The organism is Streptomyces polyrhachis (genome assembly GCF_042663125.1).
Lineage (GTDB): Bacteria > Actinomycetota > Actinomycetes > Streptomycetales > Streptomycetaceae > Streptomyces > Streptomyces polyrhachii.
The window spans coordinates 115,343-170,983 of the sequence record NZ_JBHSZO010000001.1; the positions used below are offsets into that span (position 1 = coordinate 115,343).

The window sequence follows — 55,641 nt, forward strand, 5'->3', positions numbered from 1 at the left end:
CACGTCCAGCTCGGCCTGGACCAGCTCGCGCTGGGAGGCGACGGAGGTGTACTCGCCGGCGGCCATGGAGAAGGCGCCGGCGGCCAGGCCCGCGAGTCCGGTGACGACGATGGTCTGCGTGGCGACGGAGCTGCCGGCGATGCCGGTGACGAGGGCCAGGTTGGAGACGAGGCCGTCCATCGCGCCGAAGACGGCGGGGCGCAGCCAGCCGCCGTTGACGTCGCGGTGGGTGTGGCCGTGCGATTCCGCGGGCCGCTGGTCGGTGATCATCCGGCCGGGCTCCTCTCCGAGGGTGACGGGTTCCTCGACGGTACGCGTGCCCCGGGAAGATCGACAAGCAAGGAAGGCCGTACTTACCGGGGCTCGCGGACAGGGAAGGAGCCCGCCCGATCGCTCGGGCGGGCTCCTGTCCGCGGGTCTACTTCTTGGCGGAGGCGTCCGCCTCGGCAGCCGCGGCCTTGTCATCGGAGGTGCCATCGGAGGTGCCATCGGAGGCGCCGTCGGAGGTGTCACCGGAGGCACTGCCAGGGGTGTCGTCGGAGATGCCGTCGGAGGCGCCGTCGAAGAAGGCGTGGCCCGAGATGTTGCCCGAGGGGGCCTCGTCGTCGGCGTCCTTCGCGTCCTTCGCCTCGCCGCCATCCCCGCTCGCGGCCTTCTCGGCGTCCGTACGGCCCGGCTCCACGTCCACGTCCGGTCCCGGGCGCTTCTTCGCGGAGACGACGATGTAGACCACCGCCGCGACGAAGACGACGATCGACGTCCAGACGTTGAGGCGGATGCCCAGGAAGGGCTCGTGGGCCTCGTCGATCCGCAGGTACTCGATCCAGCCCCGGCCCGCGCAGTACGCCGCCACGTACAGGGCGAAGGCGCGGCCGTGGCCCATGGTGAAGCGGCGGTCCGCCCAGATGACGAGCAGTCCGACGCCGACGCACCACAGCGACTCGTACAGGAACGTCGGGTGGTAGAGGCCCGGGATGCGGTCGCCGTCGGCGCGGGTGATCTTCAGCGCCCAGGGGAGCGTGGTCTCGCGGCCGTAGAGCTCCTGGTTGAACCAGTTGCCCCAGCGGCCGATGGCCTGGGCGAAGGCGATGCCCGGCGCCACCGCGTCGGCGTAGGCCGGCAGCGGGATGCCGCGCAGCCGGCAGCCGATCCAGGCACCGACCGCGCCGAAGGCGATCGCCCCCCAGATGCCGAGGCCGCCCTCCCAGATCTTGAAGGCGTCGACCCAGTGGCCGTCCTTGCCGAAGTACGGCTCGTACGTCGTGATGACGTGGTAGAGCCGGCCGCCGACCAGACCGAAGGGGACCGCCCAGATGGCGATGTCCGTCACGGTGGTCTTGTTGCCGCCGCGCGCCTCCCAGCGGCGTCCGCCGACCCAGATGGCGACGAAGATGCCGGCGAGGATGCAGAAGGCGTAGCCGCGCAGGGGTACGGCACCGAGATGCCACACGCCGTTGTCGGGACTGGGGATGTAAGCGATGTCCATGGCGCTCCGACGGTATCGCGCCGGGAGGGGGCTGTGGCAACCCACCGGGCAACGTGTGGATAACGCCACCGCCCCGCCCGGGCGGCCCGGGCGGGGCGGGAACGGCGGTGACGGACAGCGGCGCTAGCCCTTCGCGGCGGCCGCGACCTGCTGCTTCAGCTTCTCCGGGGTGAGGTCCAGGCCCTGGCCGAAGATGCTCTTGCCGTCGAGCAGCACGGTCGGGGTGGAGTCGTGGCCCGAGGTCATGAAGGCCTTGTCCGACTTCACGACCCAGGGGTTGTACCGGCCGTCGTCGACGCAGTCGGCGAAGTCCTTGGTGTCCAGCCCCGGGACCTTCTTCGCCAGTTCCTTCAGCTTGTCCTTGTCCCCGTAGTCGTCCGTGCTCTCCGGCGGCTGGTTGGCGTAGAGCACGTCGTGGTAGGCGCGGAAGTCGTCGCTGCCGGCGGAGCAGGCGGCGGCGTTGGCGGCGTTGAGCGAGCCGTGGCCCTTCAGGTTGTTGTCGATGAGGGTGACCAGGCGGTACTCGGCCTTCAGCTGACCGCTGTCCACCAGTTCGTGGATGGTCTTGCTGTACGTCTTCTCGAACGCCTGGCACGCCGGGCAGCGGAAGTCCTCGTAGACGGTGAGCGTCACGGGGGCGGCGCTCCTGCCGTCGATGATGGCGAGCCGGTCCTTGCCGGCGGTGTGCTTGGGGTAGACCAGCGGCCCGTCCGATTCGCTGCCCTCGTCCCCGTTGTTGTTGACGAGCACCGCGATGCCGCCCGCGACCACCAGCACACCGAGCACGCTGAGCACCGCGAGCACGGTGCGTCTGCGCTTCTCCGCCGCCCGCTGGTGCTCCCGCTGCTCGGCCATCCGCTCGCGGGCGGCCCGTTTCCCACCACTGTTCTTGGCACTCACGTGGGACTCAACGACGCGGCGCCGCACCCGTCACGCGCGGGGGCGGCTCTTTCCCGGCACCCCCCGGCCGGCTTCCGCGCCGTTGGGGCACACTGGGCCGGTGACCGAGCAGCAGACCTCCCCTTCCTCCGGCCCCGCCGCGTCCGGCGGTCGTACGTCCCTCGCCGCGGCCCTGGCCGCTGGCGCGCTGGGTGCCGCGGCCGTGCTGGCGTCGTCGGGGCGGACGTGGGCCGAGGGGCGCGCCGCCGCGGCCGTCGGGTCGGGGACCGTGCAGATCGGCGTCGGCGGGCGGGACGTGACCGGGCTGCCCTCGGCGCTGGCGGTGGTGGGACTGGCCGCCCTGGTCGCCGTCTTCGCCGTCCGCGGTACGGGCCGCCGGCTCGTCGCCGCGCTGCTGGCGCTCTCCGGCGCCGGGGTCGCCGCCGCCTCCCTCGCGGGCGGCGGTGCGCGGGCCGCGCTGCGGGAGAAGGCCGCCGGGGTCTCCGGGCTGACGGGCGCCGCTGTGGAGAACCTCACATCGACCGCCTGGCCGTGGGTCGCCGCCGCGGGCGGCCTGCTGCTCCTCGCCGCCGGACTCCTCGCTCTGCGCCACGGCGCCAACTGGCCTGCGATGTCCGGGCGTTACGAGCGCTCCGGGGTGCCGGCGCCGCGTCGCGCGGCTGCGCCCGCGGACCCCGAGCGGCCCGAGGAGCTGTGGAAGGCGCTCGACCGCGGCGAGGACCCCACGGCCGCGAACTGACCCCCGGGAACAGGGCGCCGGCCGCGTCGGGGACAATGGATCGGGCGTTCTGCGGTCCGATCTTCACACCGCCGCAGCGCCCTTCGACGGACCCACCCTTCTCGTAGACCGGCAAGGAGCACTCATGGCGGCCAACAACGGCCACGGCGCGGACCACGGCCACACCCCGGCGGCGTGGACCGGCGTGATCATTGCCTTCGTCGGCTTCATGGTCGCCGGCTACTTCATGGTCGTAGCCCAGCCCATCGGCTTCTGGGCCGGCATCGCCCTGACCCTCGTGGGCGGCCTCGTCGGCGCCGCGATGAAGGCGGCCGGCATGGGCAAGGAAGAGCCCGCCCCGCACCGCATGGCCGGCTGAACGGCGGGCCGACCGGGCGCGGGTCCGACCCGCGCCCACCACGCCCGTACGGACAACGGATGCGCTCCCGCCCCCGCGGCGGGAGAATCGCGGCGTGTACAGCGACCTCGCCCGCCGGCTGGCGGGACCCGTGGCGGCCGCGGCCCTCGTGGCCGCGGCTTTCGGCTATGTCCGCGCGGTCGATCCGGGCGAGCCCGGCCACTACCCCGTCTGCCCGCTGCTGCGCCTGACGGGGTGGTACTGCCCGGGCTGCGGCGGGCTGCGCGCTGCGCACGCGCTGGCCCACGGCGACCTCGCCGCGGCGGCGGCGTCGAACGTCCTGGCGCTGGGCGTCTTCACGGTGGTGGCCCTTGTCCTGTCCTGCTGGCTGCTGGCCGCCGTCCGGGGCCGGGGGCTGTCGCTGCCGTGGGGGCGGGTGAACGGCTACGCGCTGACGGGACTCGCCGCCGCCTTCACGCTCGTACGGAACCTGCCCTTCGGCCGGTTCCTCGCCCCCTGAAGGCCGGGGCGGGGCCCGTGAGGGGTACGGCCCGTGTCCACCGGCCGGGATCGGCGCCCACCGGATGCGGGGCTTGCGGCCCGGCCCGGATACCATCACAGATGCCCCACACCGCCATCAAGGAGGCCCCTCGCGTGAGTGTGCTCGACGAGATCATCGACGGAGTCCGCGAGGACCTCGCCGAGCGGCAGGCGCGGGTGAGCCTGGAGGAGCTGAAGGAGCGCGCCGCGCGCGCCCCCTCCGCCCGTGACGGCGTCGCGGCGCTGAAGGGCGACTCGGTGCGGGTGGTCTGCGAGGTGAAGCGCTCCAGCCCCTCCAAGGGCGCGCTGGCCGCGATCGCCGACCCGGCGGCTCTGGCCGCGGACTACGAGGCGGGCGGCGCGGCGGTCATCTCCGTGCTCACCGAGCAGCGCCGCTTCGGCGGTTCGCTGGCCGACCTGGAGGCCGTCCGGGCCAAGGTGGACGTCCCGATCCTGCGCAAGGACTTCATCGTCACCGCCTACCAGCTCTGGGAGGCGCGGGCGTACGGCGCGGACCTGGTGCTGCTGATCGTCGCGGCGCTGGAGCAGGAGGCGCTGGTCTCCCTGGTCGAGCGGGCCGAGTCCATCGGGCTGACCCCGCTGGTCGAGGTGCACGACGAGGACGAGGTCGAGCGGGCGGTCGCCGCCGGTGCGAAGATCATCGGGGTGAACGCGCGGAACCTGCGGACCCTGCGGGTCGACCGCTCCACCTTCGACCGGGTGGCCCCGGAGATCCCGGCCGGGATCGTGAAGGTCGCCGAGTCCGGGGTGCGCGGCCCGCACGACCTGATCGCCTACGCCAACGAGGGCGCCGACGCGGTGCTGGTCGGCGAGTCGCTGGTCACCGGCAAGGACCCGCGCGCGGCGGTCGCCGACCTGGTCGCCGCGGGCGCGCATCCGGCGCTGCGGCACGGCAGGAGCTGACGGGGGATGGCGATCGGCGCGCGACTGGCACGGGGCTGCAAGCCCCGCGGCTGCCGCGCGCCCGCGCGCCGGGTGCGCGGTCGGCGGGTGCGCTACCACATCGGGGCGGAGCCGGGGCAGATCAACGGGTGCCGATGGCGTGGGGGCGTGCGGGGTTAGGACGGGGGTCGCGTGGTGAATCGCGGCCCGGTCCGGCGACCCCGCTTACGGTGTCCCCAACCAAGCCATCTTCCCCAGGAGTTCGTCGGATGTCCGACTTCTTCGTTCCCGATCCGGCCGGGCAGGTCCCCGGTCCGAGCGGTTACTTCGGCGCGTACGGCGGCAAGTTCATCCCGGAGGCGCTCGTCGCCGCCGTGGACGAGGTCGCCGTCGAGTACGACAAGGCCAAGGACGACCCGTCCTTCGCCGCCGAGCTGACCGACCTGCTCGTCAACTACACCGGGCGCCCCTCCGCCCTCACCGAGGTGCCGCGCTTCGCCCGCCAGGCCGGCGGCGTGCGGATGTTCCTCAAGCGCGAGGACCTCAACCACACCGGCTCCCACAAGATCAACAACGTGCTGGGCCAGGCGCTCCTCACCCGGCGGATGGGCAAGACCCGCGTCATCGCCGAGACCGGCGCCGGCCAGCACGGCGTCGCCACCGCGACCGCCTGCGCGCTCTTCGGCCTGGACTGCACGATCTACATGGGCGAGGTCGACACCGAGCGCCAGGCGCTCAACGTCGCCCGGATGCGGATGCTGGGCGCCGAGGTGGTGGCGGTGCGGTCCGGCAGCCGCACCCTGAAGGACGCCATCAACGAGGCGTTCCGCGACTGGGTCGCCAACGTCGACTCCACCCACTACCTCTTCGGTACGGTCGCGGGCCCGCACCCCTTCCCGGCGATGGTCCGCGACTTCCACCGCGTGATCGGCGTCGAGGCACGGCGCCAACTGCTGGAGCGGGCGGGCCGGTTGCCCGACGCGGCGGTGGCGTGCGTGGGCGGCGGCTCCAACGCCATCGGCCTCTTCCACGCCTTCCTCGGCGATCCGGGGGTGCGGCTGGTGGGCTGCGAGCCCGCGGGCCACGGGATCGAGAGCGGCGAGCACGCGGCCACGCTCTCCGAGGGCGATCCGGGCATCCTGCACGGTTCGCGCAGCTACGTACTGCAGGACGAGGACGGCCAGATCACCGAGCCCTACTCCATCTCGGCCGGCCTGGACTACCCGGGCGTGGGCCCCGAGCACGCCTACCTCAAGGACTCCGGGCGCGCCGAGTACCGCGCGGTGACGGACGCGGCGGCCATGGACGCGCTGCGGCTGCTCTCGCGCACCGAGGGGATCATCCCGGCGATCGAGAGCGCGCACGCGCTGGCCGGGGCGCTGGAGGTCGGGCGCGAGCTGGGCGGGGAGGGGCTGATCGTGGTCAACCTCTCCGGGCGCGGCGACAAGGACATGGACACGGCGGCCCGTTACTTCGGGCTGTACGGCGGCGGCGCGACCCAGGAGGCGGCCAAGTGAGCGGGAACATCCCCCTGCTGGACGCGGCGCTGGCCCGCACGCGGACCGAGGACCGGGCGGCGCTGGTGGGCTACCTGCCGGCCGGCTTCCCCGACGTCGAGGGCGGCATCGACGCCATCTGCGCGATGGTGGAGGGCGGTTGCGACGTCGTCGAGGTGGGGCTGCCCCACAGCGATCCGGTGCTGGACGGCCCGGTGATCCAGACGGCGGACGACATCGCGCTGCGCGGCGGCCTGCGGATCAGGGACGTCGTGCGCACGGTCGGCGAGGTGTACGGGCGTACGGGCGCGCCGGTGCTGTGCATGACGTACTGGAACCCGGTCGACCGCTACGGCGTCGAGCGCTTCGCGGAGGATCTCGCGGCGGTGGGCGGGGCGGGCTGCATCCTGCCGGACCTGCCGGTCGAGGAGTCCGGGGTATGGCGCGCGGCGGCGGAGAAGCACGGGCTGGCCACGGTGTTCGTGGTGGCGCCGAGCAGCCGTGACGAGCGGCTGGCGAAGATCACGGCGGCGGGCTCCGGCTTCGTCTACGCGGCCTCGCTGATGGGCGTCACCGGCACCCGGGTCTCGGTCGGCGCGCAGGCGGCGGACCTGGTGGCCAGGACCCGGGCGACGACCGGGCTGCCGGTCTGCGTGGGGCTGGGCGTGTCGAACGCGGCCCAGGCGGCGGAGGTCGCGGCCTTCGCGGACGGCGTGATCGTGGGCTCGGCGTTCGTCCTGCGGGTGCTGGACGCGGGCGCGGACAGGGCGGCCGGGCTGGCGGCCGTGCGGGCGCTGGCGGGCGAGCTGGCGGCGGGCGTGCGGCGGGCCTGAGCAGCGCGCCGGCACGCGGCGGCGGTGGCTGTGGCGGGCGCGGGGCCGGGAGTGATCCCGGCCCCGCGCTCCGTCGTTTCGGCCTGGTCAACGTCCGTCCGTTCCAGGATGGTTGATCACCCGGCTGGTAAATCCTGCGTCAACTCCCGGTAACATGCCGTTATTCGCCCGGTTGTCCCATTCCCTCGGTCTGACATGGACTCGTAAACTCGCGCGACGCGGCGAGGAGCCCCCGCCGCGCACCGCCCGCATGTCCGCGAGGAGACCGATGCGTTCTCTTGCCCGCATAACCCCCCGCCTGCGCAAGCGACTTGCCAGTGCCACCGCACTGGCCGGTGTGCTGGTCCTGACCCCCCTCGGCGCCTCCACCGGCGCCGCCTCCCTCAGCGCTCCGGCCGCCGAGGACTGCGTGGACAGCGCGCCGCTCGCCCGCAAGGCCGCGCCCGGCAGCCACGACGCGCACGAGCCGAACGAGCTCTCGGCCACCAGGGCCGCCGCCATGGACAAGGCGCTCGACAAGCGGCTGGCGCAGCTGCGCGACTCCGGCCGCACCACCCAGCTGGCCGGCGCCACCATCCCCGTGTACTTCCACGTGATCCACAGCGGGGCCGCCGGCAACCTCTCGGCCTCCGACGTCAGCGCCCAGCTGTCGGTGCTGAACGCCGCCTTCGGCGGACAGGGCAGCGGCAACGTCCCCACCGGCTTCTCCTTCACCCTCGCCGGCACCGACTGGACCGACAACGCCGCCTGGTACAACGTCGGTGCGGGCTCGACCGCGGAGAAGCAGATGAAGTCCGCGCTGCGCCAGGGCGGTAAGAACGCGCTGAACATCTACAGCGCCAACCTGGGCGGCGGCCTGCTGGGCTGGGCGACCTTCCCCAGCTCCTACAACTCCAACCCCTCCGACGACGGCGTCGTCATCCTGGACGCGTCGCTCCCGGGCGGTTCGGCCACCGACTACGACGAGGGCGACACGGCAACCCACGAGGTCGGGCACTGGCTGGGGCTCTACCACACCTTCCAGGGCGGCTGCAGCGGCAACGGCGACTACGTGGCCGACACCCCGGCGGAGAAGAGCGCCGCCTACGAGTGCCCCACGGGTCGCGACAGCTGCGCCCGCAAGGCCGGGGCGGACCCCATCCACAACTTCATGGACTACACCTACGACGCGTGCATGTACCAGTTCACCGCCGGCCAGGTCCAGCGCATGCAGGACTCCTGGCTGGCGTACCGCGCGTAGCGCCGGTAAGCCCTAACGCCCCAGCTGGTTGGCCGTGTTGACGGCCCGCAGCACCGCCGCCGCCTTGTTGCGGCACTCCGCGTCCTCCGCGGCGGGGTCGGAGTCGGCGACGACTCCGGCCCCGGCCTGGACGTAGGCGGTGCCGTCCCGCAGCAGGGCGGTGCGGATGGCGATGGCGGTGTCCGCGTCGCCCGCGAAGTCCAGATAGCCGACGCAACCCCCGTACAGGCCGCGGCGGACGGGCTCCAGCTCCTCGATGATCTGCATCGCGCGCGGCTTGGGGGCGCCCGAGAGCGTCCCCGCCGGGAAGCAGGCGGTGAGCACGTCGAAGGCGCTGCGGTCCCCGCGTACCCGCCCGGTGACGGTCGAGACGATGTGCATCACGTGGCTGTAGCGCTCGACGGACATGAAGTCCACCACCTCCACGCTGCCCGGCTCGCAGACCCGGCCCAGGTCGTTGCGGCCCAGGTCGACCAGCATCAGGTGCTCGGCCCGCTCCTTGGCGTCCCCCAGCAGCTCCTCGGCCAGCGCCGCGTCCTGCTGGGGGGTGGCGCCGCGCGGGCGGGTGCCGGCGATGGGGTGCAGCAGCGCGCGGCCGTCCTCGACCTTGACGAGCGCCTCGGGGCTGGAGCCCACCACGTCGAAGTCCTCGAAGCGGAACAGGTACATGTACGGCGAGGGGTTGGTGGCCCGCAGCACCCGGTAGACGTCCAGCGCGCTCGCCTCGCACGGCGTCTCGAAGCGCTGCGAGGGGACGACCTGGAACGCCTCCCCGGCGCGGATGCGCTCCTTGACGTCCTCGACGGCCGCCCGGTAGTCGGCGCCGCCCCAGGGGGAGTCGTACGCGGGCAGCTCCGACGGCGGCAGCGGCACGGCGCCCGCCGCGACCGGCCGCGCCAGGTCCGCCTCCATCGCGTCCAGCCGGGCCAGCGCGTCGGCATACGCCTCGTCCACGCCGGTGTCGAGGTCGTTGTGGTTGATGGCGTTGGCGATGAGCAGGACGCTGCCGTCCCAGTGGTCGAGCACCGCGAGGTCGGAGGTGAGGAGCATCGTCAGTTCGGGCAGCCGCAGGTCGTCGGTGGCATGCTCGCCGATGCGCTCCAGGCGCCGCACCACGTCGTAGCCGAGGTAGCCGGTCATCCCGCCGGTGAAGGGCGGCAGTCCGCTGTCGCGGTGGTGCAGGTCGCGGGGGGTGTGCAGGGCCTCGACGGTGGCGCGCAGCGCCTCCAGCGGGTCGCCGCCGGCGGGGACGCCGACGGGCGGGGTGCCCAGCCAGTGCGCCCGGCCCCCGCGCACGGTGAGGGTGGCGGCGCTGCGCACGCCGACGAAGGAGTAGCGCGACCAACTGCGGCCGTTCTCCGCGGACTCCAGCAGGAACGTCCCCGGCCGCTCGGCGGCCAGCTTGCGGTACAGCCCGACGGGCGTGTCACCGTCGGCGAGGAGGCGGCGCACGACGGGGATGACCCGCCGGTCCTTGGCCAGCGCGCGGAACGTCTCAAGGTCCGGGGTCGTCATGGGCCGACCTTATCGGGCATACGGACCCCGCCCGACAGCCGCTCAGTCCGCGGACCGCGCCAGGGGGAGCGCGCCGTCGTCGAAGCAGGTACGGGTCCCGGTGTGGCAGGCGGGCCCGCGCTGGTCGACCTTCACCAGCAGCGTGTCCCCGTCGCAGTCCAGCGCCACGGACCTCACCTGCTGCACGTGCCCGGAGGTGTCGCCCTTCACCCAGTACTCGCCGCGCGAGCGGCTCCAGTACGTGGCCCGGCCGGTGGTCAGCGTGCGGTGCAGGGCCTCGTCGTCCATCCAGGCCAGCATCAGCACCTCGCCGGTGTCGTACTGCTGGGCGACGGCGGGGACCAGGCCCCGGGGGTCGCGCTTGAGGCGGGCGGCGACGGCGGGGTCGAGGCCGGAGGCGGGGACGGGGCGCGTGGTGGACATGGGCACATTCTGCCAACGAAAGGGGGACTCCCGAATCCGCACCGGTACGGGTAGGGCATGCTTCCAGCATGTCGTATCCACCGCCGCCCAGCCAGCCGTACCACCAGGGCTCCGGCCCGGGGTACAACCCGCCGCCGCAACAGCCCCCCGCCGGGGGCGGGTTCGGACCCCCCGGCGGCTTCGGCCCGCCCCAGCCCCCCGGCCCTCCCGGCGGCGGCTACGGCTACCCGGGCGGCCCCGGCTACCCCGGCGGACCGGGGCCCGGCGGCCCGTACCCCCCGCCTCCCGGCGGCGGCAACGGGCCGAAGATCGCCGCGGCGGTCGTCATCGGCGCGCTGCTGGTGGCGGCGATAGTCGTCAGCGTCGTGCTGCTGACGCGCACCGACGACAGCACGGACGCGGACAACAAGCCCACCGCCTCCCCCACTCCGACGCGCACGACGCAGTCCCCCTCCCCCTCGGCGGACCCGACGCAGACCCCCTCGCAGGACGCGACCACGGCGGCGCCCAGCGGCGACCCCACGATGCCCTTCATCCCCTACGTCGTCCTCAAGCCCGGCACCTGCTTCGACCACCCGCTGATCGACACGAGCGTGACGGAGGTCGAGAAGCGCTCGTGCAGCGCCCCGCACGACGGGCAGGTGATCTCCAACCGCACGCTGACGGGCGAGTTCGAGACGGAGAAGCAGCTGCAGGACAAGGCCCTGGAGCTGTGCAAGCAGGACGCGAACAAGAAGCTGAGCACGATGACCCCGGACGGCGAGCTCTACTACTTCTACGCCCTCTACCCCCGGCTGGTCTCCTACGAGTACCAGAACCAGGACACGGTCTCCTGCGCGCTGACGCTCACCGACAAGCCGGGCGGCAAGAAGCTCACCAAGCCGCTGAGCAGCTAGCCGGGGCTGCCCGCCCGCCGACCGCCCGCCCGCCGCATGCCCCTGGGCGGCGGGCGGGCGCCGTACGCTGGACCGCATGACGACGCATGCGAAGCGCGAACGCAAGGCCCTTGCCGAGGTGTTGGAGGCGGCCGGCCCCGACGCCCCGACCCTGTGCGGCGGGTGGACGACGCGGGACCTCGCCGCCCACGTGGTGGTACGGGAGCGGCGCGGCGAGGCGGCGGGGATCCTGCTTCCGGCGCTGGCGCCCCGACTGGAGCGGGTACGGCGGGAGTTCGCCGAGCGTCCGTACACAGAGCTGCTCGACCTGATCCGCACCGGGCCGCCCGCCTGGTCCCCGTTCGCCCTCAAGCAGGTCGACGAGGCGTCCAACCCGGTGGAGTTCTTCGTCCACACCGAGGACGTGCGCCGCGCGGACCCCGCCACCGCGCCCCGCGACCTCGACCCGCTGCTCGCCGAGACGCTCTGGAAGCGCCTGGAGCGCATGGCCCGCCTCCTGGCCCGCAGGTCCCCCGTCGGCCTGGTCCTGCGCCGCCCCGACGGCCGCACGGTGGTCGCCCGCCGCGCCACCCCGACGATCACCCTGACCGGCGACCCGGCGGAACTCCTCCTCTTCACCTACGGCCGCCAGCACGCGGCCCGCGTGGAGGCGGAGGGCGACAAGGACGCGGTGGCGTCGGCGTACGAGGCGGCGCTGGGCTTCTAGGGTTTGTACGGAGTTCCCCGTCCGCGCGCCGATCCAAGGTGGCCCGGGTAGGAATTCACGTTCATCGGACGAGTCGGACCCTTAATTCACCTGCGACTGCGGCGGGTTGGCCGTGAATTACGCGCCCGTCCGCGACACCATCCCTTTTGTCAACAAAGTATTGACACCGACTCGGAATGCCAGAAGAATCCGCGCCCGAAGTCTCCTTGGCGGCCTTCCGGGGGAGCAGACCCGCACCGGCCGCACGCCGCACTGCCGGGAACGACCGGCCGGGCGCCGTGATCCGCGGTGCCCGGCCGGTGGTCTCCACCCCCGACGCACCCCGTCGCGCCCTGCCGGGCGACGGATCGAACCGCACTCGCTAAGGAGCAGTTGAGATGGCCCCGTCTTCCACGCAGCCCTCCAAGCAGCCCGCCGGGCAGTCCCCCGCGCAGCCCACCGCACAGCCCTGGAAGCCCTCGCGCCGGCAGACCCTCGCGGGAGCCGTGGGCGCCGCCATCGCGATGGGCAGCGTCCGACTCCCCACCGCCGCCGCCGACTCGGCCCAGGAGCGCGCCCGCGCGCTCGCCGGCCGCATGACGCTGGAGCAGAAGATCGGCCAGCTCTTCGTCCTAGAGGTCGCCGGCCGCGACGCCCACGAGGTGGGCGAGGCGTCCGCCGCGCTGAACAGGTCCCGTTTCGGGGTGTCCACCCCGGCCGAGATCATCGCCAAGTACCGTCCCGGCGGCGTGATCTACTTCGTCTCCCGCGGTGACGACAACATGGGCGACCCCCGGCAGATCGCGCGGCTCTCCAACGGGCTGCAGAAGGTCTCGCAGGGCATCGACAACGGCGCCCCGCTGATCATCTCCACCGACCAGGAGGGCGGCCTCGTCTTCCGGATGCCCACGCCGCCCGCGACGGAGCAGCCGGGCAACATGGCGCTGGGCGCGACCTGGGCGCCGGCGAGCGCGTACCGCAGCAACGAGATCATGGGCGCCGAGCTGCGCGCCTGCGGGATCAACGCCAACTACGGGCCCGTGGCGGACGTCAACATCAACCCCGCCAACCCGGTCATCGGCATCCGCTCCTACGGCTCGGAGCCCGAGGCGGTCGCCGCGCTCACCGCCGCCGCCGTGAGGGGCCTGCACCGGGGCGGGGTCGCGGCCACCGCCAAGCACTTCCCCGGCCACGGCGACACCGACACCGACAGCCACTTCGGGCTGCCGCGCATCACGCACACGCGGCAGCAGTTGGACGACATCGACCTGCCGCCGTTCCGCGCCGCGATCGCCGCGGGCGTCGACACGATCATGACGGCGCACATCGTGGTGCCGTCGCTGGACGCCACCGAGGTGCCGGCGACGATGTCGTACCCGATCCTGACGGGGCTGCTGCGCGAGGAGCTGGGCTTCGAGGGGCTGATCGTCACCGACGCCCTCGACATGCAGGGCGCGAGTGCCGAGTACCCGCCGGACAAGGCGGCGTTGACGGCGTTCCGGGCCGGCGCGGACATGCTGGTGCTCTCGCCGAACCTGCCGCTGGCGTTCAACGCGCTGCTCGCCGCGGTGGAGTCCGGTGAGATCGCCGAGTCGCGGGTGGACGAGTCGGTCGTACGCATCCTCGCGCACAAGCTGCGCCGGGGGCTGTACGGGGACGACGCCTACGTCAGCGAGAGCCGCGCGCCCCGGGTCGTCGGGCAGCCGGCGTTCACGGCAGACGCCCGGGAGATCACCAGCCGTTCCACGACGCTGGTGAAGAACGACGGCGGCGTGCTGCCGCTGGCGGCGGGCAGCCGCTCGGTGCTGGTCACCGGCTGGGGCGTGACGACGGTGGCTCGCCTCGCCGGCGCCTTCACGGCGCGCGGGCACAGCGCCACCACGCTGGAGACGGGCGCGGTGCCCACGCAGGCGAAGATCGACGCGGCGGTGGCGGCGGCGGGCGCGGCGGACCTGGTCGTGGTCTCCTCGAACCTGCTGGCGGCCGGCAAGGCGGAGACGGGTACGGCGCAAGTGGCCCTCGTCAACGCGCTGTTGGCGACCGGCAGGCAGGTCGTGGTGCTGGGGGTGCGCAACCCGTACGACATCAACCGCTATCCGCAGGCGCCGGCGTTCCTGGCCACGTACGGCTACGGGCTGGTGAACCTGGAGCACGGGGTCAAGGCGGTGCTCGGCGAGCTGAACCCGGGCGGCCGGCTGCCGGTGGCGATCCCGGTGGCGGCCGAGCCCACGTCGGTGCTCTATCCGGTGGGGCACGGGCTGAGCTACTGAGGCACCCCGCCCCCGTACCGTACGCGCTCCCGGCGGCCCCGGGAGCGCGTACGGGGGCACGGGCGGGTCCGGTGGGGAAGGTGAGCGGCAGGCGAAGATCCGGAGAAGTCGCCACCTCTCCCTACCGATAAGCAGCCGCTCCCTTTATCGTTTCCGATCGTGACCATCCAACTCCCCCACCGCCGCTCGGTGATCAAGGCGGCCGCCGCGACCGCGGCCCTCGCCGCCGTCTCCTCCCCCGCCCCGGCCGCCGCGGCCGCCGGCCCCGCCTTCCTGCACGGCGTCGCCTCCGGTGACCCGCTGCCCGACGGCGTGCTGCTCTGGACCCGGGTGACCCCCGAGCCGGGCGCCGTCCCGGGCTCCGGGCTGGGCGCGGACACGGTCGTCACCTGGGAGGTCGCCCGCGACGCCGCCTTCGCCAAGGTCGTCGCGCGCGGCAGCGTGACCGCGCGGGCCGCGAGCGACCACACGGTGAAGGCGGACGTGCGCGGGCTGCGCGCGGCGACCCGCTACTGGTACCGCTTCACCGCCGGCGCCGCCACCTCCCCCGTCGGCCGTACGCGCACCGCGCCGGCGTTGGGCTCCCCGGTGGGCGGCGTGCGCTTCGGCGTGGTGTCCTGCGCCAACTGGGAGGCCGGCTACTTCGCCTCGTACCGCCACCTCGCCGCGCGCGGCGACCTGGACGCGGTGCTGCACCTGGGCGACTACATCTACGAGTACGCCACCGGCGCCTACGCCACCACCGGCGGTCCGGTGCGCCCGCACGTACCGGCGCACGAGATCCTCACCCTCGCCGACTACCGCGCCCGGCACGGCACCTACAAGACAGACGCGGACCTGCGGGCCCTGCACGCGCGCCACCCGCTGATCGCCATCTGGGACGACCACGAGATCGCCAACGACGCCTGGTCGGGCGGCGCGCAGAACCACGACCCGGCCACCGAGGGCGACTACGCGCAGCGTGCGGCGGCGGGCCGGCAGGCGTACTTCGAGTGGATGCCGGTGCGCCCCTCCGTGGAGGGCACCACCTACCGCCGGCTGCGCTTCGGCAAGCTCGCCGACCTGCACCTGCTGGACCTGCGCTCCTTCCGCTCCCAGCAGGCCGATGCCGCGAGCGGCGCGGTCGACGACCCGGAGCGCACGATCACGGGCCGCGCCCAGCTGGACTGGCTGAAGTCCGGGCTCTCCGCCTCGCAGGCGACCTGGCAGCTGGTCGGCAACTCGGTGATGATCTCGCCGCTGTCGTTCAACGGGCTGCCGCCGGCCCTGCTCGGCCCGCTCGCCAAGCTGCTCGGCATCCCGGCCGGGGGCGCGCCGGTGCTCACCGACCAGTGGGACGGGTACACCGACGACCGCCGCGAGCTGCTCGGCCACCTCGACGCGAACGCCATCCGCAACACGGTCTTCCTCACCGGCGACATCCACATGGCGTGGGCGAACGACGTCCCGGCGCGGGCCGCCGCACCCAGCTCCGCGGTGGAGTTCGTCGTCACGTCGGTGACCTCGGACAACATCGACGAGCTGCTCGGGGTGCCGCCGCAGACGCTGTCGGTGGTGGCCTCGCAGGCGGTACGGGCCGTCAACCCGCACGTGAAGTGGGTCGACATGGACTCCCACGGCTACGGCGTGCTGGACCTCACCGCCGAGCGCTCGCAGATGGACTACTACGTCCTGTCGGACAAGAAGTCCCCGGCGGCGACGTCCACCTGGGCGCGCTCCTACCGCACGCTCAGCGGCTCGCAGCGGATCGAGCAGGCGGACGCCCCCGTCCTGTGACGCACAGACGCCGCGGGGCCCGTACCCCTGGAGGTACGGGCCCCGCGGCGTCTGTCGCGGCGCGGCCTCAGCGCACCGGGTGCCCCGCCGCCCGCAGCGCGTCCTTCACGTCCGCGATGCGCAGCTCCCCGAAGTGGAAGACGGAGGCGGCCAGTACGGCGTCCGCGCCCGCCTCGATCGCCGGCGGGAAGTGCGCGGCGGTGCCCGCGCCGCCGGAGGCGATGACGGGCACGGCGACGTGCTTGCGCACCGCCGCGATCAGCCCGGTGTCGAAGCCGTCCTTGGTGCCGTCGGCGTCCATGGAGTTGAGCAGGATCTCCCCCGCCCCCGACTCGGCCGCCTGGTGCGCCCATTCGACCGCGTCGAGACCGGTGCCGCGCCGGCCGCCGTGGGTGGTGACCTCGTAGCCGGAGGGGGTCGAGACGCCCTCGGGGCAGCGGCGCGCGTCGACGGAGAGCACCAGCACCTGGCGGCCGAAGCGCTCGGCGATCTCGCGGATCAGCCCGGGGCGGGCGATGGCGGCGGTGTTCACGCCGACCTTGTCGGCCCCGGCGCGCAGCAGCCTGTCCACGTCCCCGGCGCTGCGGACGCCGCCGCCGACGGTCAGCGGGATGAAGACCTGCTCGGCGGTGCGCCGCACCACGTCGTAGGTGGTCTCGCGATCGCCCGAGGAGGCGGTGATGTCCAGGAAGGTCAGCTCGTCGGCGCCCTCCGCGTCGTAGCGCCGGGCCAGCTCCACCGGATCGCCGGCGTCGCGCAGCTCGCGGAAGTTGACGCCCTTGACCACCCGGCCGGCGTCGACGTCCAGGCAGGGGATGACGCGTACGGCCAGGCTCATGGTGCTCCTCGGTAGGCTTCGACCTCCACCTCGACCAGGATGCGCGAGTCGACGAATCCCGAGACGACGACCAGCGTCCCCGCCGGCCGTGCGGTGTCGAACAGTTCCTTGTGCGCGCGCCCGGCCGCCTCCACGTCCCGGGCGTGCGCGATGTACATCCGGGTACGGACCACGGAGGCGGGCCCCAGCCCGAACTCCCCCAGCGCGGCCAGCGCGTTGCCGAAGGCGGTGCGGGCCTGCTCGTACGGGTCGCCCTCGCCCTGCAGCACCCCGCGTACGAAGGGTATGGCGCCGGAGACGGACACCCGGTCGCCGGCGGCCACCGCCCGGGAGAAGCCCATCTCGTCCTCCCAGGGGTCCCCGGGGATCCGCTCGACCTCAGCCATGGCTACGCGCCCTCCTCCAACCCTGCCGCGGACACGGCCGCCAGGGCCTCCTCCAAGGTGAACGCCTTGGCGTAGAGAGCCTTGCCGACGATGGCGCCTTCGACACCCTCCGGTACCAGAGTGGCCAGTGCGCGCAGATCGTCAAGGGAGGAGACGCCCCCGGACGCGACCACGGGGCGGTCGGTGCGGGCGCAGACCTCGCGCAGCAGCTCCAGGTTGGGGCCCTGGAGAGTGCCGTCCTTGGCGATGTCGGTGACGACGTAGCGGGCGCAGCCCTCGGCGTCCAGGCGGGCGAGGGTCTCGTAGAGGTCGCCGCCGTCGCGGGTCCAGCCCCGGCCGCGCAGGGTCGTACCGCGGACGTCCAGGCCCACCGCGATGCGCTCGCCGTGCTCGGCGATGGCCCTGGCGACCCACTCGGGGCTCTCCAGGGCGGCGGTGCCGAGGTTGACGCGGGTGCAGCCGGTGGCCAGGGCGGCGGCGAGGGAGGCGTCGTCGCGGATGCCCCCGGAAAGCTCGACCTTGAGGTCCATGGCGGCGGTGACGGCGGCGATCTGCTCCCGGTTGTCGCCGGTGCCGAACGCGGCGTCCAGGTCGACGAGATGGAGCCACTCGGCGCCCGCGCGCTGCCAGGCCAGGGCGGCTTCCAGGGGGTCGCCGTAGCCGGTCTCGGTGCCGGACTCGCCGTGCACGAGGCGGACGGCCTGGCCGTCGCGGACGTCGACGGCGGGCAGGAGCTCAAGGGCGGGCATCACAGGCTCTCGATCCAGTTGGTCAGCAGCTGGGCTCCGGCGTCGCCGGACTTCTCGGGGTGGAACTGGGTGGCCCACAGCGGGCCGTTCTCCACGGCCGCCACGAAGGGCTCCCCGTAGGTGGACCAGGCCACCAGCGGCGGATTGATACGGGGGTTGTACGACTCCTGGTCCCACGTCGTGACGGCGTAGGAGTGCACGAAGTAGTAGCGGGCGTCGGCGGGCGTGCCAGCGAACAGCCGGGAATCGGCGGGGTGTTCGACGGTGTTCCAGCCGATGTGCGGGACGACCGGGGCGCGCAGCTCCTCGACCGTGCCGGGCCACTCGTCCAGGCCCTCGGTCTCCACGCCGTGCTCGACGCCGCGCGCGAAGAGGACCTGCATGCCGACGCAGATGCCCATGACGGGACGGCCGCCGGCGAGCCGGCGCTCGACGATCCAGTCGCCGCGCGCGGCGCGCAGTCCGCGCATGCAGGCGGCGAAGGCGCCGACGCCGGGGACGAGCAGTCCGTCGGCGGCGAGCGCCTTGTCGTAGTCGCGGGTGATCTCGACGTCCGCGCCGACCCGGGCCAGGGCCCGTTCGGCGGAGCGGACGTTGCCGAAGCCGTAGTCGAAGACGACCACCGTGCGCTGCCCCATCGCGCTCACCAGTCCACGCGCAGCAGGCCCGCGGCGAGCGCGAGCACGGCGGCGAGGCCGAGGAGGGCCAGGAGGCCCTTGGGCTTGCCCTGCTTGGCGAAGGAGATGAAGCCGCCCAGGAAGAAGAAGCCGACGAAGAGCAGCAGGAGGGCCAGCGCGCTCACAGCGCCCCCTTGGTGGAGGGGATGCCGCTCTGGCGGGGGTCGATCTCGCTGGCGTAGCGCAGGGCGCGGGCCAGGGCCTTGAACTGCGCCTCCACGATGTGGTGCGCGTTGCGCCCGTAGGGGACGTGCACGTGCAGGCCGATCTGCGCCTGGGCCGTGAAGGATTCCAGGATGTGCCGGGTCATGGTGGTGTCGTACTCGGTGCCGATCATCGGCGCCATGCCCGCGGGCTCGCTGTGCACCAGGTACGGGCGCCCCGAGAGGTCCACGGTGACCTGGGCGAGCGCCTCGTCCAGCGGGACGGAGGCGTTGGCGAAGCGCACGATGCCCCGCTTGTCGCCGAGTGCCTGGCGGAAGGCGGCGCCCAGCGCGAGGGCGGTGTCCTCGATGGTGTGGTGCGCGTCGATGTGCAGGTCGCCGTCGGTCTTGACCGTGAGGTCGAAGAGGCCGTGGCGGCCCAGCTGGTCGAGCATGTGGTCGAAGAAGCCGACCCCGGTGGACACCTCCACCTGCCCGGTGCCGTCGAGGTCGATCCCGACGAGTACGGAGGTCTCCTTCGTGGCCCGCTCCACGCGGCCGACGCGACTCATGCGCTGTTCTCCCTGGGGTACTTGAGGTCCTTGAGGCTCACGCGCACCGCTTCCAGGAACGCGTCGTTCTCCTGCGGGGTCCCGGCGGTCACCCGCAGGTGGCCCGGTACGCCGTTGTCGCGCACCAGCACCCCGTGCTCCAGCAGCCGCCGCCACATCGCCCGGGCGTCGGGGAAGCGCCCGAACTGCACGAAGTTGGCGTCGGACTCCGTCACCTCGCAGCCCAGCGCGGTCAGTTCGGCGACCAGGCGGTCGCGCTCGCCCTTGAGCTGCTCGACGTAGGCCAGCAGCGTACCGGTGTGCTCCAGGGCGGCGAGCGCGGTGGCCTGGGTGACGGCCGAGAGGTGGTAGGGCAGGCGCACCAGCTGGACGGCGTCCACCACGGCCGGGTCGGCGGCGAGGTAGCCCAGCCGCAGCCCGGCGGCCCCGAAGGCCTTGGACATGGTGCGGGTCAGGACCAGGTGCGGGCGGCCCTCGATCAGCGGCAGCAGCGAGGGCCGGTGGCTGAACTCGCCGTACGCCTCGTCCACCACGACGAGGGAGGGCTTGGCGGCCTGCGCCGCCTCGTACAGCCGCAGCACCGTCTCGGCCGAAACAGCTGTGCCCGTCGGGTTGTTGGGCGAGCAGACGAAGACGACGTCGGGGGCCAGCTCGGCGATGGCGCGCTCGGCGGCCCCGACGTCGATGGTGAAGTCCGCGTTGCGGGGGCCGCTGACCCAGCCGGTCCCGGTGCCGCGCGAGATGATCGCGTGCATCGAGTAGGAGGGCTCGAAGCCGATCGCGGTGCGGCCCGGTCCGGCGAAGGTCTGCAGGAGCTGCTGGAGGACCTCGTTGGAGCCGTTGGCGGCCCAGACCTGCGCGGGGCCGACCGCCAGGCCGCCACTGCGGCTGAGGTAGCGGGCCAGCTCGGTGCGCAGCTCGACCGCGTCGCGGTCGGGGTAGCGGTTGAGGGAGCGGGCGGCCTCGGTCACCCGCTCGGCGATGGAGGCCACCACCGACTCGGGCAGGGGGTAGGGGTTCTCGTTGGTGTTGAGCCGCACCGGGACGTCCAACTGCGGGGCGCCGTACGGGGACTGGCCGCGCAGTTCGTCGCGGATGGGGAGGTCGTCGATGGACACCATCACGGCACTTCCCAACCGAAGCGGGCCTTGATCGCCGCCCCGTGCGCCGGCAGGTCCTCCGCCTCCGCCAGGGTGACGACGTGGTGGGCGACCTCGGCGAGGGCCTCGCGCGAGTAGTCCACGAGGTGGACGCCGCGCAGGAAGGACTGCACGCTCAGGCCCGAGGAGTGGCAGGCGCAACCGCCGGTCGGCAGCACGTGGTTGGAGCCGGCGACATAGTCGCCGAGCGAGACCGGGGAGTACGCGCCGACGAAGACCGCGCCCGCGTTGCGCACCCGGGCGGCGACCTCGGCGGCGTCCTCGGTGATGACCTCCAGGTGCTCCGCGCCGTAGGCGTTGACCACCGCGAGGCCCTCCTCGATCCCGTCGACCAGCACGATCGCGGACTGCCGGCCGCCGAGCGCGGGCCGGATGCGGTCCTCGACGTGCCGGGTCGCGGCGACCTGCGCGGGCAGTTCCTTCGCCACCGCGTCCGCCAGCGCCTCGGAGTCCGTGACCAGCACGGCGGCGGCCAGCGGATCGTGCTCGGCCTGCGAGACGAGGTCGGCCGCCACGTGGACGGGGTCGGCGCTGCCGTCGGCCAGGACGGCGATCTCGGTCGGGCCGGCCTCGGCGTCGATGCCGATCAGGCCGGTGAAGTAGCGCTTGGCGGCGGCGACCCAGATGTTGCCGGGGCCGGTGACCATGTCGGCGGGGGCGCAGCTGTCGGTGCCGTACGCGAACATCGCCACGGCCGTCGCGCCGCCCGCCGCGTACACCTCGTCGATGCCCAGCAGCGCGCAGGCGGCCAGGATCGTGGGGTGCGGCAGCCCGCCGAACTCGGCCTGCGCGGGCGAGGCGAGCGCGATCGACGGCACCCCGGCCTCCTGGGCCGGCACCGCGTTCATGATCACGGAGGAGGGGTAGACGGCGCGGCCCCCGGGCGCGTAGAGCCCGACCCGGTCCACGGGGATCCACTTCTCGGTGACCGTGCCGCCGGGCACCACCTGGGTGGTGTGCTCCTCGCGCCGCTGCTCGCGGCTGACCAGTCGCACCCGGCGGATGGACTCCTCCAGCGCGGCCCGCACCTGCGGATCGAGCTGCTCCAGCGCCGCGACGATCAGCTCGGGCGGCACCCGCACCTGCTCCAGGCGCACCCCGTCGAAGCGCTGCGCGTACTCGATCAGCGCCTCGTCGCCGCGATGCCGTACGTCCTCGCAGATGGGCCGCACCTTCTCCAGGGCGGCCGCGACGTCGAACTCGGCACGGGGCAGTACGGAGCGCAGGGCGCCGCCCGTCGGAAGGGCGGTACCGCGCAGATCGATTCGGGAGATCACGGTGCCAAGTGTCGCAGACCCCGGCCCGCCCACCGCCCCGCGTCCCACACCCCGAGACGCCCGTCCACTATCCGGAGAGCCGTGTCCCCCGGGCGCCCGCGGCGGCTGCCCACGTCACGGAACCGGCTGGCAGGATGGCCGTATGGCAGCCTCCCCCACAGACCCCCTGACGGTCGTCCTCTTCCACTCCGCCTACGGACTGCGCCCCGCCGTCGAGGCGCTCGCCGACGAGCTGCGCGCAGCCGGCCACGAGGTGGTCGTCCCCGACCTCTACGAGGACCGCACGGCCGGCACCGTCGAGGAGGCCATGGCGATCCGCGAGGAGATCGGCAGCGACGAGCTGCTCAAGCGCGCCGTGCTGGCGGCGGCCCCGCACTCCGACAAGGGCGTCGTCTACGCCGGCCTCTCGCTCGGCGGCTCGATCGCGCAGAACCTCGCACTGGCCGACGAGAAGGCGCGCGGGCTGCTGCTCTTCGGCGGTACGTCCGACCTGGCGGACGACACCGTCTCGGCGGTGGAGGAGCTGCCCGTACAGCTGCACGTGGCCGACCCCGACCCGTTCGAGACGCACGACTGGCTCACGGCCTGGTACCTGCGGATGCAGCGCGCGGACACCGACCCGGAGGTCTTCCGCTACCCCGGCGCCGGACACCTCTTCCTGGACACGGAGCTGCCCGACTACGACGCCGAGGCGGCCGAAGCCGCGACGGCGCGGGCACTGGCCTTCCTGGCGGAGCTGGACACCGCGGCGGCGCGGGGCTGAGGCGGGCGGACACGCGGGCGGGGCGGAGGCTGCACGCCTCCGCCCCGCCCGTGCGTCCTACGGGCGCTGCCCGCCGGGCGCTACTTGACGCCCAGCTCGGCCAGCTTCGCCGGCAGCTCCTCGGTCTTGATGTCCTTGCCGTCGATGCGGACGGTCGGCGTGCCCTTGATCCCGGCGTCGTTGAAGCTGTCGACCATCTCCAGGGCCCACTTGTCGTAGGTGCCCTTCTCCACGGCGGTCTTGAACGCCGAGTTGCCCTTCAGCTCCTTGACGTTCTCCGCGACCTTCAGCAGGTAGGCGTTCTCCGCGAACTTGTCCTGCGACTCCTCCGGGTGGTGCTCGGTGGAGTAGAGCAGGCCGTGGTACTCGGCGAACGCCTCCGGACTGACGTTCAGCGCGGCGCCCAGGGCGCTGATGGCGTTCCGCGAGCCGGTGCCGGTCATGTTCTGGTCGATGATCGCGCCCAGGTGCACGGTCAGCTTGTACTTGCCGTCCTTCGCGCCCTGCTTGAGCTTCTCGCCGAGCGCCTGCTCGAAGCCGGCGCAGGCCGGGCAGCGCATGTCCTCGTAGGTGTCGATGGCGGTCTTGGCATCCGCGCCGCCGACGACGACGGTGGTGCCGTTCTTCCCGCTGGTGTTCGCCGGTTCGACCAGCTTGGCCTTGGCGGCAGCGGCCCAGTCCTTGCCGTCGCCGCTGGTGTCGTCGTCGTCCATCTTGGAGACGCCCAGGGCTATGCCGCCACCGATCGCCAGCACGGCGACGACGCCGCCGACGGCCAGCAGCTGGCGGCGCAGGCGGTCCTTCTTCGCCTGGCGCTCGCGCTCGATCTTCAGCCGCTCGCGGGCGGCACGCTTGGCTTCCTGGCTGTTGCGCTTGCTCATGTCCGTGGATCCTCTGGTCTTCTCGTACGAAAGGGGGTGTGCGCGGGGCCGCCTCAGCGGGCGGCGGCGGGCAGCGGCGGCCCGCGCCGCGCCAGGGAGTGCGTCAGCGCCTCCCGCGCGTGCGCCGCGACGGCGCCCCACCGCGGTCGTACGGGCAGGCGCGCCGGCTCGGCGATGGCCGCCCGGCAGACGGCGAAGGCCAGCAGCAGCGGCCGGAAGGCGGCGGCGCCGGCCGCGCGCAGCAGCCGGGCGGCGGCCGTCTCGCCGTGCGCGAGCCAGGCGGCGCCCGCCAGCCCGGCGGCGAGGTGGGCGGCGAGCAGCAGCCAGGGGGAGGCGGTGCCGGTGAGCAGGGAGTCCCCGCGGGCCGTCATCCGGGCCAGCGGCGTGCCCAGTTCGCCGCCGCCGCACAGCAGGTCCACGCCCAGCGAGCGCAGGGTGCCGCCGACCGGGCCGCCGGAGGGCCCGTAGCAGGCGTGGCGGCCGGTGGTGAAGACCGTGTCGGCGGCCAGCTCCAGGGGGACGAGCAGCGCGGCGATCCGCAGGAAGCCGCGCCGGCCCCCGTCCGCGGGCGTACCGGCGAGCGCGAAGGCGAGGGCGAAGACGGCGGCCGTCACCCAGGCGAGGGTGGCGGCGGGCAGCGGCGCGGCGGCGAGCAGGACGTGGGCGCCGGCGGAGAGCGTGACGCACAGCGCGGTGAACAGCGCCGCGCGCACGCCCCGCATCCGTATGCCCATCGCCACCCTCCCGGCCATCGCGAGAGTGTCCCACGAACGGCCGTAAGCGTCCCCTAAAGGAGGGCTGTCAGTCGAGGCCCGCGATCCGACCGTTACGGAAGAGGTCCACGAAGGTCTGGTGGTCGGCCCGCGCCCGCGCCCCGTAGCTGTGCGCGAAGTCCACCAGCATCCGCTCGAAGCCCTCCTCGTCGCGGCCGATCGCCTCGTCGATGGCGGCCTCGGTGGAGAAGGGCACCAGGTCGTGGCCGCTCTCGGCGATGTCGGCGGCGGCGTGCATGGTGGCGGTGGCGCGGCCCAGGTCGGCGACGACGGCCTCGATGTCGGCCGGGTCGTCGATGTCGGACCAGTCGAGGTCCACCGCGTAGGGGGAGACCTCGGCGACGAGCTGCCCGCGGGGGCCGTCGGCACCCTCCAGCTCGCTCCAGCCCAGCCACGGGTCGGAGGCGGCCTGCAGGGCGCGCTGGGAGATGACCGTGCGGTGGCCCTCGTGCCGGAAGTAGTCGCGGATGCGCCTGTCGGTGACGTGCCGGGAGACGGCCGGGGTCTGGCCCTGCTTCATGTAGATCACGACGTCGTTCTCCAGGGCGTCGCTGTGCCCCTCCAGCAGGAAGTTGTACGAGGGGAGCCCCGCGCTGCCGATGCCGATGCCCCGGCGGCCGATGACGTCCTTGACCCGGTAGGCGTCGCGGCCCGGGGCGCCGGTCTCCGGGAGCGTGGCCGTGTACGCCTCGAAGGCGGCCAGGGCCTGCTCGCGGGTGGCGTCGTCCAGCGGGATCGCGCCGGGGCCGCGGGAGAAGCGGCGCTCGTCGTCGACGATCTCGGTCATCGAGTCCAGCAGCGAGAAGCGGGTGTGGCGGCGGGCCTGGTGGAGGGCGTCCAGCAGCGGGCCGCGGGCGGTGTGCAGGGTGAAGGGCGGCACCTCGTCGGCCTTGGCCCCGGAGGCCAGGGCGCGGATGCGCTCGCGGTAGGCGCCGGCGTAGGCGCGGACCAGGGCGGAGATCCGCTCGTCGCTGAGCGCCTTGGTGTAGCCGATGAGCGCCAGGGAGGCGGCGAGGCGCTTGAGGTCCCAGGTGAAGGGGCCGACGTAGGCCTCGTCGAAGTCGTTGACGTTGAAGACCAGGCGGCCGTTGGCGTCCATGTAGGTGCCGAAGTTCTCGGCGTGCAGGTCGCCGTGGATCCACACCCGGGCGGTGCGCTCGTCCAGGAAGGGCCCGTCGGCGGCGTTTGCCCCGTCGGCGAGGTCGGCGTAGAAGAGGCAGGCGGTGCCCCGGTAGAAGGCGAAGGCGGAGGCCGCCATCTTGCGGAACTTGACCTGGAAGGCGGCGGGGTCTGCCGCCAGCAGTTCGCCGAACGCCTCGTCGAAGACCCGCAGGATGTGCTCGCCGCGGTGGGTGTCCTCGTGGCCGTCGCCGTGATTCGTGTCGTCTCGCACCATGGCCAAGGAGCGTACTGCGTCCGGCCGTCCGCGTTGTCAGTGGTCGCCTCTACGCTGCTGGTTGTCCGATAGATGTCACCGCCCGCGGGCCGGGGTATCCACGGAGGAAGCTGATGACGGACCACGGGAATCCCGACGAGGCGTACGCCGTCCACCGCCGGACGGTCGTGGACGGCGCGGTGCGGCTGGTGCGCTCCCACCGGGGGGCGGCCGTCGATCCGGCGGCGCTGCCGCTCGACGACCCGGGGGCCTTCGAGCTGCTGGGCCGGGGCGACACCCTGGGCGTCTTCCGGTTGGAGGAGGGCCCGATGCGCACGCTGCTGCGCCTGGTCGGGCCCGACTGCCTGGAGGACGTCTGCGCCGTCTCGGCCCTCTACCGGCCGGGCCCGATGGGTGTGGACGCGCACGTCGACTACGCCCTGCGCAAGAGCGGCCGGCAGGAGGCCGCGCCGGTCCACCCGGAGCTGGCGGCGCCCCTCGGGACGGTCCTCGACGCCACCCACGGCCTGCTCGTCTACCGGGAGCAGATGCGCGACGCGGTCCGGATCGTCGCCGGCTGCCCGCCGGACGAGGCCGAGGCCCTGTGCCGCGTGCTGGGCGGGAGGGATCCCGAGGAACTGGCGGAGGGCTTCGCGGCCTTCCGGGAGGGGGCACGGGAGCAGGGCTACGGGGACGGGGCGGTCCAGGCCCTGTGGGACGCGCTGGTCCCCGTCGCGGGCGACGCCCTCGGCAGGGCGGACTCCGCCGCGTACGGCCTGGTCTCCTACTGGAGCGCGTATCTGAAGGCGAACTACCCCGCCGAGTACATGGCGGCGCTGCTCACCTCGGTGCGCGACGACAAGGAGCGGTCGGCGGTCTACCTCGGCGAGTGCCGCCGCATGGGCCTCACGGTGCTGCCGCCCGATGTCAACGACTCCGGCGTCGACTTCGCCCCGCGCGGCTGCGACACGATCGCCTTCGGCCTGGCGGCCGTGCGCAACGTCGGTGCGGGCGCGGTCGATTCGATCATCCGCTCCCGCGGCTCCAAGGGCCGCTACACGTCCTTCCCCGACTTCCTGGAGAAGGTCGACGCGGTCGTCTGCACCAGGCGCACCGTCGAGTCCCTCATCAAGGCCGGCGCCTTCGACACCCTGGGCCACACCCGCAAGGGGCTCATCGAGCGCTACGAGCAGCTGGTCGACACCGCGGCGCGGGTCAAACGCAGGGAGGCCGAGGGCCAGTTCGACCTGTTCAGCTCCGCCGACGGCGCGGGCCGCGATCGTACGGACCATGCGGGCGGCACAGGCGGCGACGGCGGGAAGGGCGCCGGGGGCGAGCCGCCCTTCGGGCTCGACACGGAGTTCTCCGACCAGGAGTGGGACAGGGCCCATCTCCTCGCCCAGGAGCGGGAGATGCTCGGGCTGTACGTCTCCGACCACCCGCTTCTGGGCGTCGAGCACCTGCTGGCCGAGAGGTCGGACGCCCCGGTCCCGGCGCTGGGCGGCGACGAGTACCCGGACGGCGCGATCGTCACCGTCGGCGGCATCGTCTCCGGCGTGCGGCGCAGGACGACCGGGCAGGGCAGCGCCTGGGCCGTCGCGACGGTCGAGGACCTGGCGGGCTCGATCGACTGCCTGTTCCTCCCGGCGACCTATCCACTGGTCTCGGGCCGACTGGCCCGGGACACGGTGGTGCTGGTCAAGGGGCGGCTGGACAAGAGCGGGGCCGTGCCGCGGCTGGTGGCGCTGGAGTTGACCGTCCCCGACCCGATGGAGGCAGTGCGGGCCGCGGCCCGCGCGCCGGTGACCATCGAGATCCCGACCGCGCAGGTCACCGAGCCGCTGATCGAGCGGCTCGGTGAGGTGCTGGCCCACCACCGAGGGGCCACGGAGGTGCGGCTCCGGCTGATCGGCGCCCGCCGTACGACAGTGCTGCGCCTGGACCGCCATCGGGTCACACCGGATCCGACGCTCTTCGGTGAGCTGCGGGAGCTGCTGGGGCCGTCCTGCCGGGCGAGTTGAGGTGCGGGGCCGCGAAGTGCCGTGCGGGGCGCGGTCCGTGGACCGCGCCCCGCAGGTTCGTTCAGTTGTGCCCGAAGCGCCGTTCCTTGTGCTTCTGGTTCTTGTGGGCGCCGCCGAAGCCGCTCGGGGTGACCGCCGCGCTCACCTTGTCCTGAGCCGGCCCACCGCCGTTGTCCTGCTCCACCGCGCTGCGCTCGGGAGCACCCGGCTGCCCGCCGTCGGCCGCCCGGTTACGGTCCTTGCGTCCCATCCCGATTCACCGACCCTCTTCGAAGCGCTCGGTGCGCTCGTACTCGGCTATCTCCATGGGCACCGGCGTCTCCGTCACCGACATCGAGGCGCTCTCCTCGACCCCGGGCGTGCGCTGCGCGCGGCCCTTGGCGTCCACCGCGTACTTGTCGGTGTGCTGGCTCTGCTGGCTCCTGCGTGCCTTGCCCTTACCCATTGATCTTCCTTCAGTTGGCGGGTCCCCCGCGCAAACCACCGTCGCACGCCCAGCAATTCACCGCATTTCGGACAATTACCCTCTGTGAATGCCAAGCGCCACGCCGATGATCGGGGAGCGGCTGATAACCCCCCGGCAGTCGGGCAGACTCGAAGACCCGGAGGCCTTCTCCCCCATCCCCTCCGGCACCCCTCGTACCCCCGCACACCCCCCACCGGAAGAGGGTGAACCGTGGACCGCTGCGTCGTCCTGGTGGACGCCGGCTACCTGCTGGGCGCCGCCGCGAGCCTGCTGGCCGGCGAACCGGCCCGCTCCCGTATCACCATCGACCACGCGGCCCTGATCCAGGGGCTGCGCGAGCTGGCCGAGGCCGACACCGGCCAGGCGCTGCTGCGCATCTACTGGTTCGACGGCGCCCCCGACCGCGTACCGCAGCCCGAGCACCGCAGGCTGCGCGTCATGCCGCGTGTCACGGTCCGCCTGGGTGCGCTCACCCGCAGTGACGGGCGGTGGGCCCAGAAGGGTGTAGACGCCGCGATGCACGCCGAGCTGACGGAGCTGGCGCGCAACCGCGCCTGCTCGGACATCGTGCTCGTCACGGGCGACGGCGATCTGCTGCCCGGGATGATGTCCGCGAAGGAGCACGGGGTGGCCGTGCACCTGTGGGCCGTGCAGGCCGCGGACGGGGACTACAACCAGTCGGAGGACCTGGTCGCCGAGGCGGACGAGCGCCGGCTGCTGGACCGCGGCTGGCTCACCCGCGCGGTCCGCCCCAAGGACCTCACCGGCGCCTGCGCCCCCGCCCCGGCCACCCGCCCGGAGATCACGGCGATCCTCTCTGCGCCCACCCCGGACCGCGAGGCCCCCGCCGGACCGCCGCGCCAGGAGCCCGTACCGGCCGCGAACGGCGACCGGCCGGCCGAGGCGCCCCAGCCCGCGGGCCAGCGGCCGGGCGTCGCGGTCCCCACGCCGAAGGACCTGGCGGGCCTGGGCCGCGCCGTCACCGCGATGCCGGAGGCCCGCAGCGCCACCCCGGCGGTTCCGGCGGCGACCCTGCGCTGGTCGTCCGACCGGGGCTGGGTGGAGCGCCCGGGCTCCCCCGGCGCCGACGTTCCCGACACGGCCGCGCTGCCGACGCTGGCGCAGCTGACCACCGCGGAGCAGCGCTGGGCGGACCGCGAGGAGGACATCACCACGGTCGGCGGTGATCCGCACGAGGTGGGGCAGGTCTTCGCCCGGCGCTGGATGGAGCGGCTCGCCGACCGCGCCCAGCTGCCGCTGCTGGCCACGCAGTACCCCCGGGTGCCGCCCCGCATCGACGGCGAACTCCTGCGCTACGCCGCCCGGTTCGGCCTCCTGACGCACAAGGACGACCAGATCGACGAGCACGACCGCTACGCGATCCGCGCGGGCTTCTGGCGCGAGGTGGAGTCCCGCACCCCGGTGGAGACGACACGAGCGGAGTAGGGGGCGGCCGGGACCGCGGGCGTACGGGAGGAGGCGCTCAGCGTCGCTCGGGGGTTTGTCCCCAGCCCTGCCACTGGTTGTCGGCCGCCATCGGCGCGGGCAGTGGCGCGGGCAGGCCCGGGTCGGGGTCACGCGGGCCGAAGAGCCCGGTCAGCAGCAGTTGGACGAGCATCGCCCCCAGCGGCCACGCCAGCAGCGCCGTCTTGGCCTTCAGCTGCAGGGGCGCGTCGAAGATCTTCCCCTCCCCCACCGCCCTGGCGTGCGCGACCACGTCCTCGGTGGGCCCGAGCCAGACCCCGACCTGCCACGCCAGCAGCGCGCCGAGCAGGCCGCCGACCGCCAGGGCGAGCACGTAGGGCACGCCCCCGCGCCGCCGCCAGAGGAAGACCCCGGCTGCCCAGAGCGCGCCGAAGGCCAGCCCGAGCAGCGCGAAGGTCCCGTCGATGGCCACGGCGTGCTCGGCCTCGGAGTCCGCGAGCAGGACGTTGCCGGCCCGCACGATCAGCGGCACCCGCGGCGCCAGCAGCTCCCACAGATAGCCGAGCAGCAGCCCGCTCACCGCGATCACGACGGTCAGCACCAGCGCCTCGACCACCTCCGCGCGGCTCACCGCGGACCGCCCGCCCTCTTCGGGGCCTTCGGGCCACGGGGTCTGCCACGGGTCGTGGGACGGCTGGTCGCGGGGCGGCTGGTCCTTCATGGGCGCGGTCACCCTGCCATGGTGCCAGGACCCCTCACCGCGTCCGCCGCCGAGGCGGTCGTTCGGGTGGCCGCCCGGTCAGCGAACAGCGGCGCGGCGGTACGCCCAGGTCGCCGCCGCCAGTGCCGCCACGCCCGCGCCCGCGCAGATGCCCAGGTCGGCGGCGACGGCGGCCCAGTCGGGGTGGGGGGCGAAGGTACGGGCCAGGGCCTCGACCCCGTACGTCGAGGGCAGCAGCCCCCGCAGCAGCAGCACCGGCGCGGGCATGCCGGAGGCGGGGATGACGCCCAGCAGCAGCGCGGCGGACATGCCGAGCTGGCCGAGCAGCGTCGCCAGCTCCTGCCGGGGCGCCAGCAGCCCCAGCGCGGCGCCGAGTCCGGCGAGCGCGGCCCCGGCGAGCGGGATGACCAGGAGCAGCGTCCACAGATGGGCGAGGGGCAGCCCGAAGAGCACGCTGCCGACGATGCCGGTGACGACGGTGCCGGGCACGGTGAAGGAGGCGTAGGCGCCCGCGGCGCCCAGCACCACGGCGGCCGGGGGGACGGGCAGGGTGGCGTAGTGGTCGAGGCCGCCGTGGGCGCGCAGCCGGCCGAAGTACTGGGCGAGCAGGTTGAGGGCCACGAAGGCGACGACGAGCACCGTGGAGCCGGCGACGACGGCCCGCGCCTCGGGGCTGCCGGCGTCGACCACCCCGCGCATCAGGACCATGATCCCGACGGACTGGAAGGTGGCGACGAAGAGCAGCGGGATACGGGAGACCCGGACCCGGGAGAGCTGCGCGCGGTAGACGGCGGCGAGGGCCGGCCGCAGGGCCGTGCGGGGGGCGAGCGGGGCGGGCGTACGGGGCGCGGGCTCCTCGGCCGGTACGGAGCCCGCGGCGGGGACTGCCTCCCCGGCGGGTGCCGTACGGGGAGCGGGCAGCCCGCCGGCGGTCGTCTCGGGCGCGGTCATGCCTTCACCAGCCCGTCGGTCCGTCCCCCGAGCGCCAGGTACACGTCCTCCAGGCTCGGCGTGGTCAGCGTGAAGTCGTCCAGCGCCGCGAAGGCCGGACCGCCGGTGATCGACGCCACGGCCGTACGGGCGGCGTCGGCGCCGAGCCGCAGCGTCCAGCGCGAGCCGTGCCGGCGCGCCTGCCCGGCCAGCGCGGCGACCTCCGCCAGCTGCAGCGGCGGCTCCGCGCGCCAGACCAGCTCCAGGCGGACCTCGTCGGCGACCAGGGCCTTCAGCCCGGCCGGGGTGTCGCAGGCGATGACGCGGCCCCGGTCCAGGACGGCGACGCGGTCCAGGACGGTCTCCGCCTCGATGACGTTGTGCGTGACCAGCACGACCGTCGCCCCCCGCTCGGCGCGGCGCCGGTCCACGGCCGCCCAGACGGCGCGCCGGGCGACGGGGTCCATGCCGGTGGTGGGCTCGTCCAGGACCAGCACCGGCCGGGGTCCGGCCAGCGCGGCGGCGAAGCAGGCCAGGCGGCGCTGGCCGCCGGAGAGGTGCGCCAGCGGTCGGTCGGCCAGCTCCTCCAGGCCCAGCTCGCCCAGGACGGCGTCGCGTTCGCCGCGGGCGGCGGCGGCCGGCAGGCCGCGCAGCCGGGCGGTGGTCTCGGTGGCGAGGGCGACGGTCAGCTCGTCGAGCGCGGTGGACTCCTGCCCCAGGTAGGCCAGCAGCCGCGCGGCGCGCTCGGGGTGGCGTACGAGGTCGTGGCCGAGCAGGTCGATACTGCCGGCGTCGGGCCGCAGGAGCCCGGTGAGCTGGCGCACCAGGGTGGACTTGCCGGCGCCGTTGGGCCCCAGGAGGCCGAAGACCTCGCCCTCGCGGACGTCCAGGTCCACCCCGTCGACGGCCCGCACCGGCGCCACGGCGGCCCGCCCGCGCCGGGCCCTGCGCCCGGGATACGCCTTGACCAGCCCGCGCACCCGGCAGGCGGCCCGCGAGGGCGCCCCACTCGGCGTACGAACTGCTGCGCCCGCGACGCCGGTCCCTGTGCTCACGAGTTACGAGGGTACGCCGTCCGGGTGGCCCCTTTGTCCACACCCCGACCCGCTAGGGCCTGTATCGAGTTGGCCTTCGTCCGCGCGAAGCGCGGGCGGCGCGGTGGTCGGTGCGTGCTCTGGGTGTGCAGCGTCGCAGGTCATGTGGCGGAGCCACCTGTCCTGCGACGCTGTGCGCCCAGAGTGCGTGCCGGGCGCCGGGGCGCAGAAGGCCAACTCGATACAGGCCCTAGGGGTGGACGCGGCCTGCTGCCTCCGGTATGACCTCGTCATGTCGAAGAAGACGCGCAAACGCAAGTGGCGCCTACGCAAGGGCCGCGCGAACCACGGCCGCAGGCCGGCGTAACGAAGGAGCTACCCCCGCGCGATCGGCGCCACCACGGCGCCCGTCAGCGCGGCGAGGTCGTCCGGTGCCAGTTCGACCTCCAGTCCGCGCCGCCCCGCGGAGACGCACACCGTTTCCCGCCCCCGGACGGAGGCGTCCAGCACGGTGGGCAGGGCCCTGCGCTGCCCGAGCGGGGAGATGCCGCCGCGGACGTAGCCGGTGGCGCGTTCGGCCGCCGCGGGATCTGCCATGGCCGCGCGCTTGCCGCCCACGGCGGCGGCCAGCGCCTTGAGGTCCAGCGAGCCGGAGACGGGGACGACGGCGACGGTGAGGGCGCCGTCGACCTCGGCGACGAGCGTCTTGAAGACCTGCCCGGGATCCACCCCGAGCGCCCGCGCGGCCTCCTCCCCGTAGGAGGCGGCGGCGGGATCGTGCGCGTAGGCGTGCACGGTGTACGCCACCCCCGCCCGCGCCAGCGCCGCGGTCGCGGGCGTGCCCGCGCTCCCCTTCCCGCTCCTCTTCGCCATGCGGGGAGCGTACTCCCGGCGGTCGGGCGTCAGTTGAGGCTGGTGGGGCGCCGGGTCAGATCGACCGCCGGCAGCGAGGGCAGGTGGCGCAGCACCGCCGACTCCGCGCGCAGCAGCTTCAGCTCCGCCGCGAGGCGGGTGGCGGTGTCGGGGAGCTGCAGCAGCCGCTGCTTGGTCGCGTTGTCGAAGACGGAGGCCGCCGCGACCAGGTAGGACACCACCGAGGGCTCCTCGGGCAGCTCCTGCCCGGTGGTCAGGGAGCGCTCGCGCGCGGAGGCCAGCCGCTTCTGGTACGTACGAAAGGCCCGCAGCGCCGCCGCCGCCAGCGCCGCGGCGTCCTCGCCCTCCCGCTCCTCCAGCACCTCGACCTCGCCCACGAGGTAGGGGCCCGAGGCGTCCACCGAGTGCAGCCGGAAGCGCTGCGTGCCGGTGGCGAGCACCTCGAAACCGCCGTCCTCGCGCTCGCGGATGCTCGCCGCGTCGGCCAGGCAGCCCACGGTGTGGAAGACGCTGCGCGGATCGGACCCGAAGCCCGCCGCCGGCCCCTTGGCGACGACGGAGGTCTGGTCGGGCAGTCCGGGCGCGGTGTGCGCCACCTCGCGGCCGTCGCGGATGGCGACCACGCCGAAGCGGCGCGGGGCCGGGGCACCGGGCTCACCGGACCCGTCGCCGTCGTGCCGGTCCAGCAGGTCGCGCATGAGCGCGCGGTACCGCTCCTCGAAGACGTTGAGCGGCAGTACGAGCCCAGGAAAGAGCACCGTGTTCAACGGAAACAGCGGCAGTCGGGCGGTTGTCACCCCGGAATCCTAGGCCCTCCCCGCCCCCCGACCCGCGTGCTGCGCCTACGCCCACGGCGCAACCGCGTACAGAGGACCTAGGGCGTCCCCCGCAGGCTGCGCACATCGAGCTGGCGCAGCACCCGGTCGGCCACCGCCGGGTCCATCCCCGGCTCGCTGCGCGCGGAGAGCACGGCGTTGCGGGCGGCGGAGAGCATCTCGCCCTGGATCTGCTGCACCTCCTTGGCCCGCTTGGCGCGCTTGGCGTGCGCCGCGCGCCACTCCTTGTCGAGGATGTCCGGCGAGATCCGCGCCCCCATCTCCACCGCGCGCCGCAGCAGCGCCTCGACGGCCTCGTCGGGGAGGTCCTCGCGGTCGGCCATCTCCAGCACCTGGTGCTTGGCGGCCTTCGCCACCCGCATGGCCAGCACCCGCTCCTGCGCGCGCTCGGCCCCGGTGTCCGCCGTGACGCCCAGTTTCGACACCACCCACGGCAGCGTCAGCCCCTGCAGCAGCAGGGTGACCAGCACCACGGCGAAGGCGATGAAGAGGATCCAGGCGCGGGCGGGGAAGTGCTTGCCGTCGTCCAGGGTGAGCGGCACGGCGAGGGCCAGGGCGACGGTGGCGACGCCCCGCATCCCCGACCACCACACCACCAGCGTCTCGCGCCAGCCGCCCGGCACCTGCTCGTCCTCGTCCTCCGGGCCGCCGCGCCGGTGCAGCCACTGCGCGACGGCGGAGGCGGGCAGCAGCCACAGCAGCCGTACGACGACCACGACGCCGACGACCGCGGCGGCGGCGGCGAGCATCGGGCCCCAGTTGCCCTTGGCGTCCCGCAGGACGTGGTAGACCTCCAGCCCGATCACGCCGAAGGCGACGCCGGTGACCAGCATCTCCACCACGTCCCAGAAGGTACGCCCCACGAGGCGCCCGTAGACGTCGTCGGCGTCGGAGGCGTGCTCGGAGAGGTAGAGGCCGACGACCAGCACCGCCAGCACGCCGGAGCCGTGGAACTCCTCCGCGATCAGGTAGGACCCGTACGGCACCAGCAGCGTCACGCCCAGCACCAGGGTGGGGTCGTCGTAGAAGCCGATCGCCTTGGAGGCCAGGTAGCCGATGCCCAGTCCGACGGCCAGGGCGACGGTGGCGGAGAGCAGCAGGGTGAGGCTGGCCTCGCCGACGGAGAAGGAGCCGCTGACGGCCGCCACGATGGCCACGTGGTAGAGCACGATCGCGGTGACGTCGTTGAAGAGGCCCTCGCCCTCCAGGATCGACACCAGCCGCCGAGGCAGCCCCACCTTCCCGGCCACGGCGGTGGCCGCCACCGGGTCGGGCGGGGCCACCATCGCCCCCAGCGCGACCGCGCCGGCCAGCGGCAGCCCGGGGACGACGGCCTGGGCCACGACGGCCACCGCGGCGGTGGTGACGAAGACCAGCGCCACGGCGAGCAGCAGGATGGGCCGGATGTTGGCGGTGAACTGCCGCCAGGAGGTCCGCTGCACCGCCGCGTAGAGCAGCGGCGGCAGCACCAGCGGAAGGATGTAGTCCGGCGGGATGTCGATGAAGGGGACGAAGGGGATGACCGCCCCCAGCAGACCGAGGATGGTCATCAGGATCGGCGCCGGAACCCCCAGCTTGTCCGCGATCGGCACGGTGACGATCGCGCCGAGGAGGAGCAGGAACAGCAGGGCGAGTTGATCCACGCGGCGGCCATCCCGGGGGTGAGTGAGTTCAGGCGCTGTCCGCCCGTACCGTGTCGAGCGCGTACTGCAGATCCTCCGGGTAGTCGGACTCGAACTCCACCCAGCGGCCGTCCTCCGGGTGAGAGAAGCCCAGCCGCACGGCGTGCAGCCACTGGCGGCTCAGCCCCAGCCGCTTGGCGAGCGTGGGGTCCGCGCCGTAGGTGAGGTCGCCGACGCAGGGGTGGCGCACGGTCGACATGTGCACCCGGATCTGGTGGGTGCGGCCGGTCTCCAGCTTGATGTCGAGCAGGCTGGCGGCGCGGAACGCCTCGATGAGGTCGTAGTGCGTCACCGAGGGCTTGCCCTCGGCGGTCACGGCCCACTTGTAGTCGTGGACGGGGTGGCGGCCGATCGGCGCGTCGATGGTGCCGCTCATCGGGTCGGGGTGGCCCTGGACGAGGGCGTGGTAGCGCTTGTCCACGGTGCGCTCGCGGAACTGCTGCTTGAGCAGGGTGTACGCGCGCTCGGACTTGGCCACGGCCATCAGCCCGGAGGTCCCGACGTCCAGCCGGTGCACGACGCCCTGGCGCTCGGAGGCGCCGGAGGTGGAGATGCGGTAGCCGGCGGCGGCGAGGCCGCCGATCACGGTGGTGCCGGTCCAGCCGGGGCTGGGGTGGGCGGCGACGCCGACGGGCTTGTCGACGACGACGATGTGGTCGTCGTCGTGGACGATCGTCATCCCCGGCACCGGCTCGGCGACCAGCTCCACCGGGCGCGGCGGGGCGGGCATCTCGACCTCCAGCCAGGCCCCGGCGCTCACCCGGTCGGACTTGCCGGCCTCGGCCCCGTCGATACGCACCTTCCCGCCCGCGGCCAGCTCGGCCGCCTTGGTCCGGGAGAACCCGAACATCCGGGCGAGGGCGGCGTCGAGCCGCTCGCCCTCCAGGCCATCGGGTACGGGCAGGGTGCGGATCTCGGGAAAGGTGCTCACCCGAGGAGTATCTCAGTCCTTGTGGATGGTGCCGTCCGGATCGAGTCCGCGGAAGGAGAGGATGACGATCAGGATGCCGCCGCAGACGATGGCCGAGTCGGCCAGGTTGAAGACCGCGAAGTGCGTGGGGGCGATGAAGTCGACCACATGGCCCTTGAGGAAGCCCGGCGAGCGGAAGAGCCGGTCGGTGAGGTTGCCCAGCGGGCCGCCGAGCAGCAGTCCCAGCGCGATGGCCCAGGGCAGGCTGTGGAGCTTGCGGGCGAGCCGGGCGATCACCACGATCACGATGATCGCGATCAGGGTGAAGACGATCGTCATGGACTGGCCGACGCCGAAGGCGGCGCCCGCGTTGCGCACCACCTGGAAGGTCAGCAGGTCGCCGACGACCTCGATGGTCTCGTGGCCGGGCTCCAGCTCCTTCACCACGATCAGCTTGCTGACCAGGTCCAGCAGGTAGACGACCGCGGCCACGCCGAGCAGCACGCCGATCCGGCGCTTCCCGCGCCCCGCGGGCTCCTGCTCCGGCACGGGGTCCGTGGAGTCCGCGGGCTCCGCAGGCTCCTCCCGCGCGCTCCCGCTGATCCGCTCCGCCTCAGTCACGACTGTCCCTCCGCTGCACCGACTGGGACGAGGGTACGTCACCGGACCCCCGTGCCCGCAGGTGCGGCGGAGCACAGCCGTACAACAGTGCGGGGTGCAAAGCGGCGACCGGGCCCGCGCACGGACGCCGCCCGCCCGGCCGCCGCCCGCGCTAGCGCCGTTCCTGGCGCTGCTTGCACTCCACGCAGAGCGTCGCGCGGGGGAACGCCTGCATCCTGGCCTTGCCGATGGCCTTCCCGCAGGACTCGCAGAGCCCGTAGGTGCCCGCGTCCATCCGCTCCAGCGCCCGCTCGGTCTGGCCGAGCCGCTCACGCGCCCCGGCCGCGAGCGCCATCCCGTGCTCACGCTCCATGTTCTTCGTCCCCGTGTCGGCGTCGTCGTCCCCGGCTCCGGCGCCGCCGTCCCACATCATCCTGGCGATGGACGCGTCCGCGGCGGCGATCTCCGCCTGCAGCCGGTCCGCCTCCTCCGCCAGCTCGCGCCGCGCCTCCGCCACCTCGGCGTCCGTCCAGGGGTCCTCCCCCGGGCGTACGGCCAGACCCTCCGGGGCGTCGGCGAGACGCGCCCCGCCCGCACCCGTGCCCTGCTTGGCAGCGGCCGGACTCTTCTTCGCGACCATCCTGCTGGCTCCCGTCGTCTTCTTCGCGGCGGTCTTCGTCGTGCTCTTCTTCACAGCCGTCTTCTTCGCGGCGCTCTTCTTCGCAGCGGTCTGCTTGGCGACCGGTTTCTTGGCGGCCGCCTTCCTCGCTGCCGACGTGGACTTCTCCGCCACCATGGCCGCGACCCCTTCACATATGGTGATCATTCGCCGAACAGGTGCCGGAACGATAAGCCGACCCGGACCCCGCGGCAACAGGGCACGCCACGGCAGAGCGGTCTCCCCTCGTTGTGCCCAGCGGACGGCCGGGTATTCCGCTCCGTACGGGCTAACGGCCCCACCGGCGCCCCTACCCCCCGAAAACCGGTCGGCGCCCACTCCCGCGGGGCCGTAGACTCAAGCGAGCGAGAGGCGTGGATGGGGACGAGTAGCGTCGTCTGCGGCCAGGAGCGACCCGGGGACGGTGCGAGCCCGGGGGCCAGCGCGAGGTGAAGATCACCCCGGAGCCGCCGGAGGAAAGCCGCGCAGCGCGCCCCCGAGGGCGTGCGCGGCGAGTAGAGCCGGCAGCGCGACCCCAATGAGGGGGCGGATGGCCCGCAGCCGGGCCGCCCGCCAAGGAGGGTGGTACCGCGGGAGCGCAGGCTCTCGTCCCTCCGGACGACGCAAGCAGCAGTCCGCGCGCCCGGAGGAAGGCAAGCCGATGACGACACCCCAGCCGACGCCCCAAGGCCCCCAGTACCACCAGGTTCCCGCCCAGGTCGATCTGCCGGCCCTGGAGCACGCCGTGCTGGACCTCTGGGACGAGCGGAAGATCTTCGCCAAGAGCCTGGAGCAGTCGCAGGGCCGCCCCGAGTGGGTCTTCTACGAGGGGCCGCCCACCGCCAACGGCATGCCCGGCGCCCACCACATCGAGGCCCGCGTCTTCAAGGACGTCTTCCCCCGCTACCGCACCATGCGCGGCTACCACGTGACCCGCAAGGCCGGCTGGGACTGCCACGGCCTGCCCGTGGAGCTGGCGGTGGAGAAGGAGCTGGGCTTCAACGGCAAGGGGGACATCGAGGCGTACGGCATCGCGGAGTTCAACGCGAGGTGCCGGGAGTCGGTGACCCGCCACACCGACGCCTTCTCCGAGCTGACGACCCGCATGGGCTACTGGGTCGACCTGGAGGACGCCTACGTCACGATGGACCCGGAGTACATCGAGTCCGTCTGGTGGTCGCTGAAGCAGATCTACGACAAGGGCCTGCTGGTCGAGGACTACCGGGTCGCGCCCTGGTGCCCGCGCTGCGGCACGGGGCTCTCCGACCACGAGCTGGCGCAGGGCTACGAGACGGTCGTGGACCCCTCGGTCTTCGTCCGCCTCCCGCTCACCTCCGGCCCGCTGGCCGGCGAGGCGTCCCTGCTGGTGTGGACGACGACCCCGTGGACGCTGGTGTCCAACACGGCCGTCGCCGCCCACCCGGACGTGCGCTACGTGGTGGCCACCGACGGCCGGGAGAAGGTCGTGGTGGCCGAGCCGCTGCTGGCCAAGGCGCTGGGCGAGGGCTGGGAGTCCACGGGTGAGTCCTTCACCGGCCGCGAGATGGAGCGCTGGAGCTACCAGCGCCCGTTCGAGCTGGTGGAGTTGGCGGACGCGAACTTCGTCGTCAACGCGGAGTACGTGACGACCGAGGACGGCACGGGCCTGGTCCACCAGTCCCCCGCCTTCGGCGAGGACGACTACCGCACCTGCCGCGCCTACGGCCTCCCGCTCATCAACCCGGTCCGCCCCGACGGCACCTTCGAGGCCGAACTGCCCCTGGTGGGCGGCCAGTTCTTCAAGAAGGCCGACGAGGTCCTGGTCGCCGACCTGGACGAGCGCGGCCTGCTCCTGCGCCACGTGCCGTACGAGCACAGCTACCCGCACTGCTGGCGCTGCCACACCGCGCTGCTCTACTACGCGCAGCCGTCCTGGTACATCCGCACCACGCAGGTCAAGGACGCCCTGCTGCGGGAGAACGAGAAGACCAACTGGTACCCGGAGTCGGTGAAGTACGGCCGCTTCGGCGACTGGCTGAACAACAACATCGACTGGGCGCTCTCCCGCAACCGCTACTGGGGCACCCCGCTGCCGATCTGGCGCTGCGCGGAGGAGCACCTCACGGTCGTCGGCTCGCGCGCGGAGCTGAGCGGACTGACCGGCACCGACCAGTCGCAACTCGACCCGCACCGCCCGTACATCGACGAGGTCTCCTTCCCCTGCCCGCAGTGCGGCGAGACGGCCCACCGCGTGCCGGAGGTCATCGACGCCTGGTACGACTCGGGGTCGATGCCCTTCGCGCAGTGGGGCTACCCGTACCGCAACAAGGAGGTCTTCGAGGCGCGCTACCCGGCGCAGTTCATCTCGGAGGCCATCGACCAGACCCGCGGCTGGTTCTACACGCTGATGGCGATCGGCACGCTGGTCTTCGACAGGTCGGCCTACGAGAACGTGGTCTGCCTGGGCCACATCCTCGCCGAGGACGGCCGCAAGATGTCCAAGCACCTGGGCAACATCCTGCAGCCGATCCCGCTGATGGACCAGCACGGCGCCGACGCGGTGCGCTGGTTCATGGCGGCCGGCGGCTCGCCGTGGGCGGCGCGCCGGGTGGGCCACACCACCATCCAGGAGGTCGTGCGCAAGACCCTCCTGACGTACTGGAACACCGTCGCCTTCCAGGCGCTGTACGCGCGCACCTCCGGCTGGGCGCCCTCGGCCGCCGACCCGGCCCCGGCCGAGCGGCCGCTGCTGGACCGCTGGCTGCTGGGCGAGCTGAACACCCTGGTCGCCGAGGTCACCGAGGCGATGGAGGCGTACGACACCCAGCGCGCCGGCAAGCTGCTCTCGACTTTCGTCGACGACCTCTCCAACTGGTACGTGCGGCGCTCGCGCCGGCGCTTCTGGCAGGGCGACGCGGCGGCGCTGCGCACCCTGCACGAGGTGGTGGAGACGGTGACGCGGCTGATGGCGCCGCTGGTGCCGTTCATCACCGAGCGGGTCTGGCAGGACCTGGTGGCCCCGGTGGTGCCCGGTGCCCCGGAGTCGGTGCACCTGGCGGACTGGCCGCGGGTCGACGCGGCGCTGGTGGACCCGGCGCTCTCGCAGCGCATGGCGCTGGTGCGGCGGCTGGTGGAGCTGGGCCGCGCCTCGCGCGCGGAGTCCGGCGTCAAGACCCGCCAGCCCCTGTCGCGGGCGCTGGTGGGCGCGGTGGGCTTCGAGTCGCTGGAGGAGGAGCTGCGCGCGCAGATCGCCGAGGAGCTGAACGTCCTGGCGCTGGCCTCCCTGGCGGAGGTCGGCGGCTCGCTGGTGGACACGGCGGCCAAGGCCAACTTCCGTGCGCTGGGCAAGCGTTTCGGCAAGGGCGTGCAGGACGTCGCCAGGGCGGTCGCCACGGCGGACGCGGCGCGGCTGTCCGCGGAGCTGCGCGAGGGCGGCGCGACCTGGGTGGAGGTGGCCGGCGAGCGGGTGGACCTCTCGCCGGAGGAGGTCATCATCACCGAGACCCCCCGCGAGGGCTGGTCGGTGGCCTCCGATCCGGGTGCGACGGTGGCGCTGGACCTGGAGCTGACGCCCGGACTGCGGCGCGCGGGCCTGGCCCGTGACGCGATCCGGCTGATCCAGGAGGCCCGCAAGAACTCCGGGCTGGACGTGGCGGACCGCATCCGGCTGCGCTGGACGGCCCGCGACGAGCAGCTCACGCAGGCGCTCACGGAGCACGAGGCGCTGATCGCGGACGAGGTGCTGGCGCTGGACTTCGCCACCGGCGAGGCGGACGACTCCTACGGCAGCCCGTTCGCGGACGAGGCCCTGGGCCTCACCTTCCGCCTGCGCAAGGCGTAGCCGCTCCACGGCCCGAGGGGCCGGCGGGACCACCGGGTCCCGCCGGCCCCTCGGCGTATCCGGGCCGTGCTGACCGGGGGCGTCGCACGCCTCACCGGGCCCGCGTACGAGCCGGGCAGCAGGCGCCGGTCGCAAGTCCCGCTCCCCGGGCGCCCCTTGGTCCGCAGCAGCGCCGGGAACGCCGAAGGCCGGGCTCCACGGGCAGTGTCCGTGGAGCCCGGCCTTCGGCCGATGTGCGCCGACGCCGGGGCGTCAGGCGTCGATCAGTTGTCGTCCTCGTCGATGAGGAAGCCACGCATCGGCGACGGCGGCTGCTGCATGGGGCCGGGGCCCTGCGGGCGGACCGGCGCCATCGGCTGCGTCATCGCGGGCGACATCTGCTGCTGCCCACCGTACGAGGGACCGGCGGGGCGGCCGGGAGCACCGCCCATCGGCGGCTGTCCCATCCCGTGACCGTGACCGGAGCCCATCGCCGCCGCACCGGCCGGAGCCATGGACGGAGCCTGCACGGGCGCCGGGGCCGGCGGCAGCGAGGGGGCGGAGTTGCGCGGCGGAGCGAGCGAGTCGTCCGACTGGGACTCCAGCTGACGCAGCTGCGACTCCAGGTAGGACTTCAGTCGCGTGCGGTACTCGCGCTCGAAGCCGCGCAGGTCCTCGACCTTGCGCTCCAGCGTGGCGCGGGCGGACTCCAGGGAGCCCATCGCGACGCGGTGCTTCTCCTGCGCGTCCCGCTCCAGGGCGTCGGCCTTGGCACGGGCGTCGCGCTCCAGACCCTCGGCGCGCGAACGGGCCTCGCCGACGATCTTGTTGGCCTCGGCACGGGCCTCGGCGATCGCCTGGTCGGCGGTCTGCTGGGCCAGCGACAGCACGCGGGCGGCGGAGTCGCCGCCGGCGGGCGCCTGCATGTGCGGGGCCGGGGCCTGCTGCATCGGGCCGGGGCCCTGCTGCATCGGACCGTGGCCCTGCATCGGGCCGGGACCCTGCTGCATCTGGCCGTGGCCCTGCATCGGGCCGGGACCCTGGCCCATCGGGCCGGGGCCCTGCTGCATCGGACCGTGGCCCTGCATCGGGCCGGGGCCCTGCATGGCACCCGGGCCGGGGGGCAGCTGGGGTGCGCCGGACAGCTGGGGCGGGCCCATCTGCTGCTGCGGCACCGGCTGCGGGCCCGATATGGCGGCGGGCACCGGGCCGCCGGGGCCACGGTGCTGGTCCTGCGGCTCGGGCTTGCGCATGCCCTGGTTCTGGGCGGCGGCACGGGTCGCTGCGGCCAGCTTGGCGCGCAGGTCCTCGTTCTCGCGGAGCAGGCGCGTCAGTTCGGCCTCGACCTCGTCGAGGAAGGCATCGACCTCGTCCTCGTCGTAGCCCTCTCGAAGGCGGACGGTCGTGAACTGCTTGTTCCGCACGTCCTCAGGGGTCAGCGGCATCTCTTCACCTCAGTCATCGGCATATCGGTAGACCTCATCGCAGGAACCCCAGCGCTACTTGGATCAGGATCCACACAATGATCATCAGTACGAAGAAGGACAGGTCTAGCGCCACGCCCCCTAGACGCAGTGGCGGGATGAACCGCCGCAGAAGCTTCAGTGGCGGATCGGTGACCGTGTAGGTGCCCTCCAGCAACACCACCATGGCCTTACCTGGCTGCCATGAGCGGGCGAACATGAACACGTAGTCCATGATCAGCCGGAAGATCAGCACCCCCAGGAAGCAGTAGAGGACGATCAGGATCACCTGAACCGCGATGTCCATCCCGTCTCTTCCCTCTCCCCTGTGTGTGTGCCCGGCCTCACGGCCGCCTCGGATCCAGTGTTGCGTCTGTCGTTCAGCTTTGGTTGAAGAACCCGCCCTCAGCGATGCGGGCCTTGTCCTCCGCCGTTACATCGACGTTAGCAGGAGACAACAGGAAAACCTTCTGCGTCACCCGTTCGATGCTTCCGTGCAGGCCGAAGACGAGACCGGCCGCGAAGTCGACAAGTCGCTTTGCGTCGGTATCGTCCATCTCCGTCAGATTCATGATCACCGGAGTGCCCTCACGGAAGTGTTCCCCAATGGTACGGGCCTCGTTGTAGGTCCGGGGGTGGAGTGTGGTGATCCGGTAGGGCTCCCGCTCGGAGACGACCTTGGGCATGATCACGGGGGCGCTCTTCTCCAGGCTCTGGCGTTCAGGTGTGATGGAAGACACGGGAGCGATGCGTCCGCTACGTCCACTTTCAGTAAGGATGCTCCCAATGCGGGCGCTGTCCGAAACTACCGCCGGACGCTCCCGCTGTGCCGGGGGATGCGTCATTCGTACCGGTTCGTCCACGACGGCCGGCTGCTGCCGCCGGGAGCGGTCCGGCTCCGGCTCGGGCTCGAACTCGTCGTCGGGGTCGAAACCCGGACCGTCATAACCATCGTCCTCCACGAGGCCGAGGTAGACCGCCATCTTGCGCATTGCGCCGGCCATGCTCTACGTCCTCCGCTCTGTGGTGGATCTGCCCCGCCGTGTGTACTGCCACCAGTGCACGTGATCCACTCCGGCCTACTCGCCTGTCCGCACTGTCCGGTACCGACCGGCCCTCGTCGATACCGCTCGGTACCGATCGGCACCGCCCGGTACTGACCATATTTTCTGCCGTGGTCCGACTCGCTTCGCGACGTTACCGGAGCTTGGGCCGGACGCCGAGTACCGCAGTGCCGACGCGCACATGTGTCGCCCCGGCGGCCACGGCCTCCTCAAGGTCCGAGCTCATTCCCGCTGAGACCATGTTCGCAGCAGGATGCGTCGCGCGCAGGCCGGATGAGATTTCCATCAACCGCTCGAACGCGGCCCGTTGGCGTCCTGCATAATGCCCCGCCAACGGCGCCACCGTCATCAACCCGTCCAGCCGCAGCCCCTCGGCGGCGGCCACCGCGTCCGCCAACTCCCCTACGCGGCCCGGGGGGACGCCGCCGCGGCCCGCCGCACCCTCCGGGGCCCGCGCGCCCTCCCCGGCGTTCTCCGGGGCGTCCAGGGCGACTTGGAGCAGGCAGCCCAGTTCGCGCCCCTCGCGCCGGGCCGCCGCGGCGAGGGCCTCCACCAGCCGCGGGCGGTCGACGGACTGGACCTCGGCGGCGTACGAGGCCACGGAGCGGGCCTTGTTGGTCTGCAGCTGGCCCACGAAGTGCCAGTCCAGGTCCAGGTCGGCGAGTTCGGCCGCCTTGGCCGCCGCCTCCTGGTCGCGGTTCTCCGCGACGTGCCGCACACCCAGCCCGTTCAGCAGCCGCACGTCGCCCGCCGGATGGGTCTTGGTGACGACGATCAGCGTCACGTCCTCGCGGGGGCGGCCGGCGGCGGCGCAGGCGACGTCGATCCGCCGCTCCACCGCCGCGAGGTTCGCGGCGAGTTCGGCCCTGCGGCGGTCGTCCGCCGGGGCGTTCACCGGGGCGTTCACCGGGCCTCCGTCCAGACATAGGACGCCAGGCGGCCGGTGGCCTTCTCCCGGCGGTACGAGAAGTGGTCGGCGGACTCCAGGGTGCAGACCGGCGAGACGGTGACGTCCGCCACACCGAGCGCTTCCAGCTGTGCGCGGGCGCCGGCGCGGACGTCGATGGCGGGGGTTCCCCAACTCGTGGTGGCGAATGTCTCGTTCACGAGCTCCGCGGCCCGTGCGCGCATCTCCTCCGGCACCTCGTAGCAGCGCCCGCAGACGGCGGGGCCGAGCCGGGCGGTGATGCGGGCCGGTTCGGCGCCCAGTGCGCGCATCGCCGCCACGGTCGCGGGGACGACACCGGCCAGCAGGCCCGGGCGTCCCGCGTGCGCCGCGCCCACCACGCCGGCCTCCTCGTCGGCGAGGAGCACGGGGGTGCAGTCGGCGGTCAGGACGGCGAGCGCGAGGCCGGGTACGGCGGTGACCAGCGCGTCCACGGCGGGTACCTCGCCGGCGCCCCAGGGGGCGTCCACCACGGCCACCTCGCGCCCGTGCACCTGGTTCATCCACACGACGCGCCCGGGGTCGATGCCGTGGGCGCGGGCCGCGCGGCGCCGGTTCTCCGCCACGGCCGCCGGGTCGTCGCCGACGGCCCCGCCGAGGTTCAACTCGTCGTAAGGCGCGGTGCTTACGCCGCCCCAGCGGTCGGTGAACGCGAATCGCACGGGATGCCTGTCCTGTCGGGCTGAGCTGCTGCGGGCCGGTCGGGCCCTACCGGGCCCGCAGCCATCGAACCACGTGGGCGGACGGCCCCGGGCAGCGGGGGCGCGGCAGGGACGAACGCGACGGCGGCCCCGCGGCGTTCATGCCGGGGGCCGCCGTCGGGGAGCGGTTACTTCAGGAAGTCCGGTACGTCCAGCTCCTCCGCGGAGCTCTCCTGGTACGGCCGGGCGGACGGCACCGTCGGCGCCGAGGGCATCTCGGCGACCGGAACCGGCGGCGCGGACGGGGCGACCGGCAGGTCCTCCTCGTGCGAGGGGCGCGCGGACGGGGTGAAGCCGCCCAGCGAGGAGCGCTCCTCCACGGCGGGGCGGCCGAGCGGCGCCGAGCCGGCGGAGGACTCCTCCCGGGAGCCGTAGGAGCCGAGCGCCTTGTCGCGGTTCTTGGACGGCAGCTGGCCGCCGTCGAAGCCGGCCGCGATGACCGTCACCCGCACCTCGTCGCCGAGCGCGTCGTCGATCACCGCGCCGAAGATGATGTTCGCCTCGGGGTGCGCGGCCTCGCTCACCAGCTGGGCGGCCTCGTTGATCTCGAAGAGGCCGAGGTCGGAGCCGCCGGAGATGGAGAGCAGCACGCCGCGGGCGCCGTCGATGGACGCCTCCAGCAGCGGGGAGGAGATGGCCATCTCGGCCGCCGCGACCGCCCGGTCGTCGCCGCGCGCGGAGCCGATGCCCATCAGCGCGGAACCGGCCTCGGACATCACGGACTTGACGTCGGCGAAGTCGAGGTTGATCAGGCCGGGGGTGGTGATGAGGTCGGTGATGCCCTGGACGCCGGAGAGCAGGACCTGGTCGGCCGAGCGGAACGCGTCGAGAACGCTCACCTGGCGATCGGAAATAGACAGAAGTCGGTCATTCGGAATGACGATCAGCGTGTCGACCTCGTCGCGCAGCGCGGCGATGCCATCTTCTGCCTGGTTGGCCCGTCGCCGGCCCTCGAAGGTGAAGGGGCGGGTGACGACGCCGATGGTCAGCGCGCCCAGCGAGCGGGCGATGTTGGCCACGACGGGCGCGCCGCCCGTGCCGGTGCCACCTCCCTCACCGGCGGTGACGAAGACCATGTCGGCCCCCTTGAGGACCTCCTCGATCTCCTCGCGGTGGTCCTCGGCCGCCTTGCGGCCGACATCGGGGTTGGCGCCTGCGCCCAGGCCCCTGGTCAGTTCGCGGCCGACGTCGAGCTTGACGTCGGCGTCGCTCATCAGCAGCGCCTGAGCATCGGTGTTGATCGCGATGAACTCGACGCCCTTGAGACCGACCTCGATCATCCTGTTGATGGCGTTGACGCCGCCGCCGCCGATACCGACGACCTTGATGACTGCGAGGTAGTTCTGCGGTGCTGCCACGTCGAAGGCCTCTCGCCTCGAGTTACGTTGCCGTGTGAATGGCCCGATCCTCAACTTAAGCCTCAGGCTCAGCTTGAGGGTTGACTTGCCGTCTCGTCCGGGCCGCCGGAACGAGACACTAAGTCGACAAGTGCTGCGTGTTCAATGAACACGCCGAACTTCCCGGGTTTCTTTTCACCCTATTTGACTGCTCCCCCCGTTGTTCACCCGGGGGGATTTCCGGATCGCGCAACCCTCAGGCCCGACGGACCACAAGGTCTTACGCGCTCAACACCAGCCGGGTCCAACCCCGTCCGGGTGCATCGGCAACGCTGGTGGGAAAGCGCACGTTTGGTGCCTACGGACGCACAACCACCAGCAGTCTAGCGCGTCCGACGCGGACGCATTCGCCGTATGCGCAACGCCGACGGGCGCCCGCAAGGTCGCCAAATCTACGTCACCGCGGGGGCGGTTGGGGCGCTGACGTCGAAGTGGTCTGCGTCCGAGGCCTTTTCGAGCAGCGCCGTGAGCACCCGCGCCTTGAGTCCGCCGCGCTCCGCGCTGCCCCACAGCACGGTGCGGCCGTCGCGCAACTCCAGGGTCACGGAGTCATATGAACCGACCCTGATGACCCTGGTCTCGCGGCGCACCGCCGCCGGCAGGTCGCCGGCCACGGTCACCGCCTCCCGGCGCAGCCGGTCCTCGCCGAAGCGCGCCAGGCTCGGCGAGCGCTCCGCGTCGAGGCGCAGCACCGGCACCCCCGGGGGCGGCTTCGCGACCGTGGCGAACCGCACACCGCCGGCGTCGACTTCGACGTAGCGGCCGCGTTCCTTCATCAGCACCGCCGCCTCGCGCTCCGTGACCTTCACGGTGATGCCGTGCGGCCAAGAGCGCGTCACCGTCGCGGAGTCGACGCGCGGCAGCCGCTTCTCCAGCCGGGCCGCCACCGCACCGGTGTCCACCGAGACCAGGGGCGCGCCGGTCGGCACCTGCGCCGCCGCCAGCACCTCCGCCTCGGTGAGCACCTCGCCGCCGGAGGCGCGCACGCGCTCGACGCGCAGCCACGGGGAGCCGTAGAGCACCCAGACGGCGAACGCCCCCAGCACGGCGGCCAGCAGGAGGGCCGCGAGCACCAGCCGCGGTTCCGGGCGGCGGCGGTTGGAGCCGCGGGGGCGGCCCCCGGCAAGGCCGGCCGACCCCGGCGGAGCGTCCCCGCCCTGCCGGGGCTGTTCGCCCCGTTCGCCCCGCTCGCCCCGTTCACCTCGACTGCCCCGGCTGCCCCGCTCTGCGGTGCCGGCTGCGGGTGCGTCGCCCACGGTCTCGCCCTTCGGCCTGTGTCGGTGCCGGCCGGCCGGGTCCGTGCGCACGGACCCGGCCGGCCGGTCTGCCTCGTCTTCGCCCGGACCGTCGGCCCGGCTAGGCCGCCCGGCGCGCGGCGATCGCCTCGTACACCATCCCGACGAGCAGATCGTCCGCGTCCCGGCGGCCGAACTCGGCGGCGGCGCGCGACATGTCGTTCAGCCGCTGGCGGTTGCCGAGCACCGGCAGGACCTGCTCGCGCACCCACTCCGGGGTGAGGTCCGCGTCGTCGACCAGCAGTCCGCCGCCGGCCTTCACCACCGGCTGGGCGTTCAGCCGCTGCTCGCCGTTGCCGATGGGCAGCGGGACGTAGGCGGCCGGCAGTCCGACGGCGGAGAGCTCGGCGACGGTCATCGCGCCCGCGCGGCAGAGCATCATGTCCGCCGCCGCGTAGGCGAGATCCATCCGGTCCACGTACGGTACCGGGATGTACGGCGGCATTCCCGGCATGTTGTCGATCTGCGGCAGTTCGTTGCGCGGGCCGACCACGTGCAGGATCTGCAGGCCGGAGCGCTGCAGGTACGGAGCCACGGTCTGGACGACCTCGTTGAGCCGGCGCGCGCCCTGCGAGCCGCCGGAGACCAGCAGCGTGGGCAGGCTCGGGTTGAGGCCGAAGTAGTGGCACGCCTCGCCGCGCATCACCGAGCGGTCGAGGGTGGCGATGGAGCGGCGCAGCGGGATGCCCACGTAACGGGCGCCGCGCAACTGGCTGTCGGGGGTGGAGACGGCGACGTGGTCGGTGAAGCGCGAGCCGATCTTGTTGGCCAGTCCGGGGCGCGCGTTGGCCTCGTGGACCACGATGGGCACCCCGAGGCTGCGCGCGGCGAAGTAGCCCGGCAGGGCCACGTAACCGCCGAAGCCGACCAGGCAGTCGGCCTTGCGCTCGGTCATGATGCGCTCGGCCTCCTTGATGGTCCCCCGCAGCCGGCTCGGCAGCGTGATGAGGTCCGCGGAGGGCTTGCGCGGCAGCGGGACGGCCGGGATCAGGGCGAGTTCGTAGCCCCGTTCGGGGACGAGGCGGGTCTCCAGGCCGCGTTCCGTGCCCAGGGCGGTGATGCCGACCGTCGGGTCGTGCCTCCGCAGCGCGTCCGCAAGGGCCATCGCTGGCTCGATATGACCGGCGGTCCCACCGCCGGCGAGTACGACATGCACCGAATTTCACCGCTCTCTTGGACGGCGGGGCCCCAATCAACCCCGCCGTCGCGTCGACTTACGTCCCATCCCGGCCAGCTTTTTTCTCATCACAGGCTGCCGCATGGCCAGCGCCGCGCGCGCCGCGGGTTCGTTGCGGGCGAACGCGATCAGCAGGCCGATGGCGAACATGGTCGGCAGCAGGGCGGAGCCGCCGTACGAGAACAGCGGGAGGGGGACGCCGGCGATGGGCAGCAGGCCCAGCACCGCACCGATGTTGACCACGAACTGCGCCGTGATCCAGGTCGTCACCCCGCCCGCGGCGAACCGTACGAAGGTGTCCTCCGTGCGTCCGGCCACGCGGATACCCGCATAGCCTAGAGCCGCGAAGAGGATGAGGACGGACAGCGTCCCCGCGAGGCCGAGTTCCTCCCCGGTCACGGCGAAGATGAAGTCGGTGTGGGCTTCCGGGAGTCCGCCCCATTTCTCCACACTCGCGCCCAGGCCGGAGCCGAACCAGCCGCCGGAGGCGAGGGCGTAGATGCCGTGCAGGCCCTGCCAGCAGATGTCGCCCGGTCCCGTGTCGGTGGCGCCCAGGCAGCTGAGCCGGTCCATCCGGTGCGCACTGCCCTTGACCAGCAGCAGCGCCATGAACGCCCCGATGCCCAGCACGGCCGCGAAGAGCCGGGTGGGCGCTCCGGCGATCCAGAGCAGCCCGAAGAGGATCGCGGCCAGCACCACGGCGGTGCCCATGTCGGCGCCCAGCATGACCAGTCCGAGCAGCAGCAGCGCGACCGGGACCAGCGGGATCAGCAGGTGCTTCCACTGGCCGAGGAGCTTCTTGTCGTGCTTGCGGGCCAGCAGGTCCGCGCCCCACAGCACCAGGGCCAGCTTGCCGAACTCGCTGGGCTGGAGCTGGAACGGGCCGCCCAGGGAGAGCCAGTTGGTGTTTCCGCCCACCTCCTGCCCTATCCCCGGCACCTGCACCAGCGCCATGAGGAAGGCCGAGCCGGCGAGCAGCGGGTAGGCCAGCGCCCGGTGCAGCACGATCGGCAGCCGGGAGGCGGCCAGCAGCAGCACGGTGCCGATGACGGCGGCGACGAGCTGCTTGCGGAAGTAGTACGTGGAGGGAAGTCCGTCGCTGAGCGCCCTGATCTGGGAGGCGGAGAAGACCATCACCAGGCCGAGTCCGGTGATCAGCAGGCTGCCGCCCAGCAGCAGGTAGTACGCGGTGAGCGGGCGGTCCCAGGCCCGGCGCGCCCGGCGCACCAGGCGCCGCAGCCGCTGGGCGGGGGTCCCGCCGCGGGCCGGGAGCGGCGCCGTGCCGCGCACCCGCAGCCGCTCCACCGGACTCCTGGCGGCTGCCGGCGCGCTGTCGGAACCGCGGACCCGGCCCGCCGGCCGGCTCCCTGAACGCTGCGTCCCCCGTGGCATGGTCTCTCCCCTCCTGGTGCGCGCACCCCGGCGCGCCGAGGCCAGGCTAGGGGTTGGCGCCGGTGTCGCGCCGGGGGGCACGCCGCTCGGGCGGGGCGCGCAGGGCGCTCCCCCGGCAGTGGCCCGTAGCAGACCCTAGGCGTCCGGGAGGGCGCGTACCGCTTGTGCGAACGCGTCCCCGCGCACGTTGTAGTTGGTGAACATGTCCATCGAGGCGCAGGCCGGTGCCAGCAGCACCGTGTCGCCGGGGCGGGCCAACTCCGCGGCGGCGCGGACGGCTTGGGCCATCGCGCCCGGGTCGGTGCGGTCGAGGTCGACCACGGGGACGTGGGGGGCCAGGCGGGCCAGGGAGTCGGCGATCAGGGCGCGGTCGGCGCCGATCAGCACGACGCCGCGCAGGCGGGGGGCGGCGGCTTCGACGACCTCGTCGAAGGTGGCGCCCTTGGCCAGGCCGCCGGCGATCCACACCAGGTGCGGGTAGGCGGCGAGGGAGGCCGCGGCGGCGTGGGTGTTGGTGGCCTTGGAGTCGTCGACGTACGTCACGCCGTCGACCTCGCCCACGTAGGCGATGCGGTGCGGGTCGGGGCAGAAGTCGCGCAGGCCCTGGCGGACGGCGGCGGGCTCGACGCCGTAGGAGCGGGCGAGGGAGGCCGCGGCCAGGGCGTTGGCGACGAGGTGGGGGGCGGGGGGCGGGACGTTCGCGCCGGGGGGCCGGGAGGAGGCGGAGATGTCGCAGACCTCGGCCAGCTCCTGGGCGTTCTTCTGGCGGTTCGCCACGAAGGCGCGGTCGATCAGCAGGCCGTCCACGACGCCGAGTTGGGAGGGGCCGGGGACGGCGGGGGTGAAGCCGACGGCGCGGCAGCCCTCCTGGACGTCGGCCGCGCGGACGAGGTCCTCGGTGGCGGGGTCGGCGGCGTTGTAGACGCAGGCGACCTCGTTGCCCTCGTAGACGCGGCCCTTGTCGGCGGCGTAGGCGTCCATCGAGCCGTGCCAGTCGAGGTGGTCGGGGGCGAGGTTGAGGACGGCGCCGGAGTGCACGCGCAGGGAGGGGGCCCAGTGGAGCTGGTAGCTGGAGAGCTCGACGGCCAGGACGTCGTACTTCTCCTCGCCCATGACGACGTCGATCAGGGGGACGCCGATGTTGCCGACGGCCGCCGTACGCAGCCCGGCGGCCGTGAGGATGGCCGCGAGCATGCGGACCGTCGTGGTCTTGCCGTTGGTGCCGGTGACCGCCAGCCAGGGGGCCGCGTCCGGGCCGCGCAGCCGCCAGGCCAGCTCGACGTCGCCCCAGACGGGGACGCCGGCCGCCGCGGCGGCGGCGAAGATCGGGCTGGTGGGCTTCCAGCCCGGCGTGGTGACGAGCAGCTCGGTGCCCTCGGGGAGGGTGTCGCCGTCGCCCAGGCGGACGGTGGTGCCCAGCGGGGCCAGCTCGGCGGCCTGGGCGCGGGCGCGCTCGTCGTCGCCGCCGTTGACGACGGTGACGTGCGCGCCCAGGCGGTGCAGCGCCCTCGCCACGGGCCCGCCCGTGACGCCGAGGCCGGCGACGGTGACCCGGCGGCCGGTGAAGTCCGGGGCGCCCTGCGCGTCCTGCGCGAACACCGCGCCGGGCGCCGTCACTTGCCGGCCGCCCAGCCGGCGTAGAAGAGGCCGAGGCCGACGATCACGCACATGCCCTGGATGATCCAGAAGCGGACCACCACCAGCACTTCGCTCCAGCCCTTGAGTTCGAAGTGGTGCTGCAGCGGGGCCATCCGGAAGACGCGCTTGCCGGTGGTGCGGAAGGAGCCGACCTGGATGACCACGGAGAGGGTGATCAGGACGAAGAGGCCGCCGAGGATCGCCAGCAGCAGTTCGGTGCGCGAGAGGATCGCCAGGCCGGCGAGCGCGCCGCCCAGGGCCAGCGAGCCGGTGTCGCCCATGAAGATCTTGGCCGGCGAGGTGTTCCACCACAGGAAGCCGAAGCAGGCGCCCATCAGGGCGGAGGCGACCACCGCGAGGTCGAGCGGGTCGCGGACGTCGAAGCAGGCCGCGGGGTTGGTGAGGTCCAGGGCGTTGGCGCAGGACTCCTGGTACTGCCAGACGCCGATGAAGACGTAGGCGCCGAAGACCATCACCGAGGCGCCGGTGGCCAGTCCGTCCAGGCCGTCGGTGAGGTTCACGCCGTTGGACATGGCCAGGATCATGAACAGCGCCCAGATCACGAAGAGCACCGGGCCGATGGAGACCCCGAAGTCCGCCGTGAAGGAGAGCCTGGTGGAGGCCGGGGTCAGGCCCCGGGAGTCGGGGAAGTTCAGGGCCAGGACCGCGAAGCCGATACCGACGATCAGCTGGCCGAGCATCTTGGCCTTGGCCCGCAGGCCCAGGCTGCGCTGCTTGACGATCTTGATGTAGTCGTCCAGGAAGCCGACCAGGCCCATGCCCGCCATCAGGAAGAGCACCAGCACGCCCGAGAAGGTCGGCTGGCTGCCGGTGATCAGCTTGGTCAGTACGTACGCGACCAGGGTGGCGAGGATGAAGGCGATGCCGCCCATGGTGGGCGTGCCGCGCTTGCTGGCGTGCCCGCGCGGGCCGTCGTCGCGGATGAACTGGCCGTAGCCGCGCGCGGCGAGGAGCTTGATCAGCAGCGGGGTGCCGATCAGGGAGAAGACCAGGCCCAGCGCGCCGGAGAAGAGGATCTGCTTCATCGGGCCGTCGCCCCCTCTCCGGACTCCTCGAGGAGCGCCGCTGCGACCTTCTCCAGGCCCACGGACCTGGATGCCTTCACAAGCACGACGTCTCCCGGACGCAGCTCAGTGCGCAGCAGCTCCACGGCTGCTCCGGCGTCGGACACGTGCACCGACTCTTCACCCCACGAACCTTCGTTGTAAGCGCCCATCCGCAGCCAGGCGGCCTCCCGGCCGCCGACCGCGACGAGCTTGCTGACGTTGAGCCGGACCGCGAGCCGGCCCACCCCGTCGTGCTCGGCCATCGACTCCTCGCCCAGCTCCGCCATCTCCCCCAGTACGGCCCAGGTGCGGCCGCCCCTGTCCTGGGCGGCCGCTCCCATCGCGACCAGTGCCCGCAGGGCGGCGCGCATGGAGTCGGGGTTGGCGTTGTAGGCGTCGTTGACGACCGTGACCCCGTCGGCGCGCTCGGTGACCTCCATCCGCCAGCGGGAGAGCGGACCCGCCTGGCCCAGGGCCGCGGCGATCTCCGGCGCGGGCAGGCCCAGTTCGTGGGCCACGGCGGCGGCCGCGAGCGCGTTCGACACGTGGTGCTCACCGTACAACTTCATGATCACGTCAGCGTGCCCCGAGGGGGTATGCAGCGTGAACGACGGGCGGCCGTCCGGGGTGAGGCGCACGTCCGCGGCGCGGATCTGCGCGTCGGGGGACTCCCCGAAGAGGAGGGTGCGGGCCTGGGTGCGCGCGGCCATGGCCCGTACCAGCGGGTCGTCGGCGTTGAGCACGGCGACGCCGTCCGCCGGGAGTGCCTCGACGAGTTCGCCCTTGGCCTGCGCGGTCTTCTCCCGGCCGCCGAACTCGCCGGCGTGCGCGGCGCCCACGTTGAGGACCAGGCCGATGCGCGGCGGGGTCAGCTCGGCGAGGTGGCGGATGTGGCCGAGGCCGCGGGCGCCCATCTCCAGCACCAGGTAGCGGGTGTCCTCGCCGGCCCTGAGCGCGGTGAGCGGCAGGCCGATCTCGTTGTTGAAGGAGCCCTCGGTGAAGACGGTGGGGCCCAGGTGCGGGAGCACCTGGGCGATGAGGTCCTTGGTGGAGGTCTTGCCGGAGGAGCCGGTGAGGGCGACCACGGTGGCGCCCAGGCGGGCGACGACCGCGCGGGCGAGGGCGGAGAGCGCCTCGACCACGTCGGCCACGACGATCGCGGGCACGCCGACGGGGCGGGTGGCCAGGACGGCCGCCGCACCGGCCGCGGTCACCTGGGCGGCGAAGTCGTGGCCGTCGACGCGCTCGCCGGAAAGGGCGGCGAAGAGGGCGCCGGGGACGACCTGGCGCGAGTCGTGCACCACCGGTCCCGTGACCGAAGTGGACGCCTGCGCCCCGCCGTCGAGGCGGCCGCGGGTCAGTTCGGCGATCTCGCCGAGGGTCAGGACGATCACCGGGGGGCCTCCGCCCGGTCGGTGCCGGCGGACAGGGCCGCGGACTGGGCCGCGGACTGGGCTGCGGCCGCCTCGATGGCCGCGCGCAGGACCTCGCGGTCGTCGAAGGGGCGTACCACGCCCGCGACGTCCTGGCCCGTCTCGTGGCCCTTGCCGGCCACCACCACGGTGTCGCCCGGCCGGGCGCGGGCCACGGCGGCCCCGATCGCGCCGGCGCGGTCGGCCTCGACCAGCACCTCGCCGCGCTCGTGCGCCGGGACGGAGGCGGCGCCCGCCAGCATCTCGGCGAGGATGGCGAGGGGGTCCTCGGAGCGGGGGTTGTCGGAGGTCAGCACCGCGGTGTCGGCCAGGCGCGCCAGGGAGGCGCCCATCGGCCCGCGCTTGTGCCGGTCGCGGTCGCCGCCGCAGCCGAGTACGGCGTGCACCCGGCCCTCGGTCACCTTGCGCACGGCGCGCAGCAGGGAGTCGACGGCGTCGGGCTTGTGGGCGTAGTCGACCACCGCGAGGTAGGGCTGGCCG

55 protein-coding genes and 1 pseudogene (2 of these 56 only partly in view) are annotated in these 55,641 nt (G+C 73.3%); 16 read left to right on the forward strand and 40 right to left on the reverse strand.

The features are described 5' to 3' along the window. The 3 genes from ACFQLX_RS00475 to ACFQLX_RS00485 form a co-directional block, all read right to left on the reverse strand. On the reverse strand, nt 1-270 hold the 5' portion of the coding sequence (locus ACFQLX_RS00475; RefSeq protein WP_386410325.1) for a VIT1/CCC1 transporter family protein. Its footprint begins 447 nt before the window's first position; 270 of the gene's 717 nt are visible here — the first part of the coding sequence; the start codon lies at nt 268-270; its stop codon lies beyond the left edge, outside the window. Nucleotides 271-418: 148 nt separating this feature from the next. After that, nucleotides 419-1,486, reverse strand: a complete 1,068-nt coding sequence (gene lgt / locus ACFQLX_RS00480) for a prolipoprotein diacylglyceryl transferase (RefSeq protein ID WP_386410328.1) — start codon at nt 1,484-1,486, stop codon at nt 419-421. Nucleotides 1,487-1,609: 123 nt separating this feature from the next. Further along, nucleotides 1,610-2,386, reverse strand: a complete 777-nt coding sequence (locus ACFQLX_RS00485; protein WP_386410331.1) for a DsbA family protein — start codon at nt 2,384-2,386, stop codon at nt 1,610-1,612. Nucleotides 2,387-2,486: 100 nt separating this feature from the next. Here ACFQLX_RS00485 and ACFQLX_RS00490 point away from each other — a divergent pair, with 100 nt between their 5' ends. From ACFQLX_RS00490 to ACFQLX_RS00525, 8 genes are all read left to right on the forward strand, one after another. After that, a complete protein-coding gene (locus tag ACFQLX_RS00490; protein WP_386410334.1) occupies nt 2,487-3,125 on the forward strand; it encodes a TIGR02234 family membrane protein in 639 nt (212 codons plus the stop codon). 124 nt (nt 3,126-3,249) lie between these two features. Next, a complete protein-coding gene (locus ACFQLX_RS00495; protein WP_386410337.1) occupies nt 3,250-3,483 on the forward strand; it encodes an HGxxPAAW family protein in 234 nt (77 codons plus the stop codon). 94 nt (nt 3,484-3,577) lie between these two features. After that, a complete protein-coding gene (locus ACFQLX_RS00500; RefSeq protein WP_386410340.1) occupies nt 3,578-3,982 on the forward strand; it encodes a DUF2752 domain-containing protein in 405 nt (134 codons plus the stop codon). Nucleotides 3,983-4,116: 134 nt separating this feature from the next. Beyond that, on the forward strand, nt 4,117-4,926 hold the full coding sequence (gene trpC / locus ACFQLX_RS00505) for an indole-3-glycerol phosphate synthase TrpC (protein WP_386410343.1): 810 nt from the start codon (nt 4,117-4,119) through the stop codon (nt 4,924-4,926). A 6-nt stretch (nt 4,927-4,932) separates the two neighbouring features. Beyond that, nucleotides 4,933-5,085 carry a tryptophan biosynthesis modulator TrpM gene (gene trpM, locus ACFQLX_RS00510; protein ID WP_386410346.1) on the forward strand — a complete coding sequence of 51 codons (153 nt, stop codon included), beginning with the start codon at nt 4,933-4,935 and terminating at the stop codon, nt 5,083-5,085. Nucleotides 5,086-5,174: 89 nt separating this feature from the next. Further along, nucleotides 5,175-6,422 carry a tryptophan synthase subunit beta gene (gene trpB, locus ACFQLX_RS00515; protein WP_386410348.1) on the forward strand — a complete coding sequence of 416 codons (1,248 nt, stop codon included), beginning with the start codon at nt 5,175-5,177 and terminating at the stop codon, nt 6,420-6,422. Further along, nucleotides 6,419-7,234 carry a tryptophan synthase subunit alpha gene (gene trpA / locus ACFQLX_RS00520; protein WP_386410351.1) on the forward strand — a complete coding sequence of 272 codons (816 nt, stop codon included), beginning with the start codon at nt 6,419-6,421 and terminating at the stop codon, nt 7,232-7,234. Before trpB ends, trpA begins: the two co-directional genes overlap by 4 nt. Nucleotides 7,235-7,502: 268 nt before the next feature. Beyond that, the gene (locus ACFQLX_RS00525; RefSeq protein WP_386410353.1) at nt 7,503-8,474 is read left to right on the forward strand and encodes a zinc metalloprotease; all 972 of its coding nucleotides are present in this window, start codon (nt 7,503-7,505) and stop codon (nt 8,472-8,474) included. A 12-nt stretch (nt 8,475-8,486) separates the two neighbouring features. Here the strand turns inward: ACFQLX_RS00525 and ACFQLX_RS00530 are convergent, their stop codons facing one another. Continuing rightward, nucleotides 8,487-9,989: an anthranilate synthase component I gene (locus ACFQLX_RS00530; protein ID WP_386410356.1), complete on the reverse strand. Its 1,503-nt coding sequence runs from the start codon at nt 9,987-9,989 to the stop codon at nt 8,487-8,489. A 42-nt stretch (nt 9,990-10,031) separates the two neighbouring features. Beyond that, entirely contained in the window at nt 10,032-10,412 is a 381-nt protein-coding gene (hisI, locus tag ACFQLX_RS00535; protein WP_386410359.1) for a phosphoribosyl-AMP cyclohydrolase, read from the reverse strand. A gap of 68 nt (nt 10,413-10,480) precedes the next feature. Between hisI and ACFQLX_RS00540 the strand changes: the two genes are divergently transcribed. The 4 genes from ACFQLX_RS00540 (at nt 10,481) to ACFQLX_RS00555 (ending at nt 16,039) form a co-directional block, all read left to right on the forward strand. Then, a complete protein-coding gene (locus ACFQLX_RS00540) occupies nt 10,481-11,308 on the forward strand; it encodes a hypothetical protein (protein ID WP_386410362.1) in 828 nt (275 codons plus the stop codon). 76 nt (nt 11,309-11,384) lie between these two features. Beyond that, nucleotides 11,385-12,014, forward strand: a complete 630-nt coding sequence (locus ACFQLX_RS00545; protein ID WP_386410365.1) for a TIGR03085 family metal-binding protein — start codon at nt 11,385-11,387, stop codon at nt 12,012-12,014. A gap of 377 nt (nt 12,015-12,391) precedes the next feature. Next, on the forward strand, nt 12,392-14,263 hold the full coding sequence (locus ACFQLX_RS00550; protein ID WP_386410368.1) for a glycoside hydrolase family 3 protein: 1,872 nt from the start codon (nt 12,392-12,394) through the stop codon (nt 14,261-14,263). A gap of 159 nt (nt 14,264-14,422) precedes the next feature. Further along, nucleotides 14,423-16,039 carry an alkaline phosphatase D family protein gene (locus tag ACFQLX_RS00555; RefSeq protein ID WP_386410371.1) on the forward strand — a complete coding sequence of 539 codons (1,617 nt, stop codon included), beginning with the start codon at nt 14,423-14,425 and terminating at the stop codon, nt 16,037-16,039. Nucleotides 16,040-16,106: 67 nt separating this feature from the next. Here ACFQLX_RS00555 and hisF read toward each other — a convergent pair whose 3' ends face one another. Genes hisF through hisD form a run of 8 tightly spaced genes read right to left on the reverse strand, consistent with a single transcriptional unit; the run spans nt 16,107 to nt 21,841 of the window. Beyond that, nucleotides 16,107-16,877, reverse strand: coding sequence for an imidazole glycerol phosphate synthase subunit HisF (gene hisF / locus ACFQLX_RS00560; RefSeq protein ID WP_386410374.1), 771 nt, complete (start codon nt 16,875-16,877; stop codon nt 16,107-16,109). Continuing rightward, nucleotides 16,874-17,263, reverse strand: coding sequence for a Rid family hydrolase (locus ACFQLX_RS00565; RefSeq protein WP_386410377.1), 390 nt, complete (start codon nt 17,261-17,263; stop codon nt 16,874-16,876). Before ACFQLX_RS00565 ends, hisF begins: the two co-directional genes overlap by 4 nt. 2 nt (nt 17,264-17,265) lie before the next feature. Next, nucleotides 17,266-18,012, reverse strand: a complete 747-nt coding sequence (priA, locus tag ACFQLX_RS00570; protein WP_386410380.1) for a bifunctional 1-(5-phosphoribosyl)-5-((5-phosphoribosylamino)methylideneamino)imidazole-4-carboxamide isomerase/phosphoribosylanthranilate isomerase PriA — start codon at nt 18,010-18,012, stop codon at nt 17,266-17,268. After that, nucleotides 18,012-18,650, reverse strand: a complete 639-nt coding sequence (hisH, locus tag ACFQLX_RS00575) for an imidazole glycerol phosphate synthase subunit HisH (RefSeq protein WP_386410383.1) — start codon at nt 18,648-18,650, stop codon at nt 18,012-18,014. Before hisH ends, priA begins: the two co-directional genes overlap by 1 nt. Nucleotides 18,651-18,655: 5 nt before the next feature. Further along, complete coding sequence (locus ACFQLX_RS00580; RefSeq protein ID WP_386410386.1) at nt 18,656-18,814, reverse strand: hypothetical protein; 159 nt, start codon at nt 18,812-18,814, stop codon at nt 18,656-18,658. Next, entirely contained in the window at nt 18,811-19,404 is a 594-nt protein-coding gene (gene hisB / locus ACFQLX_RS00585; RefSeq protein WP_386410389.1) for an imidazoleglycerol-phosphate dehydratase HisB, read from the reverse strand. The genes ACFQLX_RS00580 and hisB overlap by 4 nt, the downstream gene beginning before the upstream one ends. Next, entirely contained in the window at nt 19,401-20,525 is a 1,125-nt protein-coding gene (locus ACFQLX_RS00590) for a histidinol-phosphate transaminase (RefSeq protein ID WP_386410392.1), read from the reverse strand. The genes hisB and ACFQLX_RS00590 overlap by 4 nt, the downstream gene beginning before the upstream one ends. Then, on the reverse strand, nt 20,525-21,841 hold the full coding sequence (hisD, locus tag ACFQLX_RS00595) for a histidinol dehydrogenase (RefSeq protein ID WP_386410395.1): 1,317 nt from the start codon (nt 21,839-21,841) through the stop codon (nt 20,525-20,527). The genes ACFQLX_RS00590 and hisD overlap by 1 nt, the downstream gene beginning before the upstream one ends. A gap of 142 nt (nt 21,842-21,983) precedes the next feature. Here hisD and ACFQLX_RS00600 point away from each other — a divergent pair, with 142 nt between their 5' ends. After that, a complete protein-coding gene (locus ACFQLX_RS00600; RefSeq protein ID WP_386410398.1) occupies nt 21,984-22,604 on the forward strand; it encodes a dienelactone hydrolase family protein in 621 nt (206 codons plus the stop codon). Nucleotides 22,605-22,684: 80 nt separating this feature from the next. Here the strand turns inward: ACFQLX_RS00600 and ACFQLX_RS00605 are convergent, their stop codons facing one another. Genes ACFQLX_RS00605 through ACFQLX_RS00615 form a run of 3 tightly spaced genes read right to left on the reverse strand, consistent with a single transcriptional unit; the run spans nt 22,685 to nt 25,654 of the window. Beyond that, entirely contained in the window at nt 22,685-23,485 is an 801-nt protein-coding gene (locus ACFQLX_RS00605) for a thioredoxin domain-containing protein (protein ID WP_386410401.1), read from the reverse strand. A 53-nt stretch (nt 23,486-23,538) separates the two neighbouring features. Further along, nucleotides 23,539-24,237 (reverse strand): hypothetical protein, encoded by a 699-nt coding sequence (locus tag ACFQLX_RS00610; protein WP_386410403.1) that lies wholly within the window; start codon nt 24,235-24,237, stop codon nt 23,539-23,541. A 49-nt stretch (nt 24,238-24,286) separates the two neighbouring features. Continuing rightward, a complete protein-coding gene (locus tag ACFQLX_RS00615; protein WP_386410406.1) occupies nt 24,287-25,654 on the reverse strand; it encodes a DUF2252 domain-containing protein in 1,368 nt (455 codons plus the stop codon). Nucleotides 25,655-25,815: 161 nt separating this feature from the next. Between ACFQLX_RS00615 and ACFQLX_RS00620 the strand changes: the two are divergent. Then, a pseudogene (locus ACFQLX_RS00620) lies at nt 25,816-27,654 on the forward strand (helix-hairpin-helix domain-containing protein); the annotation flags it as partial. Between the two features lie 61 nt (nt 27,655-27,715). Here ACFQLX_RS00620 and ACFQLX_RS00625 read toward each other — a convergent pair. Further along, complete coding sequence (locus ACFQLX_RS00625) at nt 27,716-27,904, reverse strand: hypothetical protein (protein ID WP_386410409.1); 189 nt, start codon at nt 27,902-27,904, stop codon at nt 27,716-27,718. A gap of 6 nt (nt 27,905-27,910) precedes the next feature. Continuing rightward, entirely contained in the window at nt 27,911-28,099 is a 189-nt protein-coding gene (locus ACFQLX_RS00630) for a hypothetical protein (RefSeq protein ID WP_386410412.1), read from the reverse strand. Nucleotides 28,100-28,330: 231 nt separating this feature from the next. Between ACFQLX_RS00630 and ACFQLX_RS00635 the strand changes: the two genes are divergently transcribed. Next, nucleotides 28,331-29,566, forward strand: a complete 1,236-nt coding sequence (locus ACFQLX_RS00635) for an NYN domain-containing protein (protein ID WP_386410415.1) — start codon at nt 28,331-28,333, stop codon at nt 29,564-29,566. Nucleotides 29,567-29,603: 37 nt separating this feature from the next. Here ACFQLX_RS00635 and ACFQLX_RS00640 read toward each other — a convergent pair whose 3' ends face one another. The 9 genes from ACFQLX_RS00640 to ACFQLX_RS00680 form a co-directional block, all read right to left on the reverse strand. Next, nucleotides 29,604-30,278, reverse strand: a complete 675-nt coding sequence (locus ACFQLX_RS00640) for a DUF2567 domain-containing protein (protein ID WP_386410418.1) — start codon at nt 30,276-30,278, stop codon at nt 29,604-29,606. 66 nt (nt 30,279-30,344) lie between these two features. Continuing rightward, entirely contained in the window at nt 30,345-31,217 is an 873-nt protein-coding gene (locus ACFQLX_RS00645) for an ABC transporter permease (protein WP_386410421.1), read from the reverse strand. After that, nucleotides 31,214-32,251: an ABC transporter ATP-binding protein gene (locus tag ACFQLX_RS00650; RefSeq protein ID WP_386410424.1), complete on the reverse strand. Its 1,038-nt coding sequence runs from the start codon at nt 32,249-32,251 to the stop codon at nt 31,214-31,216. Before ACFQLX_RS00650 ends, ACFQLX_RS00645 begins: the two co-directional genes overlap by 4 nt. Before the next feature lie 354 nt (nt 32,252-32,605). Continuing rightward, a complete protein-coding gene (ybaK, locus tag ACFQLX_RS00655) occupies nt 32,606-33,103 on the reverse strand; it encodes a Cys-tRNA(Pro) deacylase (protein ID WP_386410427.1) in 498 nt (165 codons plus the stop codon). 29 nt (nt 33,104-33,132) lie between these two features. Beyond that, complete coding sequence (locus ACFQLX_RS00660; RefSeq protein ID WP_386410429.1) at nt 33,133-33,900, reverse strand: LON peptidase substrate-binding domain-containing protein; 768 nt, start codon at nt 33,898-33,900, stop codon at nt 33,133-33,135. 77 nt (nt 33,901-33,977) lie between these two features. Next, the gene (locus tag ACFQLX_RS00665; protein ID WP_386410433.1) at nt 33,978-35,582 is read right to left on the reverse strand and encodes a Na+/H+ antiporter; all 1,605 of its coding nucleotides are present in this window, start codon (nt 35,580-35,582) and stop codon (nt 33,978-33,980) included. Between the two features lie 28 nt (nt 35,583-35,610). Beyond that, nucleotides 35,611-36,552 carry an RluA family pseudouridine synthase gene (locus ACFQLX_RS00670; protein WP_386410435.1) on the reverse strand — a complete coding sequence of 314 codons (942 nt, stop codon included), beginning with the start codon at nt 36,550-36,552 and terminating at the stop codon, nt 35,611-35,613. A 12-nt stretch (nt 36,553-36,564) separates the two neighbouring features. Continuing rightward, nucleotides 36,565-37,152, reverse strand: a complete 588-nt coding sequence (gene lspA / locus ACFQLX_RS00675) for a signal peptidase II (RefSeq protein ID WP_386410438.1) — start codon at nt 37,150-37,152, stop codon at nt 36,565-36,567. 151 nt (nt 37,153-37,303) lie between these two features. Then, nucleotides 37,304-37,957 carry a TraR/DksA family transcriptional regulator gene (locus tag ACFQLX_RS00680; protein WP_386410441.1) on the reverse strand — a complete coding sequence of 218 codons (654 nt, stop codon included), beginning with the start codon at nt 37,955-37,957 and terminating at the stop codon, nt 37,304-37,306. Nucleotides 37,958-38,450: 493 nt separating this feature from the next. On the opposite strand from ACFQLX_RS00680, the gene ileS reads away from it, so the two are divergent. Further along, on the forward strand, nt 38,451-41,609 hold the full coding sequence (gene ileS / locus ACFQLX_RS00685; protein WP_386410444.1) for an isoleucine--tRNA ligase: 3,159 nt from the start codon (nt 38,451-38,453) through the stop codon (nt 41,607-41,609). 263 nt (nt 41,610-41,872) lie between these two features. On the opposite strand, the gene ACFQLX_RS00690 is transcribed toward ileS, so the two are convergent. The 13 genes from ACFQLX_RS00690 to ACFQLX_RS00750 form a co-directional block, all read right to left on the reverse strand. Continuing rightward, nucleotides 41,873-43,033, reverse strand: coding sequence for a DivIVA domain-containing protein (locus ACFQLX_RS00690; RefSeq protein ID WP_386410447.1), 1,161 nt, complete (start codon nt 43,031-43,033; stop codon nt 41,873-41,875). Nucleotides 43,034-43,067: 34 nt separating this feature from the next. Continuing rightward, nucleotides 43,068-43,358 (reverse strand): YggT family protein, encoded by a 291-nt coding sequence (locus ACFQLX_RS00695; protein ID WP_386410449.1) that lies wholly within the window; start codon nt 43,356-43,358, stop codon nt 43,068-43,070. 73 nt (nt 43,359-43,431) lie between these two features. Further along, nucleotides 43,432-44,055, reverse strand: a complete 624-nt coding sequence (locus tag ACFQLX_RS00700; protein WP_386410452.1) for a cell division protein SepF — start codon at nt 44,053-44,055, stop codon at nt 43,432-43,434. A 193-nt stretch (nt 44,056-44,248) separates the two neighbouring features. Further along, nucleotides 44,249-45,022 carry a YggS family pyridoxal phosphate-dependent enzyme gene (locus ACFQLX_RS00705; RefSeq protein WP_386410455.1) on the reverse strand — a complete coding sequence of 258 codons (774 nt, stop codon included), beginning with the start codon at nt 45,020-45,022 and terminating at the stop codon, nt 44,249-44,251. Further along, a complete protein-coding gene (gene pgeF, locus ACFQLX_RS00710; RefSeq protein WP_386410458.1) occupies nt 45,019-45,723 on the reverse strand; it encodes a peptidoglycan editing factor PgeF in 705 nt (234 codons plus the stop codon). Before pgeF ends, ACFQLX_RS00705 begins: the two co-directional genes overlap by 4 nt. Before the next feature lie 167 nt (nt 45,724-45,890). Continuing rightward, nucleotides 45,891-47,120, reverse strand: a complete 1,230-nt coding sequence (ftsZ, locus tag ACFQLX_RS00715) for a cell division protein FtsZ (protein ID WP_386410461.1) — start codon at nt 47,118-47,120, stop codon at nt 45,891-45,893. A gap of 431 nt (nt 47,121-47,551) precedes the next feature. Next, nucleotides 47,552-48,232 carry a cell division protein FtsQ/DivIB gene (locus ACFQLX_RS00720; protein WP_386410464.1) on the reverse strand — a complete coding sequence of 227 codons (681 nt, stop codon included), beginning with the start codon at nt 48,230-48,232 and terminating at the stop codon, nt 47,552-47,554. Nucleotides 48,233-48,515: 283 nt separating this feature from the next. After that, complete coding sequence (gene murG / locus ACFQLX_RS00725) at nt 48,516-49,610, reverse strand: undecaprenyldiphospho-muramoylpentapeptide beta-N-acetylglucosaminyltransferase (RefSeq protein ID WP_386410467.1); 1,095 nt, start codon at nt 49,608-49,610, stop codon at nt 48,516-48,518. Between the two features lie 36 nt (nt 49,611-49,646). After that, on the reverse strand, nt 49,647-51,023 hold the full coding sequence (gene ftsW / locus ACFQLX_RS00730; RefSeq protein ID WP_386410469.1) for a putative lipid II flippase FtsW: 1,377 nt from the start codon (nt 51,021-51,023) through the stop codon (nt 49,647-49,649). Between the two features lie 135 nt (nt 51,024-51,158). Beyond that, the gene (murD, locus tag ACFQLX_RS00735; protein ID WP_386410472.1) at nt 51,159-52,640 is read right to left on the reverse strand and encodes a UDP-N-acetylmuramoyl-L-alanine--D-glutamate ligase; all 1,482 of its coding nucleotides are present in this window, start codon (nt 52,638-52,640) and stop codon (nt 51,159-51,161) included. Beyond that, complete coding sequence (mraY, locus tag ACFQLX_RS00740) at nt 52,637-53,707, reverse strand: phospho-N-acetylmuramoyl-pentapeptide-transferase (RefSeq protein ID WP_386410475.1); 1,071 nt, start codon at nt 53,705-53,707, stop codon at nt 52,637-52,639. Before mraY ends, murD begins: the two co-directional genes overlap by 4 nt. Continuing rightward, complete coding sequence (locus ACFQLX_RS00745) at nt 53,704-55,122, reverse strand: UDP-N-acetylmuramoyl-tripeptide--D-alanyl-D-alanine ligase (RefSeq protein ID WP_386410478.1); 1,419 nt, start codon at nt 55,120-55,122, stop codon at nt 53,704-53,706. Before ACFQLX_RS00745 ends, mraY begins: the two co-directional genes overlap by 4 nt. Beyond that, on the reverse strand, nt 55,119-55,641 hold the 3' end of the coding sequence (locus tag ACFQLX_RS00750) for a UDP-N-acetylmuramoyl-L-alanyl-D-glutamate--2,6-diaminopimelate ligase (RefSeq protein WP_386410480.1). The gene runs 1,247 nt beyond the window's last position; 523 of the gene's 1,770 nt are visible here — the last part of the coding sequence; the start codon falls outside the window, past its right edge — the gene reads right to left on this strand; its stop codon occupies nt 55,119-55,121. Before ACFQLX_RS00750 ends, ACFQLX_RS00745 begins: the two co-directional genes overlap by 4 nt.

What these genes read in the sequence shown, in the direction of transcription:
- lgt (WP_386410328.1), bottom strand. Translation starts at nt 1,486, where the DNA reads ATGGACATCGCTTACATCCCCAGTCCCGACAACGGCGTGTGGCATCTC.
- ACFQLX_RS00495 (WP_386410337.1), top strand. Translation starts at nt 3,250, where the DNA reads ATGGCGGCCAACAACGGCCACGGCGCGGACCACGGCCACACCCCGGCG.
- trpM (WP_386410346.1), top strand. Translation starts at nt 4,933, where the DNA reads ATGGCGATCGGCGCGCGACTGGCACGGGGCTGCAAGCCCCGCGGCTGC.
- trpB (WP_386410348.1), top strand. Translation starts at nt 5,175, where the DNA reads ATGTCCGACTTCTTCGTTCCCGATCCGGCCGGGCAGGTCCCCGGTCCG.
- ACFQLX_RS00525 (WP_386410353.1), top strand. Translation starts at nt 7,503, where the DNA reads ATGCGTTCTCTTGCCCGCATAACCCCCCGCCTGCGCAAGCGACTTGCC.
- ACFQLX_RS00530 (WP_386410356.1), bottom strand. Translation starts at nt 9,989, where the DNA reads ATGACGACCCCGGACCTTGAGACGTTCCGCGCGCTGGCCAAGGACCGG.
- hisI (WP_386410359.1), bottom strand. Translation starts at nt 10,412, where the DNA reads ATGTCCACCACGCGCCCCGTCCCCGCCTCCGGCCTCGACCCCGCCGTC.
- ACFQLX_RS00540 (WP_386410362.1), top strand. Translation starts at nt 10,481, where the DNA reads ATGTCGTATCCACCGCCGCCCAGCCAGCCGTACCACCAGGGCTCCGGC.
- ACFQLX_RS00545 (WP_386410365.1), top strand. Translation starts at nt 11,385, where the DNA reads ATGACGACGCATGCGAAGCGCGAACGCAAGGCCCTTGCCGAGGTGTTG.
- ACFQLX_RS00550 (WP_386410368.1), top strand. Translation starts at nt 12,392, where the DNA reads ATGGCCCCGTCTTCCACGCAGCCCTCCAAGCAGCCCGCCGGGCAGTCC.
- hisF (WP_386410374.1), bottom strand. Translation starts at nt 16,877, where the DNA reads ATGAGCCTGGCCGTACGCGTCATCCCCTGCCTGGACGTCGACGCCGGC.
- ACFQLX_RS00565 (WP_386410377.1), bottom strand. Translation starts at nt 17,263, where the DNA reads ATGGCTGAGGTCGAGCGGATCCCCGGGGACCCCTGGGAGGACGAGATG.
- priA (WP_386410380.1), bottom strand. Translation starts at nt 18,012, where the DNA reads ATGCCCGCCCTTGAGCTCCTGCCCGCCGTCGACGTCCGCGACGGCCAG.
- hisH (WP_386410383.1), bottom strand. Translation starts at nt 18,650, where the DNA reads ATGGGGCAGCGCACGGTGGTCGTCTTCGACTACGGCTTCGGCAACGTC.
- hisB (WP_386410389.1), bottom strand. Translation starts at nt 19,404, where the DNA reads ATGAGTCGCGTCGGCCGCGTGGAGCGGGCCACGAAGGAGACCTCCGTA.
- ACFQLX_RS00590 (WP_386410392.1), bottom strand. Translation starts at nt 20,525, where the DNA reads ATGGTGTCCATCGACGACCTCCCCATCCGCGACGAACTGCGCGGCCAG.
- ACFQLX_RS00600 (WP_386410398.1), top strand. Translation starts at nt 21,984, where the DNA reads ATGGCAGCCTCCCCCACAGACCCCCTGACGGTCGTCCTCTTCCACTCC.
- ACFQLX_RS00605 (WP_386410401.1), bottom strand. Translation starts at nt 23,485, where the DNA reads ATGAGCAAGCGCAACAGCCAGGAAGCCAAGCGTGCCGCCCGCGAGCGG.
- ACFQLX_RS00610 (WP_386410403.1), bottom strand. Translation starts at nt 24,237, where the DNA reads ATGGCCGGGAGGGTGGCGATGGGCATACGGATGCGGGGCGTGCGCGCG.
- ACFQLX_RS00615 (WP_386410406.1), bottom strand. Translation starts at nt 25,654, where the DNA reads ATGGTGCGAGACGACACGAATCACGGCGACGGCCACGAGGACACCCAC.
- ACFQLX_RS00625 (WP_386410409.1), bottom strand. Translation starts at nt 27,904, where the DNA reads ATGGGACGCAAGGACCGTAACCGGGCGGCCGACGGCGGGCAGCCGGGT.
- ACFQLX_RS00630 (WP_386410412.1), bottom strand. Translation starts at nt 28,099, where the DNA reads ATGGGTAAGGGCAAGGCACGCAGGAGCCAGCAGAGCCAGCACACCGAC.
- ACFQLX_RS00645 (WP_386410421.1), bottom strand. Translation starts at nt 31,217, where the DNA reads ATGACCGCGCCCGAGACGACCGCCGGCGGGCTGCCCGCTCCCCGTACG.
- ybaK (WP_386410427.1), bottom strand. Translation starts at nt 33,103, where the DNA reads ATGGCGAAGAGGAGCGGGAAGGGGAGCGCGGGCACGCCCGCGACCGCG.
- ACFQLX_RS00680 (WP_386410441.1), bottom strand. Translation starts at nt 37,957, where the DNA reads ATGATCACCATATGTGAAGGGGTCGCGGCCATGGTGGCGGAGAAGTCC.
- ileS (WP_386410444.1), top strand. Translation starts at nt 38,451, where the DNA reads ATGACGACACCCCAGCCGACGCCCCAAGGCCCCCAGTACCACCAGGTT.
- ACFQLX_RS00690 (WP_386410447.1), bottom strand. Translation starts at nt 43,033, where the DNA reads ATGCCGCTGACCCCTGAGGACGTGCGGAACAAGCAGTTCACGACCGTC.
- ACFQLX_RS00695 (WP_386410449.1), bottom strand. Translation starts at nt 43,358, where the DNA reads ATGGACATCGCGGTTCAGGTGATCCTGATCGTCCTCTACTGCTTCCTG.
- ACFQLX_RS00700 (WP_386410452.1), bottom strand. Translation starts at nt 44,055, where the DNA reads ATGGCCGGCGCAATGCGCAAGATGGCGGTCTACCTCGGCCTCGTGGAG.
- ftsW (WP_386410469.1), bottom strand. Translation starts at nt 51,023, where the DNA reads ATGCCACGGGGGACGCAGCGTTCAGGGAGCCGGCCGGCGGGCCGGGTC.
- mraY (WP_386410475.1), bottom strand. Translation starts at nt 53,707, where the DNA reads ATGAAGCAGATCCTCTTCTCCGGCGCGCTGGGCCTGGTCTTCTCCCTG.